The organism is Streptomyces chrestomyceticus JCM 4735 (assembly GCF_003865135.1).
In the GTDB taxonomy this organism is placed as follows: Bacteria; Actinomycetota; Actinomycetes; order Streptomycetales; family Streptomycetaceae; genus Streptomyces; species Streptomyces chrestomyceticus.
Genome location: NZ_BHZC01000001.1, coordinates 6,065,765 through 6,123,435, shown reverse-complemented (window position 1 = coordinate 6,123,435; position 57,671 = coordinate 6,065,765). Strand labels below are relative to the sequence as shown.

42 protein-coding genes, 1 tRNA gene and 1 pseudogene (1 of these 44 cut by a window edge) are annotated in these 57,671 nt (G+C 71.1%); 16 read left to right on the top strand and 28 right to left on the bottom strand.

Annotated features, from left to right (window positions below; translation table 11 throughout):
- Together EJG53_RS26530 and EJG53_RS26525 are read right to left on the bottom strand one after the other, a co-directional pair.
- On the bottom strand, window positions 1-602 hold the start of the coding sequence (locus tag EJG53_RS26530; RefSeq protein ID WP_244955353.1) for a YfjP family GTPase. 1,858 nt of this gene lie to the left of the window's left edge; only the first 602 of its 2,460 coding nucleotides appear in the window; its start codon is at window positions 600-602; its stop codon lies off the left edge, out of view.
- A 62-nt stretch (window positions 603-664) separates the two neighbouring features.
- Window positions 665-2,395 (bottom strand): dynamin family protein, encoded by a 1,731-nt coding sequence (locus EJG53_RS26525; RefSeq protein WP_125049616.1) that lies wholly within the window; start codon window positions 2,393-2,395, stop codon window positions 665-667.
- Window positions 2,396-2,708: 313 nt separating this feature from the next.
- Between EJG53_RS26525 and EJG53_RS26520 the strand changes: the two genes are divergently transcribed.
- Window positions 2,709-2,781, top strand: a tRNA-Arg gene (locus EJG53_RS26520).
- Between the two features lie 99 nt (window positions 2,782-2,880).
- Here EJG53_RS26520 and EJG53_RS26515 read toward each other — a convergent pair.
- Complete coding sequence (locus tag EJG53_RS26515) at window positions 2,881-3,150, bottom strand: hypothetical protein (protein WP_174856459.1); 270 nt, start codon at window positions 3,148-3,150, stop codon at window positions 2,881-2,883.
- A gap of 336 nt (window positions 3,151-3,486) precedes the next feature.
- Here EJG53_RS26515 and EJG53_RS26510 point away from each other — a divergent pair, with 336 nt between their 5' ends.
- The gene (locus EJG53_RS26510) at window positions 3,487-4,737 is read left to right on the top strand and encodes an acyltransferase family protein (RefSeq protein WP_125046953.1); all 1,251 of its coding nucleotides are present in this window, start codon (window positions 3,487-3,489) and stop codon (window positions 4,735-4,737) included.
- 95 nt (window positions 4,738-4,832) lie between these two features.
- On the opposite strand, the gene EJG53_RS26505 is transcribed toward EJG53_RS26510, so the two are convergent.
- From EJG53_RS26505 to EJG53_RS26460, 10 genes and pseudogenes are all read right to left on the bottom strand, one after another.
- Entirely contained in the window at window positions 4,833-5,042 is a 210-nt protein-coding gene (locus EJG53_RS26505) for an MbtH family protein (protein ID WP_030018958.1), read from the bottom strand.
- Between the two features lie 333 nt (window positions 5,043-5,375).
- Window positions 5,376-8,141, bottom strand: coding sequence for an FtsX-like permease family protein (locus tag EJG53_RS26500; protein ID WP_125046951.1), 2,766 nt, complete (start codon window positions 8,139-8,141; stop codon window positions 5,376-5,378).
- Window positions 8,138-8,860, bottom strand: coding sequence for an ABC transporter ATP-binding protein (locus EJG53_RS26495; RefSeq protein ID WP_371858730.1), 723 nt, complete (start codon window positions 8,858-8,860; stop codon window positions 8,138-8,140). Before EJG53_RS26495 ends, EJG53_RS26500 begins: the two co-directional genes overlap by 4 nt.
- A 377-nt stretch (window positions 8,861-9,237) precedes the next feature.
- Window positions 9,238-9,861: a GTP-binding protein gene (locus EJG53_RS26490; RefSeq protein ID WP_031004535.1), complete on the bottom strand. Its 624-nt coding sequence runs from the start codon at window positions 9,859-9,861 to the stop codon at window positions 9,238-9,240.
- Window positions 9,842-10,204, bottom strand: a complete 363-nt coding sequence (locus EJG53_RS26485; protein ID WP_031004537.1) for a DUF742 domain-containing protein — start codon at window positions 10,202-10,204, stop codon at window positions 9,842-9,844. The genes EJG53_RS26490 and EJG53_RS26485 overlap by 20 nt, the downstream gene beginning before the upstream one ends.
- A gap of 73 nt (window positions 10,205-10,277) precedes the next feature.
- A complete protein-coding gene (locus tag EJG53_RS26480) occupies window positions 10,278-10,685 on the bottom strand; it encodes a roadblock/LC7 domain-containing protein (RefSeq protein WP_030018953.1) in 408 nt (135 codons plus the stop codon).
- Window positions 10,686-11,008: 323 nt separating this feature from the next.
- Window positions 11,009-12,655: pseudogene (locus EJG53_RS26475) on the bottom strand (sensor histidine kinase); the annotation flags it as partial.
- A gap of 380 nt (window positions 12,656-13,035) precedes the next feature.
- Window positions 13,036-13,560 carry a DUF4288 domain-containing protein gene (locus EJG53_RS41205; protein WP_280526784.1) on the bottom strand — a complete coding sequence of 175 codons (525 nt, stop codon included), beginning with the start codon at window positions 13,558-13,560 and terminating at the stop codon, window positions 13,036-13,038.
- A 214-nt stretch (window positions 13,561-13,774) separates the two neighbouring features.
- Window positions 13,775-14,854, bottom strand: coding sequence for a rod shape-determining protein (mreB, locus tag EJG53_RS26465; protein ID WP_125046945.1), 1,080 nt, complete (start codon window positions 14,852-14,854; stop codon window positions 13,775-13,777).
- Between the two features lie 245 nt (window positions 14,855-15,099).
- A complete protein-coding gene (locus EJG53_RS26460; RefSeq protein ID WP_244955352.1) occupies window positions 15,100-17,355 on the bottom strand; it encodes an FUSC family protein in 2,256 nt (751 codons plus the stop codon).
- Between the two features lie 323 nt (window positions 17,356-17,678).
- Between EJG53_RS26460 and EJG53_RS26455 the strand changes: the two genes are divergently transcribed.
- Window positions 17,679-18,698 (top strand): alpha/beta hydrolase, encoded by a 1,020-nt coding sequence (locus tag EJG53_RS26455; RefSeq protein ID WP_125046943.1) that lies wholly within the window; start codon window positions 17,679-17,681, stop codon window positions 18,696-18,698.
- A 103-nt stretch (window positions 18,699-18,801) separates the two neighbouring features.
- On the opposite strand, the gene EJG53_RS26450 is transcribed toward EJG53_RS26455, so the two are convergent.
- The 3 genes from EJG53_RS26450 to EJG53_RS26440 all read right to left on the bottom strand — a co-directional run bounded on the left by EJG53_RS26450 (window position 18,802) and on the right by EJG53_RS26440 (window position 23,428).
- A complete protein-coding gene (locus EJG53_RS26450) occupies window positions 18,802-19,359 on the bottom strand; it encodes a hypothetical protein (RefSeq protein WP_244955351.1) in 558 nt (185 codons plus the stop codon).
- 140 nt (window positions 19,360-19,499) lie between these two features.
- Window positions 19,500-20,285: an ABC transporter permease gene (locus EJG53_RS26445; RefSeq protein ID WP_244955676.1), complete on the bottom strand. Its 786-nt coding sequence runs from the start codon at window positions 20,283-20,285 to the stop codon at window positions 19,500-19,502.
- A gap of 203 nt (window positions 20,286-20,488) precedes the next feature.
- Window positions 20,489-23,428 (bottom strand): alpha/beta fold hydrolase, encoded by a 2,940-nt coding sequence (locus EJG53_RS26440; RefSeq protein ID WP_125046941.1) that lies wholly within the window; start codon window positions 23,426-23,428, stop codon window positions 20,489-20,491.
- 210 nt (window positions 23,429-23,638) lie between these two features.
- Here EJG53_RS26440 and EJG53_RS26435 point away from each other — a divergent pair, with 210 nt between their 5' ends.
- Complete coding sequence (locus EJG53_RS26435) at window positions 23,639-24,880, top strand: styrene monooxygenase/indole monooxygenase family protein (protein ID WP_125046939.1); 1,242 nt, start codon at window positions 23,639-23,641, stop codon at window positions 24,878-24,880.
- A gap of 27 nt (window positions 24,881-24,907) precedes the next feature.
- On the opposite strand, the gene EJG53_RS26430 is transcribed toward EJG53_RS26435, so the two are convergent.
- The 6 genes from EJG53_RS26430 to iolC all read right to left on the bottom strand — a co-directional run bounded on the left by EJG53_RS26430 (window position 24,908) and on the right by iolC (window position 32,495).
- Window positions 24,908-25,387: a GNAT family N-acetyltransferase gene (locus EJG53_RS26430; protein WP_125046937.1), complete on the bottom strand. Its 480-nt coding sequence runs from the start codon at window positions 25,385-25,387 to the stop codon at window positions 24,908-24,910.
- 250 nt (window positions 25,388-25,637) lie between these two features.
- A complete protein-coding gene (locus EJG53_RS26425) occupies window positions 25,638-27,131 on the bottom strand; it encodes a CoA-acylating methylmalonate-semialdehyde dehydrogenase (protein WP_125046935.1) in 1,494 nt (497 codons plus the stop codon).
- Between the two features lie 130 nt (window positions 27,132-27,261).
- A complete protein-coding gene (gene iolD, locus EJG53_RS26420) occupies window positions 27,262-29,172 on the bottom strand; it encodes a 3D-(3,5/4)-trihydroxycyclohexane-1,2-dione acylhydrolase (decyclizing) (RefSeq protein WP_125046933.1) in 1,911 nt (636 codons plus the stop codon).
- Window positions 29,169-30,257 carry a 5-deoxy-glucuronate isomerase gene (gene iolB / locus EJG53_RS26415; RefSeq protein WP_125046931.1) on the bottom strand — a complete coding sequence of 363 codons (1,089 nt, stop codon included), beginning with the start codon at window positions 30,255-30,257 and terminating at the stop codon, window positions 29,169-29,171. Before iolB ends, iolD begins: the two co-directional genes overlap by 4 nt.
- A gap of 124 nt (window positions 30,258-30,381) precedes the next feature.
- Complete coding sequence (locus EJG53_RS26410) at window positions 30,382-31,275, bottom strand: Cgl0159 family (beta/alpha)8-fold protein (RefSeq protein ID WP_125046929.1); 894 nt, start codon at window positions 31,273-31,275, stop codon at window positions 30,382-30,384.
- A gap of 203 nt (window positions 31,276-31,478) precedes the next feature.
- Entirely contained in the window at window positions 31,479-32,495 is a 1,017-nt protein-coding gene (iolC, locus tag EJG53_RS26405) for a 5-dehydro-2-deoxygluconokinase (RefSeq protein WP_125046927.1), read from the bottom strand.
- 268 nt (window positions 32,496-32,763) lie between these two features.
- Between iolC and EJG53_RS26400 the strand changes: the two genes are divergently transcribed.
- The 6 genes from EJG53_RS26400 to EJG53_RS26375 all read left to right on the top strand — a co-directional run bounded on the left by EJG53_RS26400 (window position 32,764) and on the right by EJG53_RS26375 (window position 39,368).
- Window positions 32,764-33,684 carry a sugar phosphate isomerase/epimerase family protein gene (locus tag EJG53_RS26400; RefSeq protein WP_125046925.1) on the top strand — a complete coding sequence of 307 codons (921 nt, stop codon included), beginning with the start codon at window positions 32,764-32,766 and terminating at the stop codon, window positions 33,682-33,684.
- Window positions 33,685-33,717: 33 nt separating this feature from the next.
- The gene (locus EJG53_RS26395) at window positions 33,718-34,740 is read left to right on the top strand and encodes a Gfo/Idh/MocA family protein (protein ID WP_125046923.1); all 1,023 of its coding nucleotides are present in this window, start codon (window positions 33,718-33,720) and stop codon (window positions 34,738-34,740) included.
- Between the two features lie 475 nt (window positions 34,741-35,215).
- The gene (locus EJG53_RS26390; RefSeq protein ID WP_125046921.1) at window positions 35,216-36,619 is read left to right on the top strand and encodes a sugar porter family MFS transporter; all 1,404 of its coding nucleotides are present in this window, start codon (window positions 35,216-35,218) and stop codon (window positions 36,617-36,619) included.
- Between the two features lie 287 nt (window positions 36,620-36,906).
- A complete protein-coding gene (locus EJG53_RS26385; protein ID WP_030018934.1) occupies window positions 36,907-37,110 on the top strand; it encodes a helix-turn-helix transcriptional regulator in 204 nt (67 codons plus the stop codon).
- Between the two features lie 76 nt (window positions 37,111-37,186).
- Window positions 37,187-38,137: a 2-dehydropantoate 2-reductase gene (locus EJG53_RS26380; RefSeq protein ID WP_125046919.1), complete on the top strand. Its 951-nt coding sequence runs from the start codon at window positions 37,187-37,189 to the stop codon at window positions 38,135-38,137.
- 220 nt (window positions 38,138-38,357) lie between these two features.
- Entirely contained in the window at window positions 38,358-39,368 is a 1,011-nt protein-coding gene (locus EJG53_RS26375; RefSeq protein ID WP_125046917.1) for a Gfo/Idh/MocA family protein, read from the top strand.
- 68 nt (window positions 39,369-39,436) lie between these two features.
- On the opposite strand, the gene EJG53_RS26370 is transcribed toward EJG53_RS26375, so the two are convergent.
- On the bottom strand, window positions 39,437-40,657 hold the full coding sequence (locus EJG53_RS26370) for a cation:proton antiporter (protein WP_125046915.1): 1,221 nt from the start codon (window positions 40,655-40,657) through the stop codon (window positions 39,437-39,439).
- 564 nt (window positions 40,658-41,221) lie between these two features.
- Here EJG53_RS26370 and EJG53_RS26365 point away from each other — a divergent pair.
- Together EJG53_RS26365 and EJG53_RS26360 are read left to right on the top strand one after the other, a co-directional pair.
- Window positions 41,222-41,518, top strand: coding sequence for a heavy-metal-associated domain-containing protein (locus EJG53_RS26365; protein ID WP_125046913.1), 297 nt, complete (start codon window positions 41,222-41,224; stop codon window positions 41,516-41,518).
- A gap of 5 nt (window positions 41,519-41,523) precedes the next feature.
- Complete coding sequence (locus EJG53_RS26360) at window positions 41,524-43,848, top strand: heavy metal translocating P-type ATPase (RefSeq protein WP_125046911.1); 2,325 nt, start codon at window positions 41,524-41,526, stop codon at window positions 43,846-43,848.
- Between the two features lie 509 nt (window positions 43,849-44,357).
- Here the strand turns inward: EJG53_RS26360 and EJG53_RS26355 are convergent.
- From EJG53_RS26355 to EJG53_RS26335, 5 genes are all read right to left on the bottom strand, one after another.
- On the bottom strand, window positions 44,358-45,647 hold the full coding sequence (locus EJG53_RS26355; RefSeq protein ID WP_030018929.1) for a citrate synthase: 1,290 nt from the start codon (window positions 45,645-45,647) through the stop codon (window positions 44,358-44,360).
- Window positions 45,648-45,762: 115 nt separating this feature from the next.
- Complete coding sequence (recD2, locus tag EJG53_RS26350; protein WP_125046909.1) at window positions 45,763-48,030, bottom strand: SF1B family DNA helicase RecD2; 2,268 nt, start codon at window positions 48,028-48,030, stop codon at window positions 45,763-45,765.
- A gap of 323 nt (window positions 48,031-48,353) precedes the next feature.
- The gene (locus tag EJG53_RS26345) at window positions 48,354-49,232 is read right to left on the bottom strand and encodes a sugar phosphate isomerase/epimerase family protein (RefSeq protein WP_125046907.1); all 879 of its coding nucleotides are present in this window, start codon (window positions 49,230-49,232) and stop codon (window positions 48,354-48,356) included.
- On the bottom strand, window positions 49,229-50,356 hold the full coding sequence (locus EJG53_RS26340) for a dihydrodipicolinate synthase family protein (protein WP_125046905.1): 1,128 nt from the start codon (window positions 50,354-50,356) through the stop codon (window positions 49,229-49,231). The genes EJG53_RS26345 and EJG53_RS26340 overlap by 4 nt, the downstream gene beginning before the upstream one ends.
- Window positions 50,353-51,504: a Gfo/Idh/MocA family protein gene (locus EJG53_RS26335; RefSeq protein WP_125046903.1), complete on the bottom strand. Its 1,152-nt coding sequence runs from the start codon at window positions 51,502-51,504 to the stop codon at window positions 50,353-50,355. The genes EJG53_RS26340 and EJG53_RS26335 overlap by 4 nt, the downstream gene beginning before the upstream one ends.
- Before the next feature lie 223 nt (window positions 51,505-51,727).
- Here EJG53_RS26335 and EJG53_RS26330 point away from each other — a divergent pair, with 223 nt between their 5' ends.
- The 4 genes from EJG53_RS26330 (at window position 51,728) to EJG53_RS26315 (ending at window position 57,438) form a co-directional block, all read left to right on the top strand.
- Window positions 51,728-52,984 (top strand): LacI family DNA-binding transcriptional regulator, encoded by a 1,257-nt coding sequence (locus tag EJG53_RS26330; protein ID WP_125049612.1) that lies wholly within the window; start codon window positions 51,728-51,730, stop codon window positions 52,982-52,984.
- A 42-nt stretch (window positions 52,985-53,026) separates the two neighbouring features.
- The gene (locus tag EJG53_RS26325; protein WP_125046902.1) at window positions 53,027-53,986 is read left to right on the top strand and encodes a bifunctional helix-turn-helix transcriptional regulator/GNAT family N-acetyltransferase; all 960 of its coding nucleotides are present in this window, start codon (window positions 53,027-53,029) and stop codon (window positions 53,984-53,986) included.
- 29 nt (window positions 53,987-54,015) lie between these two features.
- On the top strand, window positions 54,016-54,825 hold the full coding sequence (locus EJG53_RS26320) for a sugar phosphate isomerase/epimerase family protein (RefSeq protein ID WP_125049611.1): 810 nt from the start codon (window positions 54,016-54,018) through the stop codon (window positions 54,823-54,825).
- Between the two features lie 789 nt (window positions 54,826-55,614).
- A complete protein-coding gene (locus EJG53_RS26315) occupies window positions 55,615-57,438 on the top strand; it encodes a glycoside hydrolase family 3 protein (RefSeq protein ID WP_125046900.1) in 1,824 nt (607 codons plus the stop codon).
- Window positions 57,439-57,671: the final 233 nt, after the last annotated feature.

The window sequence follows — 57,671 nt, the reverse complement described above, 5'->3', positions numbered from 1 at the left end:
TTGGCGGTCCGTGGGTCGGGGGCGCACTCCCTCGTCTCCTGTGCACGGCCCCGCCGACCCCGCGGCTCCTGTACGGGCTCCGCGGGGTCCCGGAGTACGGCCAGTACGGCTTCGAGTTCGCTGTCGCCCTCGTCCTCCCACTCCTGCCAGTCGCGCTGCTGGTGCCACTCGTCCCCGTCGTCCAGCCACGCGTCCCCGTCCCCGCCCGGGTGAGAACTCCGGTCCCGGTCCTCCCACTCCAGCCACTCGGGCCACTCACGCCACTCGGGCTGTCTGCCTTCGCGGTGCTCCGCCGCCGCTTCCCGGGCGCGGGCGTGGCGCCGCTCGGCGACGGGCTTCGCATCCGTACCGTCCGTCGCGCGGCGGGCGATCAGCCCGTCGTTCCAGGAGGTGCGCGCCTCGGCCGGGCCCGGGGCCGGCCGAGGCGCTGCCGTCTCCGGGGCTTCCGGGGCGCCCGAAGCGTCCGGGGCGGTCGCGGAGCCAGCGCCTGCGGCCTCCGCCGCGTCTGCGGACATCACCGTGTCAGCGGCCATCGGCATGTCGGCAGCCGTCACCGGCTCCCCCGCCGCCGCCACCAGCCGCGCACCATCACCGCCGTACACCCCATCCGCACCTCCACTCACATCCCCGCCCACATCCCCATCCGTACGCCCCACACCAGCAGTCACCGCGTCACCTTCTCCTTCTGCAGTAGCGACAGCGCGGCGATCAGCGCGGCCTGGTGGTCCGGCCGTACGCCCAGCGACTCCAGCGGCGTCAGGCGCCGCTCCCGTTCGCCGTCCAGCGCGCGCTGGAGGTACGTGTCGAGCAGTCGGCCGCCCCGGTCCCGCAGCCGTACCGCGACCTGAGCGCCCAGCAGGTCGGCGAGGGCCTCGCCTGCTGTACGGGCCCGGCGGCCGCCCAGCAGGGTGGTGGCCAGCAGCGCCGCGGCCTCCTCCGGGTCGGCGGCCGACTTCGCGCGCTCCCCGGCCCGTGCCCCGCGCGCCGCGCGTCCGCCTCGTGGCGCGCGCGCTTCCCGTACGCCCTCCTCCGCCAGTTCCTCCAGGCAGCGCCGCCACCGCCTTACGACGACCCCCAGGCGGGCGGCCGAGGCCGAGGCATCCGCCACCTCCGTAAGGGCCGCGTCCGCCGCCGCTGGGTCCCGACGCCACGCCTCGGCGGCCCGCTCGTCGGCCTCTTCCACCGCGCAGCGCAGCAGGGAGGTCAGCCCGTGGGTCAGGGCGTCCAGCAGTTCGTCGGGGCGGCCGCCGAGTTCGTGGTCCCGCCAGTGGGCGCGGGCGTCGCCGGACAGCACCTCGCCCTGCTCGACCTCGCGCCGCACCCGGGCCGCGGCCTCCTCGTACGCCTGCTCCACCTGGTCGGCCAGCCGCAGCGTGGCGGCGTGCTGGGAGGCGGAGGCCCCGGCCAGGGCCGGCATCCGGGAGTGCAGCGAGGCCAGGACCCCGGCGGTGGTACGGGCGGCCGCCGCGTTCCGGACCGCGGGGTCCTGTGCGTGCCGCTCCAGCCACCGCCGCAGTGCCGCCACCGCCGTGGCGGGCAGCAGACCGCTGCCGCCGCCCGCCGACTCGGGCAGCTCGGGGATGGTGAAGCGGGGTACGTCGCCGAGCCCGGCGCGGGTCAGCAGGGCGGCGTACCGCGCCGAGATGTCGGTGGCGATCTGGTGCGGCACCCGGTCCAGCACGGTGACGAGGGTGACGTCGTACTCCTTGGCCGTACGGAGCAGGTGCCACGGCACCGCGTCCGCGTACCGGGCGGCGGTGGTGACCAGTACCCATACGTCGGCCGCGCAGATCAGCTCGGCGGCCAGCTCCCGGTTGCGCGCGACGAGCGAGTCGATGTCGGGGGCGTCCAGGAGGGCCAGTCCGCTGGGGAGGGCCGGCTCCGTCTCGATACGCAGGGGCGCCATGCCCGCCGCGTTCACCGGCGCGCCGCCGCCCTCCTCCTCGCCCTCACCTTCGTAGGTGTACTCACACTCGCGTTCACATGCGTCGTCGTACCCGTCGAGTTCCTCGGGGCCGTCCTGCTCGGGCACCCAGACGCGGGTGAACTGCGGCAGCACCCGCCGCCCCGCGAACCAGTGGTGATCGGCGGGGTGGCACACGAGCACCGGCGTACGTGTCGTGGGCCGCAGTACGCCGGCCTCACTGACGCGCCGGCCCACCAGAGAATTGACGAGCGTGGACTTGCCGGCCCCGGTGGATCCGCCGACGACCGCGAGCAGCGGGGCCTGAGGAGCGCGCAGCCGGGGCATCACATAGTCGTCGAGCTGGTCCAGCAACTCGGACCGGGTACGACGGGCGCGGGCGGCGCCGGGCAGTGGCAGCGGGAAGCGCGCGGCGTCGACGCGGTCGCGCAGCGCGGACAGGACGTCAAGGAGCCGGGGTTGTACATCCAAGGTTGCCACTCGTGCAGAATGCCCAATTTTGGCAGGTTTTTGAAGCGTATAGCCCTCTGTGCGCGCCGCGTAAACCCGTACAGATCGGGATCAGCGACGCATGGGGCAGTCGCGATCAGAGGGGCTCAGGCATAACGAGTGCACAACACCCGACGCGTGAGGCGTCAAAAACGGTGCAGAATTCGTACCTGCCTGCGATTATCGGGACCGCTTCACCGAACCTCCACAACGTGCCACGGAGGTGAAGCAACCGGGACGAGGCACGCGGAGCCCTATCCTTGTCGGCGGCCCGTGTGATCCACGCCCACCACCTGGCCCCGTAGCTCAGTGGATAGAGCAGGTGCCTTCTAAGCACTTGGCCGCAGGTTCGAGTCCTGCCGGGGGCGCACCTCGTCCGCCGTCGAGGCCGCCTGGTTCCGCCGTCGCGGACGCTCGGGCGTCGCGGCTGTCCCGTACGGCCGCCCGCTACTTCGCCCGTTCGCGCTTCAGCCGACGGCGCTCGCGGCCGTTGTGATGCCGGATGACCGCGCCGGCCATGCCGACGGAACCGGTGAGCCGGATGAGCGGCGTGTCCGGGAGCCGCCCATGCCGCCGTGCGCGGTGATGTGCGCGGGCGCCTCCCCCCAGCACCTCTTACGGGACGCGCCGTGGATGCCGCCCTTGAGGACCAGCGACTCGCCCGGATCCACCGCGGAGACGGCCTGCGGCTGGTCGGCGGTGAGCGGCGCGAGGTCGGCGAACGTCCTCGCGGTCATGAGCTGATGACGCGAACGATACGGACAACGGCGGGCCCGCTCCGCAGGGTGCTGTCCCCCTGGTCCGTGGTGAGGTTTGCCCCACCCTGATACGGGTTCTGGCCTGACTGTTTCCGTCGGCTTCTCGCACCAGCATGGAGGGCGATCGCCCCATCACCTTCATGACGGACCCCCGGCAGGCCCGTGGCACACCCATGCGCCGACCGTGTGCGAGAAGAGGAAAGCTGCCATGCGGAAAGCCTCCATACGGAAAGCCGCCACGCAAGAAGCGCCCATACGGATCGCTGCCGCGCCGCGTTTCTCGGACAGCGCCACGGTCAGCACGGGTTCCGGAGCATGAGCCTGGACGAGCGGTCCCGTCCGCACATACCGCCGCACTCACCGCCGCCGGGCACGGTCGGCCGCCTCCCGGTGGCCCAGCGCGACCGCGCCGTCGACGGGCTGCGGGCGCTGGCCCTGTTGGCCGTGCCGACCGGCCACTGGCTCGTCGGCGGCTTCGTCCGCGACCCCGACAGCTCGCTGCACAACGCGAGTCCGCTCTCCACCTTCGCGCCGCTCGCGCCGATCACCTGGGTGCTCCAGATGCTGGGCATCTTCTTCCTCGTCGGCGGCTACGCCTCCGTTCTGTCCTTCCGGCGCGCCACCGGGCGGGGCACAACGCCGGGCGACTGGCTGCGCGGCCGACTGGCCCGGTTGCTACGGCCCGCCGTCGGCGTCACCGCCGTATGGGCCGTGCTGGCCGCTGTCCTGTACGCGGCCGGAGTTCCCCTCACGACGCTGCACACGGCCGCCACTCTGGTCGTCCAACCCTTGTGGTTCGTGGGCGTGTACGCGGTGGTGACGGCACTGACGCCGTACTGCATGGCGGCCTCGCGGCGGCTCGGGGGCTGGGCGGCGGCCCCCCTGGCGGCGGTCGTCGCGGTCGTGGACTTTCTGCGCTACGGCCCGTACGCCGACTCGGTCCCGTACTGGGCCACGCTGATCAGCCTGATCCCGGGCTGGCTCTTCGGCTACCAACTGGGCGTCTCCTGGGGCGAGAAACGGCTCGGCCGGCGCGGCGCCCGGCTGCTGCTCGCCGGCGGCGCCATCCTTTTCGCGGCGCTGCTCCTCGTCTTCCACTACCCGGCGAGCCTGGTCGGCGTCCCCGGCCAGGACCGTACGAACTCCCACCCGCCGTCCCTGCTGGTGATCGCCCTCGCCGCGGCTCAGTCGGGCGCGGCGATCCTGCTGCGCGACCGGATCGCGGCCCTGCTGCGGCGGCCCGCGCTGTGGGCTCCGGTGACGGCCGTCAACCGGTCCGCGATGACGATCCTGTGCTGGCACCAGACCGCGATGCTGGCCGTCGCCGTACCGGCCGCGTTCGCCGGTACGACGGTGGAGGGCCTGACCACCGCGCCGGACTTCGCCGCCTGGATGGCGACCCGGCTGCCCTGGCTGCCGCTCTTCGCTGTCGTACTCGTCCTCGTCGCCCGGGTGGCGCGGCGGCTGGAGCTGCCGTGGACGGGGATTTCCCGGGGGCAGCGGGTGTGTGCCGGGGTGCTGGCGGTGGGATTCGCGGCGTTCGCACTGCGGCTGACGGTGGTGTGACGGGGGACGTCCCGCGCGCCGTCGGAAAACGAAGAGCACCCGTTCCGGGACCGGAGCGGGTGCTTTCGCATGAGACAGGGCGGGAGGCCGGAGGCTCAGTCGGCCATGGCCTCCGCCAGGCTGCGCGGCCGCATGTCGGTCCAGTGCTCCTCGACGTAGTCCAGGCACGCCTGCCGGCCCTCCGGGCCGAACACGCTCTGCCAGCCGGCCGGGATCTCCGCGAACGAGGGCCACAGCGAGTGCTGGTTCTCGTCGTTCGTCAGGACGTGGTACTGCGCCTCCGGGTCTTCGAAGGGGTTCGTCATGCGAGTGGCCTCTCGGTGAGGGAGTTACCAGTGGAGAATTGGATTATGCGTGAGGTTGCGGCGACGCCGAAGCGTGAGGGAGGGGAATGGAAGGTTTTGGGGAGGTTTGGTGCGGTTCGGTGAGGCGGGGTGCTTTCGGAGGCGCGGGGGCCAGGCGGTAGCAAGAACGGACGGAAGCCGGACGGACGGTATGGGGACGGACCGAAGCCGGACGGACGGAACGGCGCGAGGGCCACGGATCCGGTCCGGCTCCGCAGCCCTCGCGCCCTGTTCCTGATGCCCCGGCCGTTCCCCGAGCGTTGTTCCTCGCTGTCCGGCCGCCCCTCGCGGCCCTCAGCGCCCCCCGAAGCCCGCCGGATGGCGCTTGCGGAGCGCGGGCCGCATCGGCAGCAGGATGCCCGCCGCGACCGTCACCGCCACCACCGCCACGATCACCCCGGCCTGCACGGGCGGCAGATACGGCAGCGTCCCGGCCAGCGGCAGGCTGAGCGCGACCAGTGGCACCAGCGCGACCACCGTGCCGACCACCAGGCCCGTCAGCCCCACGACGGCCGCCTCGATGCGCAGCATCCGCCGGATCTGGCGCCGTCCCGCGCCCACGAGGCGCAGTAGTTGGATCTCCGGCCGGCGGCCGACCATGATGAGGGTGAGGGTGCTGAGTACGGCGATGACGGTGAAGCCGCCGATCACGCTCACCGCGACCACGGTGATCACTTCTCCGACGCCCCGGTCCTCGGCCTTCTGCTGTTCCCCCGCCGGGTGCGGCGTGACGCGCGCGCCCGTCGCGGAGTCCGCCAGTACCCGCTGCACGGCGGCCTGCACCTGGCCCGCCGGGGCGTCGACGCCGAGCAGGACGCGGGAGTGCAGGGGCGCGGACATGTGGGGCGCCAGTTCCTCGGTGGCGAAGAGGAAGTCGCCGAGGGCGAGCGAGCGTTCGTAGACGGCCGCCACGCGCAGCGAAACGTTTGCCCCGTCGCCGTACCGTAGCGTGACGGCGGACCCGATGCCGAGCCCGAGCGACCGCGCCCGGTCCTTGCCCACCGCGACCGTGCCACGGCCCAGCTTCGCCGTGTCGCCCTCGACCACGCCCGGGTCCAGTACACGAGGCATCGCCGCGGGGTTGACCGCCAGGACCGGCATCCGGTCCAGCCGCGGCTCGCCGAAGTCCTTGCGCGCCAGGACGACCGTGCTGTGCAGCACCCCCGAAGCGGCCGCCACTCCCGGCACCCGGCTGATCCGTTCGACCGTCTCCTCCGTGATACCGGGCCCGTCCGTGCTCCCCGAACCGTCCGTGGTGACCGCCAAGTCGGCACGTACCGCCTCCTCGCCCTGCCGGCCGCCCTGCCGGTCCAGCGTCGCGCCGCCCGACATCTGGACCGCGACGAACGCCACCATCAGCACGATCGGCGTGATCGCGGCGCCCAGCCGACGCGAGTTGGCCTGCGCGGCGGCGGCAGCCAGGTAGCCGCCCGCGCCGCCGAACCGCCGCGCGGGCGCGCCGAGCACCCGTAGGGCGCCACGCGCGATCCAGGGGCCGAGCAGCGCGCACCCGATCACCAGCGTCACCGCCGCGGTGCTCGCGGCCATCGCGGCCACCTCGCCGAACTGGAGCACCGCCGTCCCGGCCGACGCCACGCCGAGGAACAGCATCACCAGTCCGGTCACGGTACGGCCGCGGCCCGGCCGCTCCGGCTCGCCCTGTGCCTCGCCCATCGCCTGCGCGGGGCGCACCTTGGCGGTCCGCCGGCAGGCCAGGGTGCCGGTGAGCCACGCCACGAGGACGGTCAGTCCGGCGGTCAGCAGCGGTACCGCGTACAGCCACCAGGGGGTGGGCAGTTCGAGGCCCGCGGGTACGGCGTCGCGGCTGCGCAGCAGGCGGAGCAGGAGCCCGTAGACCGGTACCGCGCCGATCGCGCCGACCACTGCGGCGAGGACGGCGACCGTACGGATCTCCCGGCTCACCGTCGCGCGCAGTTGCTCCGGCGTGGCACCGACCGCGCGCAGCAGCGCCATCTCGCGGGCACGCTGGTGCACGGCCTGCGCGACCGTGCCGGCCACCACGAGTACGGCGATCATCACGACGAGACCGCAGACCGACGCCAGCAGTTGCAGCAGCCCCCAGCGGCTGGGCGCCGCGTCGAGGAATTCCGGTTCCCCGCGGCTGTCGCCGGTCAGCACGCGCAGCCCGGTGTCGTCATCCTCGTGACGCTGCCCTGCGCCGACACTGCGGGCGGGCTCCGCGCCGGCCAGCGCCGCACGTATTCCGGCGTGGATCTGCTCGTCGCTCACTCCGGGTTCGGCGAGTACACCGATGGCGTCGGTGCTGCCGGGGTGCCCCGCCAGTTGCCGCGCGCGCTGGTCGGTGAAGAAGACAGCGCCCTGGTGGTCCAGGCCGGTGCGGTCGCCCTGCCCCTTGGGGGCGGCGATGCCGCAGACCTCGTACGTCGCGGGGGCACCGAGCGACTGTGCCGTGATCGCGTCGCCCACACGTACGCCCATACGGTCGGCGAGGCTGCCGTCGAGGACCACCTGCCGGGGGCCGGCGGGGGCGCGCCCTTCGCGCAGTGTGAAGGGGGCGAGCGCGGCGGCTTGCCAGGAGTGGCCGTAGACGGGAGCGGGAGTTGAGGTGGGAGCAGGGGTGCCAGTTCGTGTGGCGGTCGGCTTCGCGGACATCGCGACCGGGAAGGCGTCGTCCGCGACGGCGGCCCGTACACCCGGCACGGCCGCGATCCGCGGCAGCACCGAACGCGGCACCCGCACCCGTTCTGTCAGCTCCGCCGAGGACGAGTGGGACTCGCCGCCCATGAGTTCCGCCGTGTAGCGGGTGGTCTGGTCGCCGGTGACGACCGCGGCGGCGCCGGCGTAACGCTCCACGCGCGCGTGGCCGGCCAGAGTGGACAGCGTGGCCAGCGCGAAACCACCCAGTACCAGAGAGGTGAGCACCAGTACCGCGAACACCGCCGCCCACGCCTTGCGGTGCAGCTTCAGCGAGCGGGCGGCGAGGAAACGGGCGGTACGGCGGGAGCGCACGGGGCGCTCGGGGCTGTCGTGGGGCGCGTACGTCGTGGTCTCGGGGCTGTCGAGGGGCGTGTACGTCATGGCCGCGCGCCTCCGCCCAGTCGCTGCATCGCCTGCGCGACGCCGTCGGGTTGCGGCTGGTCCAGTACGCCGACGACGCGCCCGGCGTCGATGAAGAGCGCCCGGTCCGTCCAGGAGGCGGCGACCGGGTCGTGGGTGACCATCACCACCGTGTGCCCCGCGCGGTCCACCGCGCCGCGCAGCAGGGTGAGTACGTCGCTGGCGGTGACCGGGTCGAGGGCGCCGGTCGGCTCGTCCGCGAAGATCACTGCGGGGTCGGTGACCAGCGCGCGGGCGATGGCCACCCGCTGCTGCTGCCTGCCGGAGAGCAGCAGCGGAGAATCGTCGGCCCGGTCCGCCAGCCCGACCGCCTCCAGGACGCGCAGCGCTCGCGCCCGTACGTCCGCACTGCCCGGCGCCTCGCCGCCCAGCAGCAGGGGCAGCGCGGCGTTCTCGACGACCGAGAGCGAGGGCACCAGGTTGAGCGACTGGAAGACGAAGCCGACGCGTTCGCGGCGGAGCCGGGTGAGGGCGGCTTCGCCGATCCGGGACAGGTCGGTGCCGTCGATGCGTACGGTTCCCGAGGTCGGCCGGTCCAGACCGGCGGCGCACTGGAGGAACGTCGTCTTGCCGGAGCCGGAACGTCCCATCACGGCCACGAAGCTGCCCCGGGGGACCGTGACGCTGACGTCGTCCAGGGCGGCTACGGTCCTGGCGCCGCGCCGGTAGCTGCGGGTCACGGATTCCAGCGTCAACGCGGCGCCGACGTCACCGGGTGTGCGGAGCGGCTCCGCGTCCCTCGTCGCTCTGCCGCTTTCGCTGTCCCGCGGGCGAAGCCTGATCATTTCCGTAACCCCTCCGGCCGTGCGCTTGCTCGCCGATGTTTCGGCTGCTCAGACGCTATGGGCGGAGCGTGGCGGTAACGAGGGCGTCGGCACCCCACTTGAGGGGGGACCCAGCGACACCATGGGGGGTGGGGGCGGCGGTACCGGGCGACGGGGAACGGACGCCTCCGTTCCCTCCCCTCCCCCGCATACGTACGCTGGCCGTTCAGAAAGCAACTCCGAACGGCCAGCGTACGAACATCGGCGATCAACCAGCCGACGGCTGCGGTCGATCAGTTCCCGGCGAGCGAGTGCAGATACCGCATCAGCGTCATCAGTACGTCACGGCTGGAGGTACGCAGCCGGGCGTCGCAGTCGATGATCGGCACCTCGGCGGGCAGGTCGAGGGCGCCCCGGATCTCCTCGATGGCGTGCACGGGGGCGTCCGGGAAGGAGTTGATGGCGACCACGAAGGGGACGCCGCGCTCCTCCAGGCGGCCGATGACGTCGAAGCTGACCTCCAGGCGACGGGTGTCGATGAGGACCACCGCGCCCAGCGCGCCGTCGAACAGCCCGTTCCACAGGAACCAGAAGCGCTGCTGGCCCGGCGTACCGAACAGGTACAGCACCAGTTCGTCGTTGAGGCTGATGCGGCCGAAGTCCATCGCCACGGTCGTCGAGGTCTTGCGCTCGACACCGACGATGTCGTCCACGCCGACACCGGCCTGGGTCATCGTTTCTTCAGTGGTCAGCGGGCGGATCTCGCTCACCGACCCCACCAGGGTCGTCTTGCCGACCCCGAAACCGCCCACGATCACGACCTTGACCGCGGCGGCGGCCGTCTCGGGCAGTTCGTCCTCGCTCCGCGGCCCCTGGGCGGGGCGCTCGACGAGCGTTTCAGAGCTTTTGAAGTCCATGGATCACCGCCTCAATAAGGGCACGGTCGGGAAGTTGGGCGGGAGGTACGGGCGCGCGTGCCACCACCCGCCCGTCGGCCAGCAGGTCACCGAGCAGGACGGTGACCACGCTGACCGGCAACTGCAGGTAGGCGGAGAGTTCCGCCACGGACAGCGGGGAATGGCACAGCCGCATGATCGACGCCTGCTCCGGCTGCATCCCCGGCTTCGGTCCGGCCTTCGACACGATCAGCGTGACCAGGTCGAGGGAGGTGGTGTGGCCGGAGGCGCCGCTGCGCCCACCGGTGATCACATAGAGCCGCTCGGGGCTCTGTTCCTCCCAGTCCTGGTCCGCTCCGCTCATGCCGTGTCCCCGCTTCGCCCCGCCGTACCCGCGCGCGGCCCGTGCCGCCGGCCGATCCGTTCGCTGCGCCCGCTCATGCGTCCTGTCCGTCGTGGCGCGGTGGGCTGCTGAGGTGCTCGCCGATACGGGCCACCAGGTCCCGCATCCGCTGACCTATCAGCCCGGCGTCCACACCCTCATCGGCCAGGACGGCGAGGTACGCGCCGGCGCCCGCCGCCATCAAGTAGAAGAAGCCACCGTCCAGTTCGATCACGACCATGCGCATCCGGCCGTCGCTGTGCGGGAACTCCGCGGACACCGCGCCCGCCAGACTCTGCAGTCCGGCACAGGCCGCCGCCAGACGGTCGGCGGTATCGGTCTCCGTACCGTACTGGGCCATGCGCAGGCCGTCCGAGGACAGCACGACCACGTGACGGGTCTGCGGAACGCTCTCCGCGAGATCCTTGAGCATCCAGTCCATGTTGGGCCGGTGCTGAATCATGGCTACTCACTCTTTTCCGACGACTCGTCACTCTTCTCACTGGCTGCACTTGCGGCACTGACTGAAGTCCCCGTACCGGCGCCCGGGCCCGGGTGGCCGACCCAGCCGGCATCCGGTCCGGGACGCTCGGCGGTCCCGCCCCACTGGGCCGGCTGACCTTGTCGGCCGTCGGCCGGCTGACCGTACTGGCCCTGGTCCGGCCGGCCGTACTGGTCGTGGTTCGGCTGAGGCTGAGGCTGGGCGTGAGGTTGGGCTTGGGCGTGCGGCTGAGCCTGGGCATGGGCAGACGCCGGGGCTTGCTGCCCTCGGGACGACTGCGCCTGCGGCTGCGACTGTCCCGACGCACCCGACCCGCTCTCGCCGGACAGACCGCTCTGGAACGCGGCGAGCCACATACCGGGCTGTACCGGCGCGGCCTCCTCCGTCCCGGCGGCGGGAGACGTGGGCGCGGGCGCCGCGTGGGCGCCGGGGGCCGCCGGGGGCACGGGCGCGGTGACACGGGACTTGCGGCGCCGCTGCGGCAGCCCGTTGGCGGTCCGCTCGGTCACGAGAGGGAGGTCATCCTGGGTCTCCTCCCGGACATCGTCCCGGAACTGCGGGGGCGCCGCCGCGGCGGCGGGCGCGGACACCCCGGGTACGGACGGCGCGGCCGGAGCCGCGTTCCGGGACGCGGCCGGAGCGGGGGCGGGCGGTACGGCCGGGGTCGCGGCGGCGTGCCGGGGGCCGGTGGCCTGCGGGGCCGCGTTCACCTCGCGGCGCTCCGTACGGGCCGTACGCGGGCCCGAGGACGCGCCGATGCCGTGCGCCCGGCCGGTCGCCGCGGCGGTGGTGATCAGGTCCTGCGGAACGATCAGCACCGCGCGGACACCGCCGTACGCGGAAGGCCGCAGCGACACATGGAAGTTGTACGCCTGCGCCAGTCGGCCGACCACGGCGAGGCCCAGCCGCGGGGTCTCCCCCAGGTCGTTGACGTCGATGCCCTGCTGCGCCTGCTGGAGCATCCGCTCGGCCCGCGCACGGGCCTCCTCGCTCATGCTGACACCGCCGTCCTCGATCTCCACGGCGATACCGGACTGCACCTCCACGGCGGTCAGGTGCACGCGGGTCTGCGGCGGGGAGTAGCGGGTGGCGTTGTCGAGCAGCTCGGCGAGCGCGTGGATCAGCGGCTCGACGGCGGTGCCGACGACCGCGACCTCCGAAACGGAGTGCAACTCGACGCGCTGATAGTCGATTATTCGCGACATCGCGCCACGCAACACGCTGAACAGCGGGACCGCGCGGCTCCACTGACGGCCCGGGCGCGCGCCACCGAGCACGGCGATGGAGTCGGCGAGCCGGCCGATCAGCGCCGTACCGTGGTCAAGGCGCAGAAGATCGCCGAAGACCTCCGGGGACTGGCCGTGCCGGTCCTCCATGTCCCGCAGTTCCTGCGCCTGTTGGTGGACGATCGCCTGCACGCGGCGGGCGATGTTCACGAAGGCGCGCTGCGCGGACTCGCGCAGGTCCTCCTCGGCGACGACGGCGTCGAGGACGGAGCGCAGCACCGCCTGGTGCGCCGCGGTGAACTCGGGCGTCAGCCCCGACTCCCGCCCCTGCCGCGTCACCTCCTCGGTGATCGCCGCGTGCACGTCCTCGGGGAACTCGCCGCGGCCGAGCCGGGCCACCACCTCGGGGAGCAGTTCCTCGGCCAGCCGTACGGTCTCGGCCTCCTGCCGGCCCAGCGCCGCCTGCTGCGCCGCGGCCTGCGCGCGGAGCGCGGCGAGCGCCCGGCCGCGACGGGTGACCTCGCCGGTGACCAGCGCGACCGCCACGGTGGCGACCGCACCGATCCACACCACCGGCGTGGTCGCCTGCGGGGGAACCGTCACTGCGGCGACCGCCGCGGCCACGGCGGTCGCCGCGGCGGGCAGTATCCACGCGAGAACCGAGGCAGGACGCGGCCCCTCGGGCGACGATCCTTCTCGAACCATCTGCACCCTAAAACCCTCAAAACATCGACAGATCACAGGACGTCTAGCGGGCCCCAGCTCCCCGTTCGGCGCCGCCACAGAGGTACCTGCGGTAACTGCCTTCATACACTGGGCCGGTAGTAGCATAACCGCCTTTGATCAAGGACTGACGCCAGGTCACTCCTCGGCTTCCGCAGGCGGATCCGCGCACTCCGCCGGAGTGGTCGGCGGTGGAGTGCGTGCCGCGACAAGCGGATGAAGAACCGGTGGCCTTGAGCCGGATCGCCTTTGGATTCAAGGTGAACGGGCTCCGGCCGTCACCGATTTCCCGTTACCCGCCGTGCGACGTCGGCGCTTTCCGTCCGGCGTCCGTATCCGGTCCGTCCGGCATCCGCGTCCGGTCAGAGTTCTTCGCCCGACAGCAGCGGTTCGAAGCGTTCGTAGGCCGCGTAGTCGCGGAAGTGCCGTGCGTACAGATCGGCGTCCTGTGTCAGGTCTTCGTCCAGCGCCGCGCTCACGTCCACCACACACTTGAAGCACCAGGACACGGTCTCGCCCCGGTCATTGAGGTAGCTCGCCTCCCGGGAGCGGGCTCGCCGCTCGGCCCGGTGCCGTGCGTCCGCCTCGTCCGTCGCGTACACGAGCAGCACGCTCTCCTCGTACAACGGGTCGCCGCCACGCTCACCCAGTGATCCGCCGCCACCCTCGCCCGGCGATCCGCCGCCACCCCTGCCCGGCGACTCCATGAGAACCACCGCAATGTACGGCCTGGGCCCGCTGTCCCGGGGCTCGTGCTGTCCGCCGGTTGCCACGGCGCATTCACCGTCCTCGGCTGTGAATCGGGCATGTGCCACGGCCCAGCGGCGTTGCGGGACCGCGCCCGTCCGCACCCGTTCGGCCGGATGGAAGACCTTCGCGTTCAGCATGGGAACCGGCTTCCCGCAACCGGCCCCGTGTCGATCATGAGCGCCAACCGGTTCGGCATGATCGTTCCTCCAGGGTGAACGGTGACTCACCGCGACCGGCCTCGCAGCCGGCGCAATCATCTTCACCCGTTCCAGGGGTTACCGCACGTCGGCGGCTTCCGGCGGGGGACGGACGGGAAGCGGGCCCGGCCGGTTCGGCACGACGCCGCGCGCCTCAGAGCCGTACGGCCTTGCGCGGCTGCTCCATCGCTCCGGCCAGCAGCCCCTGCAACGAGGCGAATTCGTCGACGCACCGGCCCGTACCGTTGACCACACAGTCCAGCGGGTCGTCGGCGACCACCACCGGTACGCCCGTCTCCTGGCGCAGCCGCTGGCTGAGGCCGCGCAGCAGCGCGCCGCCGCCGGTGAGCGCGATGCCGTGCTCGATGATGTCGCCGGACAGCTCGGGCGGGCACTCGTCGAGCGTGCGGCGTACGGCCTGGACGATCGCCTCCACCGGTTCGGCGAGTGCCGAGCGGATCTCCTCCTCGGTGATCTCCTGGATCCGCGGCAGCCCGCTGACGTGGTCCCGGCCACGTACGGTGTAGGACGTGCGGCGCTCGGGCTCGCCCTCCTCGTCCACGTCGACCGGGGTCCAGGCCGCCGAACCGATCGCGATCTTGATGTCCTCGGCGGTGCGCTCGCCGATCGCCAGCGAGTGCTTCTTCTTCACGTACGACATGATCGCCGCGTCCAGCGCGTCACCCGCGACCCGTACCGACTGGGCGGTGACGATGCCGCCCATCGAGACGACGGCCACCTCGGTCGTGCCGCCGCCGATGTCCACCACCATGCAGCCGACCGGCTCGGCCACCGGCAGACCGGCGCCGATCGCCGCCGCCATCGGCTCCTCGATCAGATGCACCTCACGGGCGCCCGCGCTGCGCGCCGAGTCGATCACGGCCCGCCGCTCGACGCCGGTGATGCCGGACGGCACGCAGATCACGACCCGCGGCTTGGAGAAGCGGCGGGTGGGCAGCGCCTTCTTCATCAGGGCGCGCAGCATCTGTTCGGCCGCGTCGAAGTCGGCGATCACCCCCTCCTGGAGCGGGCGCATCGCGGTGATGCCGGACGGGGTGCGGCCGATGGTGCGCTTGGCCTCCGACCCGACGGCGATCACCTCGCCGGCCGCGTTCACGGCGACGACGGACGGCTCGTTCAGGACGACGCCCTTGCCGCGTGAGTAGACCAGGGTGTTGGCGGTGCCCAGGTCGATGCCTATGTCGTACGTACCGGACGAAGTGCTGGACGCCATGGGAGGTTCGCTTGCTCTCTCTCGACTGGACGACAGGGCCCCGCGCGCAGGGTCCTCGAACATCGCGCCCCCGGGCGGCACGGATGGCTCGCTGAGCCGCTCGGGCGGTGAGGTCCACCGAACTCGTCACGCTCATCAAGCTCGCCAATGGCGCCATTTGCGGGCAATTATCAAGACTACAGGCGGTGCCGAATGGTTCCGGGTGGCGCCGAGCGGTTCGGCGCACCGAGGGATGCCCGACGCGTTCAGCCCGACGCCGACGTCCGCGAGACGCCCGGCCCGCCGTTCTCCCGCACCGCCCTCGCGCCTCCCGTGTCCCCCACTTCCCGTCTCCCTCCGGTGTCCGTCACTTTCCGCGTTCCTCCCGTGTCTCCCACTCTCCGCGTCCCTCCCGTGTCCCCTGCTCCCCGCGTCGCCCGGTTCCTGCCGCCGGGGCCGCGGGACAGGGCCTCGGCCAGGTCGTCCAGCGCGTCCAGGAGCAGTTCGGCGCCGCGCAGCGCGACGCCTCGGGTCTCGGACTGCGCGGCCCACTCCTCCCATACGGCGCGCAACGCGCTCCAGTCCAGGTCGCGCCGCTCCCGTACGGCGTCGACCGCGCGCGGCAGGGACTCGCGCAGCTCTTCGGTGAACGTCTGGGCCCCCGGTGAAGGTTCCGCGTCCTTGTCCGGAAGGTGCGCTTCCAGAATCATCGTCACCCGGCCCATCGTGGACAAGGCGGACTGAGCCGACGCCGCCGCGCTCAACGACAGTCCGCGGTGGCGCACCGGCTCCTTCTCGGCGCGCGCCTCGCTCTCCTCCCAGGCGGCGCGGGCCGCGCGGGCGTCCAGGAGGGCTTCGCGGACCTGGCGGGGACGGCGTTCGGCGGGCCGCGCGTAGCTGTCGAAGACGGCGATGGCGTACCGGCCGTTGGCCTCCAGCCACTGGGCCAGCCGTTCGCGCAGCCGCGGCGTCTCCCAGGCGGGGAAGAGCGCGTAGGACAGCATGGCCAGCAGGCCGCCCAGGAGGGTGAGGACGACCCGTTCCTGGACGGTCTGTTCCCAGCCGGCGCCCGCGATGCCGAGCAGGAAGACGACGTACGCGGCGACGCACGCCGAGGTCACCGACACTCCCGTACGCATCAGCAGGTACATCGCCAGGACGCACACGACCGCCAGCGCCGCGCTGACGTACAGGTTCGGGTGGGTGAGGCCCATGATCGCGCCGCCCACCGCGACGCCGACCAGGGTGCCGATGAACCGTGCGACGCCGCGCGAGTACGTCTGCCCGAAGTCGGGCCGCATCACCATCACCGAGGCCAGCGGCGCCCAGTACCCGTGGCCGAAGGGCAGCGCCTGGCCGATGAGGTACCCCGCGGCGGCCACCGCGCTGACGCGCAGCGCGTGCCGGAAGATGTGCGAGGACCAGCGGATCTCACGGCGCACGGCACGCAGCGCCACCGGCACCAGCTTCGGCACACTCGGGCGCAGCAGATGCCCGCGCTCCGCCTCGGTGGTGGGCCGGGTGGCCTGGACGGGCTCGTCGGTGAACTCCACGGCGTCGGCGAGCAGCGAGATCAGCCGCAGCGCGGAGCGGCGGGCGGCACCGGTCAGCCGCGGCCCGTCACCGTCCTGCGGCATTTCGAGGGTGGCCATCGCCTCGGGCGGCAGGCGTACGGGCTTGCCGCGCCGGATGGCGGTGGCGACGGCGTCCAGCACGGTGGCGGCCGCGCCGAGCAGTTCGCGCGCCCGGTCGCGTTCGGGCCCTTCCACGGGCGCGCCGACGACCGGGTCGGCGAGCGACGCCAGCACCGGCCTGACCTGCTCGGCCAGCGCCCGGGGGCCGTGCAGTTGGACGGGACGGCGCTTGGCCTGACGCGGGGTCACGGCGGAGGCGAGGCGCGCGTCCATCAGGGGCTGCGGGTCGAAGGGGGCCACCGGGTCGTGCCGCAGCCGGCGCGCGTAGTCCGCTTCGGCGGCCAGCGCGTCGGCGAGCGCGTCGCGCTGCACACCCCATGGCCGTACGGGAAAGAGCACGATCAGCGCGGCCTGGACGAACCCGCCGAACGCGATGATGGCCGCGTGCTCCAGGGCGCCGAGGATCGAGGTCGGCAGCGTGACGGTGACGAGCATGACCGAGACGGTCTGGGTGCCGACCAGTCCGGACACCGGCCCGACCGACCAGGCCAGGCCGGCCAGGAAGGTCCACAGGGAGAGCAGGACCAGGAAGCCGACGATGTGCGAGGCGGCCAGGTAGCCGAGGAAGGTGGAGACGGAGAGGCCGCCCGCGACCGCGAGGGCCAGTACGGGCCGGGGCCGCCAACTGCGCTGGAAGGTGGCGATGCCGGCGGCGAACGCGCCGAAGGCCGACGAGACCGCGAGGGCCGGGTTGCCGAGATAGAGGCACAGGCCGATGACGATCGCGACACCGACCGAGCCGCGGATCGCGATCAGCGGGGTGAGCTTGGCCTTCTCGATGGTCAGCCCGGAGCGGGCGGTCTTCTTCAGCGCTCGCGACCAGGTCATGCCCCCGAGAATACGTACTCGGAAGCGCCGAAACGGAATGATCTGGGCCGGTTTGTGGACGGGTTGCGGCGGGAACTCGGACGGGTTGACGCAGGGGCCGGGCCGACCGCCCGCATCAGCGCCCCGCCCGACGATTCGCCGAGAAAATCACCGTAAAGGCGGTTTCTGTGGCGGGTAAACCGCGCAGGTCACAGACGTGTCTCGCCGACGGTCCCGATCCGCGTGGGCAACACGACCGCCGGGAAGGGAAACCCCGGTGCCGGCCGCACCCTCTTGCTCGTCAGCCGGACGCCCTCCGGCCCGCTCAGCAAGGAGAATTCCCCGTGCGCAAGACCCTTCTCCCCCCAGTGGTCGTCCTGACCACCCTGGCCGCTCTCGCCGCCACCGCCGGCTGCAGCTCGGGCGGATCCGACGACACCCCGGTGCGGTTCGGTGACGCCCAGGGGTCCGGTTCGCACGGCGCCGAGCGGCCGGGCCGGGCGTCGCTCGCCCAGATGCCGACCGACCCGATCAGCTTCAAGGAGCAGCGCAAGGTCGGCGGCGCCGGGGACGACACCCCGATCGGGGTGGCCACATACCACGGCCCGAAGTCCGGGTTCACCGGGAAGGTGTGGGTATGGGCGCCGCCGGAGTACTACGAGAAGAAGAACGCGGACAAGGGGTTCCCGGTCCTGATGGCGCTGCCCGGCGCCGAGGGCTACCCGGTCAATTACTGGATCGGCGGCGACCTGAAGCTGGAGGAGAATCTGGCGCAGTGGTCGAAGGAGGGCAAGAGCCTGCCCTTCATCGTCGTGATGCCGGTGCTCAACCCCAACGCCAAGCAGTACTACGACGCCAGCGACATACCCGGCCAGCCGAAGATGGGCACCTGGCTGAACGAGGACGTGCCCGACTTCGTCCGGCAGAACTTCCGTACGCTCAAGGGCCGGGACGGCTGGGCGATCATGGGTTCCTCGTCCGGCGGTTTCGCCGCGCTGAAGAACGTCCTGCAGCACCCGGAGACGTTCAAGGCCGCGATACCGAGCGGCCCGGACATCGTGCCGGACTCACCGCTGTGGCGCGGGCACGCCAAGGAGGAGCGGGAGAACAACCCCGAGGTCCTGGCCCAGCGGCTGATCGCCAAGGGCGGGCCCGACGTCTATCTGGCCTTCCAGGACGGCTCCAAGGAAGCCACGGTCGTGCCGAAGGTCAGGAAGTTCATCGCGCGCTACGGACGCGGCCCGGTCAAGACGCGGCTGCAGACGGTGGCCGGCGGTATGCACGGCGCCGACACCTATGTGAAGGGCATGGGCGAAGGCACGATGCAGTGGGTCAGCGCCCATATGCAGGGGCCGGCGGAGTAACGTCCGCCCCTCCCCACGCACAGGTCCCGTCCGACCCACGGCATCGCGTCCCCTCCTCCTCGCGCCCCGCCCTCGCGCCCCGGGGCCGCGCCTCAGCCGCTTCTCACACCGAGCAGGCCACGTCCAGCAAGGCGATGGGCTGCTTAGCGTCCAGGTCCACGTACGCGGTGAAGTTCTCCCTGCGGTTCCCGCTCCAGTACGTGGTGATGGTCGCCCAGCCGACGCGTGCGGACTGGGCGGTGGTGACCTTGCCCACGGAGATGTCGCGCGGTGTGTTCTGAGCGCACAGCAGCAGGTCGTAGTCGGGCGTCTCGGCTGCCTTCTTCTTGAGCTCGGCGGAGACCTGGTGTTCGCGCGCCCAGGCGCTGGGGCCGTGCTTTCCGTAGAAGGAGACCAGGAAGCGGCGGATCTCTTCGGCGGTGTAGCGGCCGTTCGGGTCGGTACGCAGGTCCGCCCGGGACTGCTGCTGTACGGAAGCGTCCTGGGCGGAAGCGGCCGGGGTGGCGGCCGCAGGAGTGGCGGAGGCGGCGGGCGCCACGGTAAGGGTGAGGGCCACGGCGGTCGCGATGGCGATGACAGTGGCGGTAGCGGCAGGGGCGGTGCTGGAGGCCGCACCGGTGGCAGTGCCGGTGGCGGTGGTGCGCGAAGCGTGACGGGGCATGAGATGTCCTCGACTTCCGACTTCTGTCCTATGTGCGCATTGCCGGTCTTCACCGACTGAGACAGCCGGGAGCCCGGGATGGTTGCGGGCTTTCCCGTCCACCACCCGACTGGAGCAACGAGCCGTCCAGCCCCCGCCCGCTACGACACGATGTCCTTCTTCCCGAACCCCCGGAACGCCAGCGCGAACAGCACCAGCGCGTACGCCACGGAGACCGACGCCCCCTGGAGCATGCCCGTACCGTCGAGCTGCGGCTGGAGCGCGTCGGCCCAGGCGAACTGCCAGTGCGCCGGCAGGAAGTCGCGCCACTGGTCCAGGGCGGTGACCTGGTCCAGCACATTGCCGACGATGGTCAGGCCGACCGCGCCGCCGACCGCGCCCAGCGGCGCGTCCGTCACCGTGGAGAGCCAGAAGGCGAGGGCCGCCGTGACGAGCTGGCTGACGAAGATGTACGCGACGGCGAGCGCGAGGCGGGGCAGCGCGTCACCGGCGGCGAGCGCGCCTCCGGTCGGCAGTTGCAGCGGTCCCCATCCGTACGCGGCGGTTCCGACGCCGAGGGCGACCAGCGGCAGCAGCACCATCGCCGCCGCACTGAAGACCAGGGCGACGGTGAGTTTGCTCAGCAGCAGCCGGGTGCGCGGGACGGGCGCCGCGAGCAGATAGCGCAGCGAGGACCAGCTCGCCTCGGAGGCGACCGTGTCCCCGCAGAACAGCGCCACGGGGACGACGAGCAGAAAGCCCGCCGAGACGAACAGGACGGTCGCGGTGAAGTTGGCGCCGGAGGCGGTCGCGGTGTCCATCAGGGTGATCCGGTTGTTGCGGCCGCCCGGTTCGCCGCCGATCGCGAAGGCCGCGACCAGGACGAACGGCAGTACCGCCAGGATCGCGCCGATGACCAGCGTGCGGCGCCGTCTGAGCTGCCGCATCGCCTCGACGCGCAGCGGCAGGGTCCGGCGCGGACGGTAACCGGGAGCGTGCGGCGCGCCGGACACGGACGAGCCCGCGGGCCCGCCGGAGAGCGTGGAACCACTGGCGCGCGCGGGCTCGTCGGCGAGCGTGGGCCCGCCGGAGGGCGCGGTTCCACCGGAGCGCGCGGGCTGCCCGTCGTTGCCGGGCTCGGTGACGGGGGTCACCGGTCACCTCCGATCATGGTGAGGAAGGCGTCTTCCAGGCGCCGGTGGGGGCCGATGCGGGCCACCGGGATCTCCAGCCGGAGCAGTTCGGGCAGCAGGCGCGAGGTGCTCGTCGTGCCGTCGAGCGTGACGAGCATGCCCTCGTCGGCCCGGACGGCCGCCGCGATGCCGGGCAGCGCGGCCACCTTGTCCAGGAGGACGTCGGACAGCGGTTCGCCGCCCTCCACACCGACGAGCAGGGTGTCGCCGGTACCGACGATGTCGGCGACGGGCCCCGCCTGGACGAGCTGGCCACGGTCCATGACGACCAGATGCGTACAGGTCTGCTCGACCTCGGCCAGCAGATGACTGGAGACGATCACGGTGCGACCACCGGCCGCGTACCGGATCATCACGTCCCGCATCTCGCGGATCTGCGGCGGGTCTAGCCCGTTGGTCGGTTCGTCCAGGATGAGCAGGTCCGGAAGGCCCAGCATGGCCTGGGCGATGGCCAGGCGCTGCCGCATCCCCTGGGAGTACGTGCGTACCGCGCGCTGCAACGCGTCGCCCAGCCCGGCGATCTCCAGCGCCTCGTCGATGTGCGCGTCCTCGGCCGGGCGCCCGGTGGCCTGCCAGTACAGGTCCAGATTGGCGCGTCCGGACAAATGCGGCAGGAAACCGGCGCCCTCGACGAACGCGCCGACCCGCGACAGCACCGGCGCGCCGGGCCGGATCGCGTGCCCGAAGACCCGGATCTCCCCGGCGTCCGGCCCGATCAGGCCCATGAGCATCCGCAAGGTGGTGGTCTTGCCCGCGCCGTTCGGCCCGAGCAGCCCGAGCACCTGGCCCTTCTCGACGCGGAAGGAGAGGTCCCGTACGGCGTAGCGGTCGGCGGACTTGGCGTACCGCTTGCTCAGGCCGGTGATCTGCAGCGGTACGTCCGCCAGGTCCGGGTCGGGTGCGCCGGCCGCGGCCCGTCGCCGCCCTACGAGCAGGAGCAGTACGGCGACGACCGCGCCCGCGGCGGGCAGCGCCCAGGTCCACGCAGGCAGCGGGGCCGCCGCACTCTTGACGGCGGGCGCGGTCGGCACGTTCAGGACGCCGCTGCCTTCGCCGCTCCCGCCTTCGCCGCTTCCGCCTTCGAGCGAGGCGGTGTATGTGGCGGGCTCGGCGGGCGAGGCGTACGCGAGGTCCGTCGAGGAGAGCACCAGGCGCAGCCGGTGTCCGGCCGCGAACTCATGGTCGATGGCCGGCATCCGCAGTTCGACGCTCTTGCCGGCTTTGGCGCCGGTGATGCGGTACGGCTCGGCGAGCCCGGCGGGCAGCACCGGCCGGCTGCTGCCGTTCGGCCCGATGTCGTACACCTTGGCGAAGAGCACCGCGTCGTCGCTGGTGGAACCGATGCGTACGCGGGCGGTCGGCGCGCCGGTGACGCGTAGCGGGTCCCGGAGCGGCTGCGACTCGAAACGGGCGTACTGGCCCGGGGAGTCGAGGGAGAGACCGGCGCCGACACTGGAGAGGCTGTTGAGCGCGCCGACGCCGGGCACCGTGGAGATGGACGGCGGGCTCGCCCCGGCCGGATTGGCGAACCGCTGTTCGCGGCCGGTCAGGCGGACGGGCTGCGGATCGTTGTCCAGGCCGGGGTAGCGGTCGCCGCTCGCGCCGCGCAGCCGGGCGGCGCCGTTGGTGGAGTCCACCGCCCCGCCGCGGCTGACGCGGAACGCAGGCCCGGTGTCGGCGTCCCTCTCGTCCTTCAGATAGCGGTCGAACCACGCCTTCGTACGGTCGGCGAGACGGCCGGTCTCGCGGTCGCCGCCGTCGTGTCCGCCGGCGAGCCAGTCGACGGAGACGGGGGCGCCGTTCTCGCGGAGTGCCCGGTACATCGCGTCGGCCTGGCCGAGCGGGAAGAGTGAATCGGTTCTGCCCTGCATCAGGAGCGTCGGAACCTTGATCCGGTCCGCGACGGCGGAGGGGCTGCGTGCTGCGAGGAGTGCGCGGGCGGCGGCGTCGGGCTTGCCGGAGACGGCGACCCGCTCGTACATCTCGCACAACTGCCGCTCGAACCGGCCGCATCCGTCGGTGCTGTCCTGAGGCGGGGGCGCGGCTTCCTCGGCTGACTTCCCACTGCCACCGGCGCCCGATCCGGCACCGGAACCTGAGCCGGCACCGGTACCCGCATCGCCACCGGCACCACCGCCGCTGCCGCCTCCCGAGCCCCCCGTCGTCCCAGCCGCCCCAGATCCCTCACTCCCCTCGGCCGCACCGACCGACCCCGTGGAGAAAAACATCCCGGCCCACAGCTTCTTGAAGACGCCGTTGGGAAAGAGCGCGTCGGCCAGGTTCCAGTACGTGATCTGCGGGGCGATCGCGTCGACACGCTTGTCGTAGCCCGCCGCCAGCAGCGCGATCGCTCCTCCGTACGAGCCTCCGGCCACGCCGACCCGTGGGTCGCCCGCGCCGTCGAGCCGTACCTCGGGACGCTTCGCCAGCCAGTCGACCAGCCGGCGGACGTCGGCCACCTCCCGGTCCGGGTCGTTGAGCCCGATCTTTCCGGTGGACCTGCCGAAGCCGCGCGCCGACCAGGTCAGCACGGCGTACCCGTCCCGCGCGAGCTGCTCGGCCTGGCCGCGTACCGACTCCTTGCTGCCGCCGAAGCCGTGCCCGAGGAGGACGGCGGGACGGCGGCCGGTACCGCCCGCGGTGAAGAAGGACGCGTCGATACGGACCTTGCCCTCCCCGGAACCGCCCGTCTCGCCCCCGCCGGTCCCCTTGCCGCTATCCCCGCCACCGCTCCCGTCGGCGCCCCCGGCGCTCTCGGGCATGGCGAACGTCCGGTCCTCCCGGTGCACGGCGGGCGGGTCGTCCGCGGCCACGGCCGCCCACGTGCCTGACCCGGCAAGTACGGCCAGCACGGCCGCCGTCGCGTACAGCCGTCGTCCGCGGAGTCGGAAAGTCATACGGTGAATCCTAAGGACGTTCCGCCGCGGGCCACCGAGCCGCCGGGGCGAACCCGTACACCTCCTCCGGCAGTACGGCCGCCGCCGCACGTACCGCGCCCGTAGTACGCGCGACGCGCCCGTGCGCCCTGTGGCCCTCTGTACACCGCACCACCCCGCCGCTACAAAAGACGATGTGGGGCGGGCCGGGTCGGCCCAGGGGAGGCAGCAATGCGCAGGATCGCCATCGTCGGCGCTGGGCAGGCGGGGCTGCATCTCGCCCTGGCTCTCCTTGCCGCGGACTACGACGTCACGCTGGTCACCGACCGTACGGCGCAGGAAGTGCGCGCCGGGCGGGTGATGTCGACGCAGCTCATGTTCGGTCCGGCGCGGCGCCTGGAGCGCGCCGCCGGGCTCAATCTCTGGGACGCGACCGCGCCCGGCGTGAGTACGCTGCGCGTGACGGTGTGGGATCCGCCCGGGAAGTCCGCGCTGACCTTCACCGGGCAGTTCGACGAGCCGCCGCACTCCGTCGACCAGCGGGTGAAGACGGCCGGCTGGCTCGGTCTGTACGAGGCCAGGGGCGGCCGGGTCCGGTACGGCTCCGTCACCCCCGCCCTGCTGCCCGCGCTCGCCGCCGAACACGATCTGACGATCGTCGCCTCCGGGCGCGGCGACCTCACCCGGATCTTCGCCCGCAATCCGCTGTACTGCCCCTTCGACCGGCCGCAGCGCACGCTGGCCTGCGTGTACGTGCGCGGCATCGTGGCGCCGGCCGGCGAACCGGAGCCGCAGGCGCGGATCAACGCGGTGGCCGGGGCCGGCGAGGTCTTCGTGCTGCCGGCGCTCACGACGGGCGGGCCCTGCGGCACCGTGCTGTTCGAGGCGCTGCCGGGCGGGCCGTTCGACTGCTGGCACGACCAGCCGTCGCCGGACAGTTGTGTGTCCCGCGCGCTGGGGCTGCTGCGTACGTATACGCCCGGGGAGTACGAGCTGTGCAAGGACGCCGTGCCCACGGACGCGGGCGCGACGCTGTACGGCGCGGTCACCCCCGTCGTCCGGCATCCGGTGGCCGAGGTCGCGCCGGACACGTACGTGCTGGGCATGGCGGACGCGGTCGTGACCAACGACCCGATCACCGGCCAGGGCTCGAACACCGCGGCCCGCGGCGCGGCCGTCTACCTGGAGATGATTCTGGAGCGCGGCGGAGCGCCCTTCGATCCGGAGTGGATGCGGTCGGCCTTCGCCGCGTTCTGGCGGCACGCCCGGCAGGTCACGGAGTTCACGAACCTGATGCTGGAACCGCTGCCGCAGCATGTGCAGCGGCTGCTTGTGGCCGCCGCCGAACACCCCGCCGTGGCGCACCGTTTCGTCAACGGGTACGCCGATCCGGCGGACTTCCACGACTGGCTGATGACGGCGGCGCTCGCCGAGTCCTACCTGGCCAGCGCCACGGCGGGCAGCAAGAGGTGAGAGCCGGCAGCCCGCCGGCCCCCGCTCTCAGCTTCTGCCGCCCGTCTCCAGTGCCAGCGTGAAACGTTTCTTGTCCTTGCGGGTCGCGCCGAACCGGTCGTAGAAGCGGATCGCTCCCGCGTTCCAGTCGGGCGTGTTCCACTGCATCTCCGCGACGCCCAGCGCCTTGCCCTGGCCGATGACCGCCTCGACCAGCAGGGCGCCAAGCCCGAGTCCGCGGTGCTCGGCGCGCAGGTAGAGGCAGTCCAGGTTCAGGTACTCGCGGCCCTGCCAGGTGTCGAAGGCCGTCGAGCAGGTGGCGTACCCGGCGAGTTCGCCGCCGGACAGTTCGGCGACCAGGCAGCGCAGCCACTGCGGCCGCGGCCCGAAGAGCGCGTCCGCGAGCCGCTCCTCCAGGTCGGGGGCGGGCGGCGCGGACCGTTCGTACGCGGCGTGTTCCGCGGCCAGCGCGACCACGTCCGCCAGGTCCGTACGGACCGCGTGGCGGATCACCGGGGCCCTCGTCATGGAGCACCTGCCGCGGCACGCTGCATCTCCACGGCTCCTGTGGGCTGTTGTTCGTCATTCATACGCAGCATCATGCGTCATCCGGCCAGAACGGTTCCCCGGTATTACGACGGGTTTTCCGCGACGGCGGGGAGCGGCGGGACGCCACGGGCCCTTCCGGCCCCTGGCGCCCCGGCCCTTCGCATAGGGCGCGCCCGCGGACCTACTATGCGCCACCCGCACCACGCGCCCCCGCGGATGCCCGCCGATGTCAGTGGTTGCTGGGGAAGCCCAGGTTGATGCCGCCGTCGGACGGGTCCGGCCAGCGGGTGGTGACGACCTTGCCGCGGGTGTAGAAGTGCACGCCGTCGTTGCCGTAGATGTGGTGGTCGCCGAAGAGGGAGTCCTTCCAGCCGCCGAAGGAGTGGTAGCCGACCGGCACCGGGATCGGCACGTTCACGCCGACCATGCCGGCCTCGACCTCCAACTGGAAGCGGCGGGCCGCGCCGCCGTCCCGGGTGAAGATGGCGGTGCCGTTGCCCCAGGGCGAGGAGTTCATGAGCGAGATCGCCGCGTCGTAGGTGTCCACCCGGACGACGGACAGCACCGGGCCGAAGATCTCGTCGCAGTACGCGTCCATCTCGGGCGTGACGTGGTCGAGCAGCGAGACGCCGATCCAGTGGCCGTTCTCGTGGCCGGGGACCGTGAAGTCCGTACCGTCGACGACGACGGCCGCGCCCTGGGCCGCGGCACCGGACACGTACGAGGCGACCTTGTCACGGTGCGCCTTGGTGATGAGCGGGCCCATCTCGGAGGCCGGGTCGTCACCGGGGCCGATGGTCAGCGCGGCGGCCCGCTCCTTGATCTTCTCGATCAGCGGGTCGGCGGTCTCGCCGACGGCCACCACGACGGAGACCGCCATGCAGCGCTCGCCGGCCGAACCGTACGCGGCGTTGATCGCGGAGTCCGCGGCGAGGTCCAGGTCGGCGTCCGGCAGGACCAGCATGTGGTTCTTGGCGCCGCCGAGGGCCTGGACGCGCTTGCCGTTGGCCGTACCCGTGGAGTGGATGTAGCGGGCGACAGGGGTGGAGCCGACGAAGGAGACGGCGGCGATGTCCGGGTGCTCCAGGATGCGGTCCACCGCGACCTTGTCGCCGTTGACGACGTTCAGCACGCCGTCCGGCAGGCCCGCCTCGGCGGCCAGCTCGGCCAGCTTGAGGGCCGCGGACGGCACCTTCTCGCTGGGCTTGAGGACGAAGGTGTTGCCGCAGGCGATGGCGAGCGGGAACATCCACATCGGCACCATCGCCGGGAAGTTGAACGGCGTGATGCCGGCGACGACGCCGAGGGACTGGCGGATCGCGGCCACGTCCACACGGGTGGAGACCTGGGTGGACAGCTCGCCCTTGAGCTGCTGCGGGATGCCGCAGGCCAGCTCGACGATCTCCAGACCGCGGGCGACCTCGCCCAGCGCGTCGCTGTGCACCTTGCCGTGCTCGGCGGTGATCAGCGCGGCCAGCTCCTCGCGGTGCGCGTCGATCAGCTCGCGGTAGGCGAACAGCACGGCCGTGCGCTGGGCCAGCGAGCTGGTGCCCCAGGTGCGGAACGCCTCCTTGGCGGCGGCGACGGCCGTGTCCACCTCGTCCAGGGAGGCGAAGGCGACCTGCTTCTCCTGGGCGCCGGTCGCGGGGTTGTAGACCGGGCCGAACGAGCCGGACACGCCCTCGGCGGGCTTGCCGCCGATCCAGTGGTTGACGGTCTTCATGCGGGAGCCTTTCTGGGTGACGGCGGGGAGCGGGTGCCGTGACGGGGGCGGTCGGGGGCGGTGGTCGTTCAGTGGGCGGCGGGGGCGGGTGGTGGTCCGGGGGTCTGTTCAGGTCTGCGGGGAGCGTGGTTCAGAGATGGCGGCGGCGCGCGGTGACGTGCCGGTCGTAGTCCTTACGGGCCTCGACCGCCGCCGGACGCGTCGCGATCTCAGCCACAGGGACATCCCACCAGGCTTGGGCCTCGGGCGCGCCCGGCACAGTGTCGGCCGTTGCGGTCTCGACATAGACACATGTGGGGCGCTCGTCGGCGCGGGCCGCGGCGAGCGCGGCGCGCAGGTCACCGACGGTCGCGGCGCGGAGGACGTGCATCCCCAGGGAGGCGGCGTTGGCGGCCAGGTCCACGGGCAGCGGGTCGCCCGTGTAGGAGGCGTCGGTGGCGCGGTAGCGGTACGCGGTGCCGAAGCGCTCGCCGCCGGTCTGCTCGGACAGGCCGCCGATGGAGGCGTACCCGTGGTTCTGGACGAGCACGATGTTGATGTTGATGCCTTCCTGGACCGCGGTGACGATCTCGGTGGGCATCATCAGATACGTACCGTCGCCGACCAGCGCCCACACGGGCCGGTCGGGCGCGGCCAGCCGTACCCCGATGGCGGCGGGGATCTCGTAGCCCATGCAGGAGTAGCCGTATTCGAGGTGGTACTGGCGGCGGGAGCGGGCCCGCCAGAGTTTGTGCAGGTCACCGGGGAGCGAACCGGCCGCGTTGATGATCACGTCCTGGGCGCCGACGGCGGCGTCCAGCGCGCCGAGCACCTGGGTCTGGGAGGGGCGCGCGGAGTCGTCGGGCGCGGCGTAAGCGGCGTCGACGAGGGATTCCCAGCGGGCCTTGGCGGCGCCGTACTCCGCCTCGTACGCCTGCGGGACGCGGTGTCCGGACAGGGCCTCGGTGAGCGCTTCGAGGCCGGTGCGGGCGTCGGCGACCAGCGAGGTCGCGGCGAGCTTGTGGGCGTCGAAGGACGCGATGTTCAGGTTGACGAAGCGGACGCCGGGGGCGGCGAAGAGGGTGGCGGAGGCGGTGGTGAAGTCCGTGTAGCGGGTGCCGACACCGAGGACGAGATCGGCGCGGGCGGCCAGCGCGTCGGCCGTGGCGGTGCCGGTGTGGCCGATGCCGCCCACGTCGGCCGGGTGGTCGTGGCGCAGTGAGCCCTTGCCGGCCTGGGTGGAGGCGACGGGGATGCCGGTGGCGTCGGCGAGGGCGCGCAGGGCGTCCTCGGCCTCGCTGTGGTGGACGCCGCCGCCCGCGATGATCAACGGCCGTTCGGCGGCGCGCACCGCCCGTACGGCTTCGGCCAGCGCGGCGGCGTCGGGCGCGGACCGGGGCACCCGCCACACCCGGTCGGCGAAGAACTCCTCGGGCCAGTCGTACGCCTCGGCCTGCACGTCCTGCGGCAGCGCGAGCGTGACGGCGCCGGTCTCCACGGGGTCGGCGAGCACCCGCATCGCCTGGAGGGCGGCCGGGATCAGCGCTTCGGGGCGGGTGACGCGGTCGAAGTAGCGGGACACCGGGCGCAGGACGTCGTTGACGGACACATCGCCCGCGTACGGGACTTCGAGCTGCTGGAGGACGGGGTCGGCGGGGCGGGTGGCGAAGGTGTCGCCGGGCAGCAGAAGCACCGGGAGGCGGTTGACCGTGGCGAGGGCCGCGCCGGTGACGAGGTTGGTGGCGCCGGGGCCGATGGAGGTCGTGACGGCGTGTGCGGAGAGGCGGTCGCGCTGGCGGGCGTAGCCGACCGCGGCGTGCACCATGGCCTGCTCGTTGCGGCCCTGGAAGTAGGGCATGCTCTCCGGGCCGGCCTCCAGAAGGGCCTGGCCCACCCCGGCCACGTTGCCGTGTCCGAAGATGCCCCAGCAGGCGCTGATGAGACGGTGTCTGGCGGACGCGCCGGCCCGGCCATCGGGAGCCGCGGCGGCGTCCCGCTCCGTGTACTGGTGGGCCAGAAAGGTGACCAGGGCCTGCGCCACCGTCAGGCGTCGAGTGGTCATCGTGCGTCTCCCTCGGGGTCCTCGGGGTGGGCTTCCGGGTCGGCGTCCGGGGCGTCGTTCAGGGACGGGCGGGGGTCGGCTTCGGCGGTCTCGTTCAGGGACGGACGCGGGTCGGCTTCCGGGGCTTCGTACAGCGGCAGGCGGGGGTCGACGGGCTGGTCGGGCCAAGTGTCGCGGATCCAGCCGTGGTCCGGGTGGTCGCAGATCAGCCAGGCACGCTCCTCCCCCGGCCCGGCCATGACGTTGAGGTAGTACATGGTGTGCCCGGGTACGGCGATGGACGGGCCGTGCCAGCCGTCGGGGATCAGCACGGCGTCGCCGCTACGGACCTCGGCGAGTACGTCCGTACCGCGCCCGTTCCCGGAAGAGGTGGCGGAAGGGGTGACGCGCTGATAGCCGAGTCCCGCGGAACCGTGGGCAGGAGCGATCTCGAAGTAGTAGATCTCCTCCAGCTCGCTCTCCTCCCCCGGCCGGCACTCGTCGTGTTTGTGGGGCGGGTACGAGGACCAGTTGCCGCCGGGCGTGAGCACCTCCACGGCGATGAGCCGGTCGCACGCGAAGACACCGGCCGCGCCGAAATTGTTGACCTGACGTGAGCAGTTGCCCGTACCGCGCAGTTCCACGGGCACGCCGCTCGCGGGACCGTGACGCGCGGGCAAGCGGCGCGAGCACCGGGCACCCGTCAGCGCGAACCGGCCGCCGGCGGCGCTGCTGATCCGCACCTCGGCATCCCGCGGTACGTACGCGAAGTCGGTGACGCCGCTGAACACGTCCTTGCGACCGACCAGTTCGAAGGGCGGGTCGCTGTCGCCGCCGACCGCGACCGTACAGCCGCCGTTCAGGGGCAGCACGATCCACTCGCTGTCGCCGGTGGTGAACGTATGGCTTCCGCCGGGCGGTAGTCGGAGGATGCGCAGGGAGGCGTATCGCAGGGGTGTGTCCCCGTGGCCCGCCCGGTCCGGGTCGGCGCCCGGGTCCACGCCCGGATCGCTGCCCGGGTCGATGTTCAACTCGTACGGCCCGTGCTCATCGGCCCCGTCGCGAGCCCTGATGTGGAACTCGGTGTTGCGCAGCTCAGTCGTCATGGCTGTAAGTTTCCTCCTCACCACTGACAGTCACCGTGGTCGCAGCCGGACCACGGTCATCGCCGGGTCGCGGTCATCGCCGACATGCGGTCATCGCCGGCACGCGGTCGTCGCCGACGTCCGGTCATCGCCGAAGCAGAGATACGGCGGTGTCCACCGCCGCCGTCACGTCCCCGTCCGCCGGGTAGAGCAGCGAACGGCCCGCCACCAGCCCCTGCACGCTCGGCAGGCGCAGCGCCTTGCGCCACTTCTCGTACGCCGCTTCCTGGCCCTCGGCGCTGTCCTTGATGTCGCCGCCGAGCAGCACCGTCGGCAGCGTCGAGGTCTCGCAGACCTGCGCCATGTCGTCCGGATCGTCGGTGACCGGCAGCTTCAACCACGTGTACGCGGAGGTGCCGCCCAAGCCGGAAGCGATGGCGACGGCCTTCGTGACGGCCTCGGCGCTCAGATCGTTGCGGACGTTTCCGTCCACCCGCCGGGAGAGAAACGGTTCGACAAAAGTGGGCAGCTCCCGTTCGGCCATGGCGTCTATGGCGCGGGCCGAGGACTCCAGAGTGGCCAGCGAGCCGGGGTCCCCGTAGTCGATGCGCAGCAGCAGCTTGCCGGCGTCGAACCGGAACCGGGCGATGTCCTGCGGACGGTGGCCGGTGAACCGGTCGTCCATCTCGAAGGAGGCTCCGGCGATGCCGCCGCGGTTCATGGAGCCCATCACGACCTTGCCTTCGAGGGCGCCGAGCAGGAGCAGGTCCTCCAGGATGTCGGCGGTGGCGAGCACGCCGTCCACACCGGGTCGCGACAGTGCGAGGCACAGGCGCTCCAGGAGGTCGAGGCGGTTGGCCATGGCCAGCTTGCGGTCGCCGACGGCGAGGGCGCCCCGCGCCGGGTGGTCGGCCGCGATGATCATCAACCGGCCGCTGTCGCCGATCAGGGGGCGGCGGGTCCGGCGCGCCGCGGCCTGGGCGACGGCTTTCGGGTTCCGGGCCCGCAGCGTCACGATGTCGCAGATCCGAGTGGTCAAGGCGGTTCTCACCTTCTGGTGGGACGGGTTCGTACGGGGGCCGCCGGGCGGGGTGTTCGGGCGGGGTGTCGGTCCGGCCTCGGGGCGTTCGGCCGGGCCCTCTGCCGAATCTTCAGCGGGGCGGGGTCCGGTGACACCGGGCCGGGTCGAGTCGGGCCGGCCGGAACTCAGGCGGCCGGCCGTACGACAACCGCCCGCACCGCTCACCGAGCCGCGAGAAACTCCTCCACCTCGGCACACGTCGGCATGGCGGACGAACAGGCCAGCCGGGACGCGACGATCGCCCCGGCGGCGTTGGCGTACCGCATCATCGGCTCCAGCTCCCACCCGGACAGCAGCCCGTGACACAACGCTCCCCCGAAAGAGTCACCGGCTCCCAGGCCGTTGACGACTTCGACGGGAGTGGGCGGCACCTCGGCGGTACGGCCGTCGCGATGCACGGCCAGCACGCCCTTGGACCCCTGTTTGACGACGGCCAGTTCGACGCCCATGTCCAGCAACGCCTGCGCGCACCGCTTCGGTTCACGGACACCGGTGGCGACCTCGGCCTCGTCGATGTTGCCGACCGCGACCGTCGCGTGGGCGAGCGCGGCCTCGTAGTACGGGCGCGCCCGTTCCATCGCCGCCGCGCCGGTGACTCCGCCAGCACCGGACGCTCCTCCCTCACCGCCCCAGAACATCGGCCGCCAGTCCAGGTCGAAGACGGTGGTCCCCGCCTTGGCGCGTGCTTCCAGCGCGGCGAGGGTGGCCGTACGGCTCGGCTCCTCGCACAAGCCGGTGCCGGTCATCCAGAAGATGCGGGCGGCCCGCACGGCGCCCCGGTCCAACTCTTCGGGGTGGATGACCAGGTCGGGCGCCTTGGGGCGACGGTAGAAGTAGAGCGGGAAGTCGTCCGGCGGGAAGATCTCGCAGAAGGTGACGGGCGTCGGGTGCTCCGCGACGGGTGTCACCCAGCGGTCGTCCACGCCGAATTCGCGGAGCGCCTGGTGGACGTAGTCGCCGAAGGGGTCGCGGCCGGTGCGGCTGATGACCGCCGTACGCCGCCCCAGACGGGCGGCGGCGACCGCGACGTTGGTGGCCGAACCGCCGAGGAACTTCCCGAACGTCTCGACCTGGGGAAGCGGAACGCCCGTCTGCAACGGGTAGATGTCCACTCCGATGCGGCCCATGGCGATCAGGTCGTACGGGCCGGTCTCTGCGGTCTGCCGCGGCTCGGTCATGCGCGCCCCTCCGGTTCGTCACTGAGCACAGGTCTAACCGGGCGCCCGAGACCCTGTCAATACTTTGTCCTTACATTCTGACGTCGACCAGGAGGCGGGCGGATGGCGCCGTCCCGCCGCACCTCCCACCACAAAGTCCTTAAGTCCGTATGTCATGACGAAGTCTTGACACTCCCCGGACCGGGATGGAGGCTGTGCCCCACAACACAGCCCACGACCCAGCCCCGCGCCTCCCGGTCACCGGCGACCGGTGAGAGGAGAGCCGAGCATGTCCGTTCCCCCTGCCGTCCCGCGCGTTCTGGACCGTCTGCGCATCGGATCGGCCCCCGACTCGTGGGGCGTCTGGTTTGCCGACGACGAGCAGCAGGTCCCGTGGCAGCGCTTTCTGGACGAGGTCGCCGAGGCCCAGTACGAATGGATCGAACTCGGGCCCTACGGCTACCTGCCCACCGACCCCGCCGTCCTCCACGCGGAACTCGCCCGGCGCGACCTGAAGGTCTCCGCCGGCACGATCTTCACCTCGCTGCACCACGGCCCGGACGTATGGGACAAGACCTGGGCGCACGTCAGCGAAGTCGCCACCCTCACCCGGGCGATGGACGCCCGGCACCTGGTGGTCATCCCGTCCTTCTGGCGCGACGACAAGACCGCGGAAGAACTGGAGCCGCGCGAACTCACCACCGAGCAGTGGCACCACCTGAACAGCGGCATGGAACGGCTGGGCAGGCGCGTACGGGAGGAGTTCGGCCTGGACATCGTCGTGCACCCGCACGCCGACACCCACATCGACACCGAGGAACACGTCGAACGCTTCCTCGACGGAACCGACTCCTCCCTGGTCAGCCTGTGTCTGGACACCGGGCACTACGCGTACTGCGGCGGCGACAACGTCAAGCTCATCAAGACGTACGGCGAGCGGATCGGCTACCTCCACCTCAAGCAGGTCGACCCGGAGATCCTCGCGGACGTCGTCGCGAAGGGCACGCCCTTCGGGCCAGCGGTCCGGCAGGGCGTGATGTGCGAACCGCCGCTGGGCGTCCCGGCGCTGCCGCCCGTCCTGGAGGCCGCCCAGGACCTGGACGTCGACCTCTTCGCCATCGTCGAACAGGACATGTACCCCTGTCCCGCCGACCAGCCCTTGCCCATCGCGCAGCGCACCCGCCGCTTCCTGCGCTCCTGCGGCGCCTGAGTCCCGTCCGTACGGAGCGAGGAGTACCACGAGATGAGCCAGCAGCACGGAACGCTCGGCGTGGCCGTCATCGGCACCGGCCGCATGGGTGCCGACCACGTACGCCGTATCAGCGACGTCATCAGCGGAGCACGGGTGGCGGCGGTCGTCGACATCGACGCGGACCGGGTGAAGCGCGTCGCCGACGCCGTCGAGGGCTGCACGCCCTACACCGAACCGGCGGCCGCCATGGCGGACCCGGACGTCGACGCCGTACTGATCGCCTCGCCGGGCGCGGCCCACGAGGACGCGCTGCTCGCCGCGTTCGCGCGCGACCTGCCGGTGCTGTGCGAGAAGCCGCTCACCCCGGATCCGGTCTCCGCGCTGCGCGTCCTGGAGGCCGAACAGCGGCTGGGCCACCGGCGGGTACAGGTCGGTTTCATGCGCCGGTACGACGCCGACTACCTCAAACTCAAGTCGCTGCTCGACCAGGGCGCGTACGGCCGTCCGCTGATGCTGCACAACAAGCACCGCAACGCCGGCACACCCCCCGGCTTCACCAACGCCATGATGATCCACGACTCGGCCGTCCACGAGATCGACGTGACGCGCTGGCTGCTGGACGAGGAGATCACCGCCGTCCGCGTACTCCGCCCGACGCCCCTCGGCAACGCGCCCGACGGCCTCAGCGACCCGCAGCTCATCCTCTTCGAGACCGCCGCCGGGCAGCTCGTCGACACCGAACTGTTCGTCAACTGCGGCTTCGGCTACCAGGTCAGTTGCGAGGCGGTCTGCGAAGGCGGCACCGCGCGGATCGGCGACGACCGCGGCGTGTTCGTCAACGCGGCCGGAAAATGGGGCGGCTCGATCACCCCTGGGTTCGTGGAACGCTTCGAGGAGGCGTACGACCGGCAGGTGCAGCGCTGGGTGGACGCCACGCGGCGCGGCGCGGTCGAGGGCCCGAGCTGCTGGGACGGCTACGCGGCGGCCGCGGTGTGCGCAGCGGGTGTACGCGCCCAGGCCACCGGCGAACGTGTCGAGGTCGAGCTGGGCGAGCGGCCTGCGCTGTATCGCTGAGGTGCGATCGGTTTCCTCCCCGTCCGTGTCGCCGTTCTTGGTGTAGCGGCGCGCCGTCGCGTATTGCCGCGGTCGGCGCGCCGCCTCGCGTCGTGGCCGGCGCGTCACTTCGTGTTACGGCTTGAGCGGCGCCGGACGCCGCAGTTCGCGCCCCACGCACGCCCCACCCGCACGCCCCGCACGTCCCACCCGTCTCGCCACCCACCGCAGGTCCACGCGCCGCGCCGCCGCACGCCACAGCGCACGTTCCGGCCTGCCCTCGAATAACGACGCGGCCCGCATCACCGGCCGAAAGGTCAAAGGTCTACGTCAAAAAGAAGAACTGGAGCGGCTGCCCATGGCCGCACCCAGCCGTCACCCCACACCTCGTACGCCCTCTCCCTCCTCCACACCGTCCACACCGTCCACAACTCCCGTACCCAACACCCCCTCCACACCTCACACCTCCCACTCATCGCTTCCCTCCCACCCCTCCTTGCTCCCTCCCACCCCTCGCAACGCCAAGCGCTTCATCATCGGTATCGCTGCCATCGCCGCTCTCGGCGGCGCCCTCTTCGGTTACGACACCGGCGTCGTCTCCGGTGCGCTCCCCTTCATGGAGACGCACTTCGGCCTCACCTCACTCGGTGAAGGCATCATCACCAGCGCACTGCTGATCGGCGCGGCGTTCGGGTCGCTGGCAGGCGGGCGCACGTCGGACAAGCTGGGGCGGCGCGCCGCGCTGCTGTGGGCGGGCGCGGTGTTCATCGGCGGTGCCGTGGCCGTGGCGCTCGCCCCCACCGTCGCCTTCATGGTCGTGGCGCGCTTCGCACTCGGTCTCGCTGTGGGCAGCGCCTCGGTGATCACACCGCTGTACCTCTCGGAGATCGCACCGCCGCACATCCGGGGCCGACTGGTCTCCTTCAACTCCCTCATGATCGTCAGTGGGCAGCTACTGGCGTACCTGATCAATGCGGTGCTCGCCCGGTGGGAAGCTTGGCGCTGGATGCTGGGCCTGGCGGCGCTACCGGCCGTCGCCCTGTTCATCGGGCTGTTCTTCCTGCCGGACACTCCCCGCTGGTACATCAGCCAGGGACGTACGGAGCAGGCCGCGAAAGTTCTGCTGCGCACCCTGCCCGCCGAGGAAGCCGACGGGGAACTGGCTCGCATCGGCCAGGCCCGCGCCCTGGAGGCCGACGCGCGGCGCGGCGTCTGGCGGGAACTGCGTACGCCATGGGTACGGCGCATCCTGCTCGTCGGCGTCGGACTGGCGATCGTCCAGCAGATCACCGGCGTCAACGCGGTCATCTACTTCGCGCCGAAGATCCTTGCGTCCACGGGCCTGGGCACCAACGCCGCGATCACGGCCACCATCGCGGTCGGCGCCGTCTCCGTCATCGCCACCGCGATCGGCATGTCGCTGATCGACAAGGTCGGACGACGACCGATGCTGCTCACTGGCCTTTCAAGTATGACCGTCTCACTGGTCCTACTGGGGACTTCCTTCCACCTCCCGAAGTCCACCGGGGTCAGCTACCTCGTCCTCGGCCTCATGGTCCTCTACATGGGTTTCATGCAGGCGACCTTGAACACCGGTGTCTGGCTGCTGCTCGCTGAAATGTTTCCGCTGACGGTGCGCGGACTGGCCATGGGCGCGGCGGTGTTCGTGATGTGGCTGGCCAACTTCACGGTGGCGCTGGTGTTCCCCGTACTCCTCGACGCGGCGGGCGCGAGCACCACCTTCTGGCTCTTCGGCCTGATGTGCGTACTGTCCCTGCTCTTCTGCAAGCGGTACGCCCCGGAGACCAAGGGCATGGCCCTGGAGGACCTGGAGCACGAACTGCGCAGGACAGGCCGCGGGGGCGGGCCCGAGGAAGTGAGCAACAGTACGGAGGAATGAGGATCAGCAGCGCCCCTCCCCCTCCTCACCCCACCCCTCTCCCTCTCTCCGCCTCAGGACCCCCGCCCCCCGCCCCTCCCCTTCTCCATCCCATGACAGCGATACCCCGTTCGTCACGGCTGTCACCATTACGCAGGTCTTCCGTCACAGCCGATCAACAGGCCCTCGCCCCTCCTCACCTGATGTCGTTCACCGGGCACAGGCTGAGTGATCACCAAACCGCGCGCAGTTCTTCCGTCGGCTCCCCCGGGCCGTCACTGCGCGCGGCTGAGGGAGGTGCGAGACAGATGACCGACCGCAGACTCTGGTCGTACAAGGAGATCGCCGCACACATCCGAGTCCAACCCGACACCGTGCGGTCCTACCGGAAACACGGGCTACTCCCGCCACCGGACCTCGTGGAAGGCGGCAGACCGTACTGGTTCGCCGACACCATCCGCACCTGGGTCGCCCAGCGCCCCGGACACGGCGGGCGCCGCGACAAGGACTGACGCCCCCTCCCCAGGCCCCGCGCAATCTTCGCGCGGGGCCTCCGCAACCCGCCCACGGCGGCGTTACGCTCGGCGCATGCCGCCCACACCCGTACCGGCCGAGCCTGTTCGCATCGCTGTGATCGGTGGCGGCGCGATCGGCGGATTCGTGGCAGCACTGACCCTCCTGGCCGGGCACGACGTCACTTTGTGCCTGCGCACGCCGGTGGACCGGCTCGTCCTCCAAACGGACGGCGAGGTCATCGACGCCCCCGTACGCTTCGCCGTCGATCCGCAGACGGCCGAGCCCGCGGACTGGGTTTTCCTGGCCACCAAGGCCCAGGACACCGCCGGCGCCGCCGGCTGGCTGCGCCGACTCTGCCGCTCCGGCACGGTCGTCGCCGTACTCCAGAACGGCATCGACCACACCGAACGCGTGGCCCCGCACGTCCCCGACGGTACGGACATCCTGCCCGCGGTCATCTACGCATCGGCCGAATGCACCGCTCCCGGCCGGGTCAGGCACTACGCGGGCAACGAGATCCACGTGCCCGAAGGGCCGTTGGCCACCCGCCTCGCCGGCCTCCTCACCGCCGGCCGCCTCAAGGTCGTACCCACCCCGGACTTCACGACGGTCTCCTGGCAGAAACTCCTCACCAACCTCGCGGCCAACCCGCTCACCGCCCTCCTCCAGCAGCGCATGGGCATCTTCACCGACCCCGGCATGGCCGCCCTCGCCCGGGACATCCTGAGCGAAGCGGCCACGGTCGCGCGGGCCGAGGGCGCGGACGTTCACGACGCCGACATCGACCGCGTCCTGGCGATGTACGGCATGGTCCCGCCGGACGGCGGCTCGTCGATGCTCTACGACCGCCTGGCCGGCCGCCCTTTGGAGCATGAGCACATCACGGGCGCGGTGGTACGTGCCGGGGAACGCCACGGCATCCGTACTCCACTCAACGGGATGCTCCTCACTCTTCTGCGCGCAGTCGACCGCGATATCGCCGCCGCCGGGAAGAACGCCGACGAACGTCACGCGAAGCCGTAAGAACCGCCTCGCCACTCAGCCGTCAGAGCCCCCGCGCACCCGCCTCCAGGGGTTGACATCAGTATGTCATTACATGCACGCTGCAGCGGAGCTTCGGTGCACGCAAGCGACTGAAGCCCCAAGCCTCAAGCCGCTCACTCCCAGAGCCTCATCCCCCGAGCGCCGTGAAGAAACGGTTCCGCAAACGGCCGCCGTCCACCCAGACGACAGGAGCTGGCACATGAAGATCGGCCTGATCGGCACCGGACGCATCGGAGCGTTCCACGCCGAGACCCTGAAGTCCCTCCCCGGCGTGGACCGCATCGTCGTCGCCGATGCCGACGCGGCCCGCGCACGCGTACTCGCGGACACCCTTGGTACCGAGGCAGCCGAATCCCTCCCCCGGTTGTACGCGGAGGGCCTGGACGGCGTGGTGATTGCCGCCGCGACGAGCGCGCACGCCGAACTGATCCACCAGGCCCTGGACGCAGAGGTGCCGGTCTTCTGCGAGAAGCCGGTGGCACTGGACGTCGCAGGCACCCTTGACGTAGTCAAACGTTCCGACGCCGGCAGCGTCCCCGTACAGATCGGTTTCCAACGGCGCTTCGACCGCGGCTACAGAGCCGCCCGGGAGGCCCTGCGGTCCGGCGACCTCGGCTGGATCCACACACTCCGCGCCTGCACCAGCGACCAGTCGCCGCCGCCCGCGGCGTTCATCCCCTCGTCCGGCGGACTCTTTCGCGACTGCAGCATCCACGACTTCGACATCCTGCGCTGGCTCACCGGCCGCGAAATCGTCTCCGTGTACGCGCAAGGCGCCAATCGCGGCGACCCCTGCTTCACCGACGGCGACGACGTGGACACCTGCGCCGCCCTACTGCGCTTCGACGACGACACGCTGGCCACAGTCACCGCAACCCGCTACAACGGCGCGGGGCACGACGTCCGCCTGGAAGTGTGCGGCTCCAAGGGCGCACGCATCGTCGGGCTCGACGACCGGGCCCCGCTGCCGAGCGCCGAACCACACGTCTCCTGGCAGCAGTCCGCCCCGTACACGACGTTCATTGAACGTTTCCGCGACGCGTACATCACCGAGCTGGGCGCCTTCGTGGACGTGGCCGCCGGCCGCACGGAGAGCCTGTGTTCACCTGCCGAGGCCCTGGAGGCGCTGTACGTCGCCGAGGCGTGCGACCGCTCCCGCCGCACGGGCGAACCGATGAGAGTCGCGGATGCGCGCACCGCCGCAGAATAAGCGGGTACCTACGGACCCGACGTCGCGCGCCTCTCGGAAAGCGCGGAGTGAACTGAACGGCCTCCCGCTCACCAGGACTCCGACGCCCCCTTCCGCGGCCCTTCCGGGATCGGCGCCAGCCCTTCCGCGCCCGCGCGCAGCCGCATGGCCACCAGCGGGAAGACCAGCACGGAGATCATCGCCGCCCCCACCATGGCTGCTGCCTCGCCGGCGTCGAGTACACCGCTGTCCTGACCGATCGTGGTGATCGCGACCACCAGGGGCAGCGCCGTCGACCCGTACAGCATCAGCGCGGCACGGTCCTTGCGGCCCAGGTCGCGCGGCGCGAGCAGGACGAGCGGCAGTCCACGCACGACGAGCAGCAGCACGAGGAAGAGCGGGAGCAGCAGGAGTGAGCGTCCGTTCTCGAAGAGGGACGACAGGTCGAACTCGATGCCGGTGACGATGAAGAACAGCGGCACCAGGAAGCCGAAGCCCATCGCCTCCAGCCGCCCGAGAATTTCCTGGCTGCTGTCCGGCGCGGCCTCATGCAGGACGAGTCGCATGATGATCCCGGCCGCGAACGCGCCCAGCAGGATGTCCAGCCCGAACACCTGCGAGATGCCGAGCATCACGGCCAGCAGCAGGACGAACAGCCGGATGGCGAACTGGCCGCTGCTGTGCAGCGTGCGGGCGATGATCCGGTAGAACCACAGGGGGCTGGGCTTCAGGGCCCAGTAGACGGCACCGGCAGTCAGCAGGGCGAAGACGAAGAGCAGGATGGTCGATTCGCCGGGGTCGCGCCCGCTGAGCAGCAGCGCCATCGCGATGATCGGCCCGAACTCGCCGACCGCGCCGGTGGCCAGCATCACCGATCCGAAGCGGGTTCCCAGGTCGCCGGAGTCGCGCAGTACGGGCAGGACGGTACCGAGCGCCGTACTGGTGAGCGCGGTACCGACCACGATCGCCTTGGAGAAGTCGCCGGCGGCGAATCCGAGCGCGACGGCCAGGCCGAGTGCGAGTGCGACGATCCATGCGTACCCGGCGCGCTTGAGGGTGTCGCCGCGGACCTTGGCGAACTCGATCTCGTACCCGGCGATGAACATCAAGGTGGCCAGCCCGAGGTCGGAGAGGGCGTTGATGACCTCACCGGAGTGCGCCCAGCCCAGGACGTCCGGGCCGATCAGGATGCCCAGCAGGATCTCGAAGATGACCAGGGGTACGGGCAGCCAGCGGCCGAGGCCGTATGCGAGGAGCGGAGCGGCCACGGCGATCGCCATGATCAATACGAGCGTTGCGGACTGCGACATAAGCCGCTTTTCTACCACAACGGGCATAACGGCCCCACGCCGCAGGCCGACCGAGCACCCCTTCCAGCTCGCCGGTCAACACGCCAGTCCGTGCACCATCGCGTACACGCAGAGACAGCAAGCGCGGCAAACTCGGCCGACCCCACGGATTCGACGGATACGACGAGTACGGCGAATGCCGGGACACGCCGACGCCCCGCCCCCCAGTTCTCCGCTGCCGCCCCTGGGCAGCACAACGAACGACACGCCGCAACGCCCACCCACAGGAAGTCCCCGGAACCCACTGGAGCAGCACCCGTCACCGCACCCGCAGAGCAACCCGGACCGTACGGGACCACCAGAACGCCACGCAACCAGGCATCCCCGCAGCTCACCGAAGATCGTGCCACCTCTTCCCCTCCCCCCTCAGTGCGGATGCACACCTGGCATCCATACCCCCTAGGGGTATAGAGTCGTGGTCGTCGGGAAGCACCGGGGACTCTCGGGACTCCGGAATTCCCGCACCACTCGTGCATGTCAGTGAAAACTTCGAGCACGGCGACCACACGCACCAAGGAGAAACCCATGACTGCCGAACAGACCAACGGCTCCTGCTGCTCCCCCGAGGGCTCCTGCAACTCCGGGGCCACCGACGTCCAGGTGGGCGATGTCACCGCCACCTACAAGGTGAGCGGCATGACCTGCGGTCACTGCGAGGGCGCCGTCTCCGCCGAGATCTCCGAGATTCCGGGCGTGCACTCGGTGCAGGCGTCCGCCGCCACCGGCCTGGTGACCGTCGCCTCCAAGGCGCCGCTCGACGAGGCGACCGTGCGCGCGGCGGTGGACGAGGCCGGCTACGAACTCGAAGGCCTGGCGGCCTGAGCCCGATGACCGGTACGTCCGCACAGGCGCGGGTCGAGCTCGCCATCGGCGGCATGACCTGCGCCTCGTGCGCGGCTCGCGTGGAGAAGAAGCTCAACCGGATGCCGGGCGTGAGCGCCACCGTCAACTTCGCCACCGAAAAGGCACACGTCGAGTACGGCGACGGCGTCTCGGTCGACGATCTGATCGCGACAGTCGAGAAGACGGGCTACACCGCGCAGCGGCCCGCGCCTGCCGCACCCGCGAATCCGTCGGCGCCCACCTCAGCCGGCGCTTCCGGCCAGGGCGCCGCCACCCCGCCCACCACTGAGGACGGCTCCGACTCTCGCGCGGGCTCCCCCGACCGGGAACTGGCCGGGCTGCGCCAACGGCTCATCGTCTCCGCCGCGCTGGCCGCCCCTGTCGTCCTGCTGTCGATGATTCCCTCGCTCCAGTTCGAGAACTGGCAGTGGCTGTGCCTGACGCTGGCCGCGCCCGTCGTGGTTTGGGGCGCGTACCCCTTCCACCGGGCCGCCTGGACGAACCTGCGGCACGGGGCCGCCACGATGGACACCCTGGTGTCTCTCGGGACGCTCGCCGCCTTCGGTTGGTCCGTGTGGGCGCTGTTCTTCGGCGACGCGGGGATGCCCGGCATGCGGCACGGTTTCGACTTCACGGTGGCCCGTACGGAGGGCTCCTCGGCAATCTACCTGGAGGCGGCGGCCGGAGTGACGGCGTTTCTGCTGCTCGGCCGCTATCTGGAGGCGCGTTCCAAGCGGAAGGCGGGCGCAGCGTTGCGGGCGCTGATGGAGCTGGGCGCGAAGGACGTGGTGGTGCTGCGGGGCGGACGCGAGGTGCGCGTCCTGGTGGAGCAGTTGGCCGTCGGTGACCGGTTCGTCGTACGCCCCGGAGAGAAGGTCGCCACGGACGGAACGGTCCTGGAGGGCTCTTCCGCCGTGGACGCTTCGATGCTGACCGGCGAATCGGTGCCCGTCGATGTGGCCCCCGGTGACAGCGTGACGGGTGCGACGGTGAACACCAGCGGCCGGCTGGTGGTCGAAGCCATCCGGGTCGGCGGCGACACGCGGCTGGCGCGCATGGCCGCTCTGGTCGAGGACGCGCAGAGCGGCAAGGCCGAGGTGCAGCGGCTCGCCGACCGCGTCTCCGCTGTCTTCGTCCCTGTCGTGCTGCTGGTGGCGCTCGGCACTCTGGCCGGGTGGCTGTTGGCGACCGGCGACGCGACCGCGTCGTTCACGGCGGCCGTCGCCGTACTGGTCATCGCCTGTCCCTGCGCTCTCGGCCTCGCGACGCCCACCGCCCTGATGGTCGGTACGGGCCGAGGCGCCCAGCTCGGCATCCTCATCAAAGGTCCCGAGGCCCTGGAGTCCACCCGCCGCATCGACACCGTCGTACTGGACAAGACGGGCACGGTGACCACGGGACGGATGAGCCTGTACGAGGCCGTGCCGGCGCCGGGTGTCACGGAGGACGAGCTGTTGCGTCTGGCCGGAGCGCTGGAACACGCCTCGGAACATCCGATCGCGCGCACTGTCGCCGAGGGGGCGCGTGAGCGCCTGGGCACGCTCCCGGAGCCGGAACACTTCGAGAACGTGGCGGGCCTCGGCGTGCGCGGCGTGGTGCAAAACCGTCGCGTCCTCGTCGGGCGCGAGCGGCTGCTGCGCGAGGACCCGGACGGCGGGACGGCGTCCGGGGTCCTTCCGGAGGCGCTGAGCGCCGCCAGGGACGCCGCCGAGGCCGCGGGGCGGACCGCCGTCCTCGTCGCCTGGGGCGGGCAGCCACGCGGCCTGCTGTCCGTTGCCGACACCGTCAAGGAGGGCAGCGCCGAGGCGGTGCGCCGACTGCGCGGGCTGGGGTTGTCGCCGGTACTACTGACGGGGGACAACCAGGCGGTGGCCGACGCCGTGGCGGCCGAGGTGGGCATCGACGAGGTGATCGCAGAGGTGCTGCCCGAGGACAAGGTCGCGGTGGTCGAGCGGCTCCGCGGCGAGGGCCGCAGCGTGGCGATGGTCGGCGACGGCGTCAACGACGCGGCCGCCCTGGCCGCCGCCGACCTGGGTCTGGCGATGGGAACCGGTACGGACGCGGCCATCGAGGCGGGGGACCTGACCCTCGTACGCGGCGATCTGCGGGTCGCCCCGGACGCCATCCGGCTGGCCCGCCGGACACTCGCCACGATCAAGGGAAATCTCTTCTGGGCCTTCGGCTACAACGTCGCGGCCGTTCCGCTGGCGGTGGCCGGCCTGCTCAATCCGATGATCGCGGGGGCGGCGATGGCCTTCTCGTCGGTCTTCGTGGTCAGCAACAGCCTCCGGTTGCGGCACTTCCGCTGACGGATGCGCGCGGCGCGGACTTTTTTCGCCTTCACAACTTCCCTACAACTGACACAACACCCATACGGAAGGGCCTCGATCTGCAGATCGAGGCCCTTGACCGCATTCGCCCAGTTATGGCAAGAGACCCAGATCACACCGCTTGGAACGTAACCATTGTGGGGGGTCGCGAGTCTAACAGTGCGGTGCAGGCACCTCGGCGGGGCCTGTACCGCAACGGCCAGGCTGGTCTTGGGGGACTTCGCCCGGCAACGCGTGGCCGGGGCGACGTGCCCGGGGAGCTTTGAGCGGCCCTCCCGTACGTGCGCGTCCCGGCAGATCGCGGGCACCACCCTGAAGCGCCCGGACGGATCCCGTGGGGGGAATCCGACCCGGGGAACAAGGGAAGCGCCCCGCGCTCCGGACCCGTGGGGGGATCTGGAGGCGGGGCGCTTTCTGCTGGACGGACCGGCCCGGGCCGCCACTCGGGCGGCCGGCCGGTCAGCAGCTGTCCCGGCGGACGGAGTCGCTCAGCGCTCCTCGACCGGGACGAAGTCGCGCTCGACGACTCCGGTGTAGATCTGGCGCGGGCGACCGATACGGGAACCCGGTTCCTTGATCATCTCGTGCCACTGGGCGATCCAGCCGGGCAGCCGGCCGAGCGCGAACAGCACGGTGAACATCTCGGTCGGGAAGCCCATGGCCCGGTAGATCAGACCGGTGTAGAAGTCCACGTTCGGGTAGAGCTTGCGCGAGACGAAGTAGTCGTCGGAGAGCGCGTGCTCCTCCAGCTTGAGCGCGATGTCCAGCAGCTCGTCGGACTTGCCGAGCGCCGAGAGGACGTCGTGCGCCGCCGCCTTGATGATCTTCGCCCGGGGGTCGAAGTTCTTGTAGACGCGGTGCCCGAAGCCCATGAGCTTCACGCCGTCTTCCTTGTTCTTCACCTTGCGGATGAAGGCGTCGACGTCACCGCCGTCGCGCTGGATGCCCTCCAGCATCTCCAGCACCGACTGGTTGGCGCCGCCGTGCAGCGGGCCCCACAGCGCGTTGATGCCGGCCGAGATCGAGGCGAACAGGTTCGCCTGCGAGGAGCCGACCAGGCGCACGGTGGAGGTCGAGCAGTTCTGCTCGTGGTCCGCGTGCAGGATGAGCAGCTTGTCCAGAGCGCTGACCACGACCGGGTCGAGGTCGTACTCGGCGGCCGGCACCGAGAAGGTCATGCGCAGGAAGTTCTCGACGTAGCCGAGGTCGTTGCGCGGGTAGACCACCGGGTGGCCGACCGACTTCTTGTACGCGTACGCAGCGATCGTCGGGAGCTTGGCCAGCAACCGGATCGTCGAGATGTGGCGCTGCCGCTCGTCGAACGGGTTGTGGCTGTCCTGGTAGAACGTCGACAGCGCGCTGACTACGGAGGACAGCATCGCCATCGGGTGGGCGTCCCGCGGGAAGCCGTCGAAGAACCGCTTGACGTCCTCGTGCAGCAGGGTGTGATAGGTGATGTCCTGCTTGAAGGTCGCCAGCTGGTCGACGGTGGGCAGCTCACCGTTGATCAGCAGGTAGGCGGTCTCGACGAACGTGCTGCGCTCTGCGAGCTGCTCGATCGGGTAGCCGCGGTACCGAAGAACCCCGTTCTCACCGTCCAGATAGGTGATCGCGGATTTGTACGCGGCAGTGTTGCCGTAACCGGAATCCAGGGTCACCAGACCGGTCTGGGCGCGCAGCTTCGAGATGTCGAAGCCCTTGTCGCCGACGCTGCTGTCGACGACCGGGTAGCTGTATTCGCCGTCCCCGTAACGCAGTACTACAGAGTTGTCGCTCACGTCATCCCTCACCGACGTTGTGCCTCTTCTTCGAGGTGCCCTGACTGCCTATACCTTCCCCCATTTGGACCTTGGCTGTGCACTCGGGGTCGGCCATAGGGCCCGTAGGCGGCACTCAGTGCCGCTCCAGCTGCCCATCCTGCTCCCCTTCGCCCCGATTGGGGAAGAGGTGACCACGCACCGCACCGACGAGTCGGTAGCGCAGCGCGGTCCACCTCCGACCCGCGGATACGGTGCGTACAGCCTGCCCCAAAGCCTTGCGCGAGCCGACCAGCACCACCAGCTGTTTCGCCCGCGTGACGGCCGTGTAGAGCAGGTTCCGCTGGAGCATCATCCACGCGCCGGTGGTGACCGGAATCACCACCGCCGGATACTCGCTGCCCTGGGAACGGTGAATGGTCACCGCGTAGGCGTGCGCCAGCTCGTCCAGCTCGTCGAAATCGTACGAGATCTCCTCGTCCTCGTCCGTGAGCACCGTCAGCCACTGCTCGTCCCGGTGGATCTTGATGACGACGCCGACCGTGCCGTTGAAGACGCCGCTGTGCCCCTTCTCGTAGTTGTTGCGAATCTGCGTCACCTTGTCGCCCACCCGGAACACCCGGCCTCCGGAGCGCCGCTCCGGCGCATCGGGCCGGGCCGGGGTGAGGGCCTGCTGGAGGAGACCGTTCAGCGTGCCGGCACCGGCCGGACCGCGGTGCATGGGGGTGAGCACCTGGACGTCCCGCCGCGGGTCCAGACCGAACTTCGCGGGGATCCGGCGCGCGACCACGTCGACCGTGACTCGTCCGGCCTCCTCGGAGTCCTCCTCGGCGAAGAGGTAGAAGTCGTGCATCCCCTCGACGATCGGCAGGGCGCCCTCGTTGATGCGGTGGGCGTTGGTGACCACCCCGGAGTGCTGGGCCTGGCGGAAGATCCGGGTCAGCCGTACGGCCGGGACCGGGCAGTTCTCGGCGAGCAGATCCCGCAGCACCTCACCCGCCCCCACCGAAGGAAGCTGGTCCACGTCACCCACCAGGAGGAGGTGGGCGCCCGGCGGCACCGCCTTGATGAGCTTGTTGGCCAGCAGCAGGTCCAGCATGGACGCCTCGTCGACCACCACCAGGTCGGCGTCGAGCGGCCGGTCCCGGTCGTACGCGGCGTCCCCGCCCGGTTTGAGCTCTAGCAGCCGGTGCACGGTGGACGCCTCGGCGCCGGTGAGCTCCGCGAGCCGCTTGGCGGCCCGGCCCGTCGGGGCCGCGAGCACCACCTTGGCCTTCTTCGCGCGGGCCAGCTCGACGATCGAGCGGACCGTGAAGGACTTGCCGCAGCCGGGCCCGCCGGTGAGCACGGAGACCTTCTCGGTGAGCGCCAGCCGTACGGCGGCCTCCTGCTCGGGCGCCAGCGTGGCTCCCGTACGGTTGGCCAGCCAGGAAAGCGCCCTGTCCCACGCCACGGTCCGGAACGACGGCATCCGGTCCTCCTGCGTCCGCAACAGCCGCAGGAGCTGCGCCGCGAGAGAGGTTTCGGCCCGGTGGAACGGGACGAGATAGATGGCCTTTATGGGGTTGCCGCCTTCCGGCGACGGCACGGTCTCGCGGATCACTCCCTCCGGGTCGTCCGCCAGCTCCCCCAGACAGTCGATGACCAGCCCCGTGTCGACCTGGAGCAGCTTGACCGCCGCGGCGATCAGCTCTTCTTCCGGGAGGTAGCAGTGCCCTTGGTCGGTGGACTGCGAGAGCGCGTACTGCAGGCCCGACTTGACTCGGTCCGGGCTGTCGTGCGGGATGCCGACGGCCTGCGCGATGCGGTCGGCGGTCAGGAAACCGATGCCCCAGACATCGGCGGCGAGGCGGTAGGGCTCGTTCTTGACGACGGAGATCGAGGCATCGCCGAACTTCTTGTAGATGCGCACCGCGATGGAGGTCGAGACACCCACCCCCTGCAGGAAGATCATCACCTCCTTGATGGCCTTCTGTTCTTCCCAGGCGTCACCGATCATCTTTGTGCGTTTGGGACCGAGTCCGGGCACCTCGACGAGGCGCTTCGGTTCCTTCTCGATGATGTCGAGGGTGTCCAGGCCGAAGTGTCCGGTGATGCGGTCGGCCATGACCGGCCCGATGCCCTTGATGAGGCCGGAGCCGAGGTAGCGGCGTATGCCCTGGATCGTCGCGGGCAGGACCGTCGTGTAGTTCTCGACGGTGAACTGCCGTCCGTACTGCGGGTGGGAGGACCAACGGCCTTCCAGCCGCAGCGACTCCCCCGGCTGCGCGCCCAGCAGCGAACCGACGACAGTGAGGAGATCGCCGGAGCCGCCCGTGTCGACCCGCGCGACCGTGTAACCGGTCTCCTCATTGGCGTAGGTGATCCGCTCCAGGACCCCTTCGACCACGGCTGGAATGAACATGAACCGACGGTACCGCCGAGGTCCGACATCGCGTTCGGGCCTGTGGATAACTTCGTCGGAAGGCTCTGTGGCAGGGCCCGGCGGCTACTGTTCGGCGACTCCCACGGCTGCCACGGGACGACTTCGCCGCGCCGGACCGCCACCCGTGCCGCAGACGCTTCGAGGGGCCCGGTCCGAAGACCGGGCCCCTCGATTCCCCCTCCGTTCGGCCCCCTGATCCCCCCTCGGATCCCCCCGGTTCCCTCTCCCCTCGGGAGCCTGACGACAAGTACGACCCACCTGGCCCGGGAACGGTTGCACGGATTCGGTGAGTTATTCCATCGTTACCTGGCGTGCATGACGTGGCGGGCGAATCGCTCGACGACTTCGGCCAGCACCTCCGCCCCCGGCCGCTCCCACAGCTCCGGATTGAAGATCTCCACTTCGACGGGCCCCCGGTAGCCGGCGGCATCCACCTGCTCCCGGAACCAGCGCAGGTCCACCGCGCCGTCCCCGAGTTGGCCCCGTCCGAGCAGTACGCCGGCGGGCAGCGGTGTCACCCAGTCGGCGAGCTGGAAAGCCGCGATACGGCCTCCGGCGCCCGCGCGGCCGATCTGCGCGCCGATCGTGTCGTCCCACCACAGGTGGTAGGTGTCCACGACCACGCCCACCTGCTCGGCCGGGAACCGTTCGGCCAGCGCCAAGGCCTGAGCGAGAGTGGACACGACACAGCGGTCCGCCGCGTACATCGGGTGGAGCGGTTCGAGCGCAAGACGTACCCCCGCAGCGGCTGCGTGCGGGGCGAGTTCGCCCAGCGCGTCGGCAATGCGCTCACGGGCACCGTGCAGATCGCGGCTGCCCGGCGGCAGCCCGCCGGAGACCAGGACGAGGGTGTCGGTCCCGAGGGTGGCGGCTTCCTCGATGGCGGTCCGGTTGTCGGCCAGCGCCTCCGCGCGTTCCTTCGCGTCCAGGGCGGTGAAGAAGCCACCGCGGCAGAGGCTGGTGACGGTCAACCCTGCGTCCCGTACGAGCCGGGCCGCGGCGGCCACTCCGTATTCCTGCACGGGAGCGCGCCAGAGACCGACGCCGCGTACTCCCGCTTTTGCGCAACCGTCGACAAGTTCCGGCAGAGACCATTGCTTGACGGTCTGCTGGTTGATGCTGAAGCGAGAGAACAGAGCTTCGTCCGCTTCTTCGGGGCTAGTCGGGAGAGCACTGCTCATTCCGTACCTCCGTACACCGAGGCGAGTCGACGCATACGGGCTGCCGCCAGCTCCGGGTCGGGGAACAGGTCGAGGTCGTCGGCCAGTTCGTACGCCCGCTTCAGATGGGGCAGCGAGCGTACCGACTGGAGGCCGCCGACCATGGTGAAGTGTGACTGATGCCCTGCGAGCCAGGCGAGCAGGACGACACCGGTCTTGTAGTACCGCGTCGGTTCCTGGAAAAGATGGCGGGAGAGCGCGACGGTCGGGTCCAGCAGTTTTCGGAAGCCGGCAGTGTCGCCGCCGTCTAGAAGGCGCACGGCTTCCGCCGCCAACGGCGCAAGCGGGTCGAAAATGCCGAGCAGCGCGTCGCTGAAGCCGTGCGCGTCGCCGGCGATCAGCTCGGGGTAGTGGAAATCGTCGCCCGTATAGCAGCGCACGCACTCCGGGAGACGACGGCGCAGCTGGACTTCGCGATCGGCGTCCAGCAACGACACCTTCACGCCGTCCACCTTGGCGGGGTGCCCGGCGATGATCTGAAGAAACGTCTCGGTTGCCAGGTCCAGATCCGGGCTGCCCCAGTAGCCCTGCAAAGCGGGGTCGAACATCGGGCCGAGCCAGTGAAGGATCACGGGCGCTGCGGCCTGGCGCAGCAGATGGCCGTAGATTTCCACGTATGGTTCCGGTCCGGTGGCCGTCGCGGCGAGATGCCGGGAAGCCATGATGATGGCATGGGCCCCTGCGCCCTCCACGAGGGAGAGCTGCTCTTCGTATGCGGCCCGGATATCGACCAGGCTTACTTCAGCCGCGGTCAGTTGGTCCGTGCCGACTCCGCAGGCGATACGTCCGCCTGTCGCCACGGCTTCGGCGGCGGAGCGGCGGATCAGTTCGGCCGCCGATGACCAGTCGAGGCCCATGCCGCGCTGCGCGGTGTCCATGGCCTCGGCGACGCCCAGGCCGTGCGACCAGAGGTGGTGGCGGAAGGCCAGGGTCGCGTCCCAGTCGATGGCGGCAGGGCCTTCGGGGGTGGTGTCGGCGAAGGGGTCTGCGACCACGTGAGCAGCGGCGAATACGGTACGGGAGGCGGCGGTAGGCGTGCCGACAACGGCTGGCTCGCCGGATGCGCCGCGCCCCCGGCCACTCATCGCCCGAGCTCCGGTACGTCCAGGCGGCGGCCTTCCGCCGACGATTTCAGCCCCAGTTCTGCGAGCTGGACGCCGCGCGCGCCCGCGGTCAGGTCCCAGCGCCAGGGCTCGTCCCGTACGACATGGCGCAGGAACAGTTCCCACTGGGCCTTGAAGCCGTTGTCGAATTCCGCGTTGTCCGGTACCTCCTGCCACTGTTCGCGGAACGGTTCGGTTGCCGGGATGTCCGGGTTCCAGACCGGCTTGGGAGTAGCGGCGCGGTGCTGAATACGGCACTTCCGCAACCCCGCGACGGCGGAGCCTTCCGTACCGTCCACCTGGAACTCGACCAGTTCGTCGCGGTTAACTCGCACCGCCCAGGAGGAGTTGATCTGCGCGACAACGCCCCCGTCCATCTGGAAGATTCCGTACGCGGCGTCGTCCGCAGTGGCCTCGTACGGCTTGCCGTTCTCGTCCCAGCGACGCGGTACATGGGTGGTGACCTGGGCCTGCACGGTCCGTACCCGGCCGAAGAGTTCGTGCAGGACGTACTCCCAGTGCGGGAACATGTCGGTCGCGATGCCGCCGCCGTCCTCGGCGCGATAGTTCCAGGACGGGCGCTGCGCCGACTGCCAGTCACCTTCGAAGACCCAATAGCCGAACTCGCCCCGCACGGAGAGGATGCGCCCGAAGAAACCGCCTTCGACCAGGCGGCGCAGCTTGAGCAGGCCGGGCAGGAAGATTTTGTCCTGTACTACGCCGTGCTTGACGCCGGCTTCGTCGGCCAGGCGGGCCAGTTCCAGCGCGCCGTCGAGGCTGGTGGCGGTGGGTTTCTCGCAGTACAGGTGCTTCCCGGCAGCAATCGCTTTCTTCACGGATTCCTCGCGCGCGCCAGTGACCTGGGCGTCGAAGTAGATGTCGACGCTGTCGTCCGCGAGTACAGCGTCGAGATCGGTGCTCCAGTGCTCCAGGCCGTGGCGCTCGGCGAGCGCCCGCAGCTTGTGTTCGGCGCGGCCCACGAGAATCGGTTCGGGCCAGACCACCGTGCCGTCACCGAGATCCAGTCCGCCGTGTTCTCGCAGCGCGAGGATGGATCGGACCAGGTGCTGGCGGTAGCCCATGCGTCCGGTCACGCCGTTCATGGCGATGCGTACGGTCGTACGTGTCACGGTCCGGCCCTTCCTAACGGAGGACTCCGCTCACGGAGCGGGCGCGTTACGAGCGCCGGCGCCCGCGGCAAGCGGAGCACAGCGGTTGACGTTTCATGACGACGGTGGTCAAGCCGACGGCGAGCGCGGATCAGAAACGCGTAGTAAGCGCTTTCCATCGCGGGAGAAGCTAGCCTGCGGCACGAGGCGAGGACAAGAGGCACGACAGGGGGCGGGGCGATCGATGGCAGTGACACTGGCGGATGTTGCGGCACGGGCGCGGGTTTCGACGGCAACAGTTTCGCGCGTTCTGAACGGCAACTACCCGGTCGCCGAAAACACCCGGGCCCGCGTGCTGCGCGCCGTGTCAGACCTGGAATACGTGGTCAACGGCCCGGCCAGCGCGCTGGCCGCCGCCACTTCGGACCTGGTGGGCATTCTCGTCAACGACATCGCCGACCCGTTCTTCGGAATCCTCGCCTCGGCCGTGCAGTCCGAGGTGACCAGTGGATCAGGCACGCCGACGGCCGGCGGAGCGGGCACGCGAACGGGTGACGGCGGTACGCGCCACTACCCGGGCCACCCGAACCATCTGGTACGTGCCGACGAAAAGCTGGCCGTCGTGTGCAACACAGGCGGTTGCCCGGAACGCGAACTCACTTATCTAACGCTGCTCCAACGACAACGCGCATCCGCGGTTGTCCTGACCGGCGGCGCGGTGGAGGACGCCGTTCACGCTGAGGCCGTGGCCGCGGCGCTGACACGGCTCGTCGGGGCAGGAACGAGAGTGGTGTTGTGCGGACGACCGCCTGTCACGTCAGGGGTAGACGGGCAGCGCCCTGAGGCCGGGCCGACCCAACATAAGCGCACCACAGTGGAGCGCTCCCACACCCGCACCGCCTCTCATGGCGCCGCCTTCGCCCCGCGGTACATCCCGACGCAGCAGACGCCTTCGCAGCTCGTCACCCTCGCCTTCGACAACCAGGGCGGCGCCCGACGGCTGACCGAGCACCTGGTCTCACTCGGCCACCGGAATATCGGGTACGTCGCCGGGCCGCCCGGCCGTACCACCACCCGCCACCGCCTGGAGGGCCACCGAGCCGCCCTCGCCACGCACGGCATTCCCGACCCGGCCCACCGCACCGTTCACGGCACATACGACCGCGCCGCCGGCTACGACGCCGCCCAGGAACTGCTACGCCGAGACGCTTCCTTGACCGCCATCGTCGCGGCCAACGACACCGCCGCACTCGGAGTGTGCGCCGCGCTGCGCGACCGCGGCCTGCGGATACCCGGCGACGTTTCCGTGGCGGGCTTCGACGACCTCCCGTTCAGCGCGGACGCGGCTCCGGCGCTCACCACCGTACGGCTGCCGCTTCAGGAAGCCGGCGCGCGGGCCGGGCGGCTGGCGATGGGGCGTGAGGCGCCGCCGCTGGGAGAAGTCGCCACGTTCCGCGCTGAGTTGATGGTGCGCGCGTCCACGTCCGTACCGTACCCTTGACGCAGTCAACCTTGACTGGGTCAACGGTAAGGCGGGTGCGCCATGTCAGCCCACGAGGTCCAGGAAATCCGCAGGTTCAACCGCTTCTACACGAACCTCATCGGCGCGCTCGACTACGGGCGGCACCTCTACACCCCGTTCACGCTCACCGAAGCCCGAGTCCTGTACGAGATCGCGCACACCCAGCAGGTGGACGCCGCCGACCTGCGCGCCTCGCTCTCCCTGGACGCGGGTTATCTCAGCAGGCTGCTCGGCAGGTTCGAAGAGAGCGGACTGATCACCCGCGGCCCTTCCGAGCGGGACGGGCGGCGGCAGCGCATCACGCTCACGGAGGACGGCCGCGCGACAGCGAAACTCCTGGAGGAACGTTCGTGCGACTCCGCGGGAACGCTCCTCAACCGCCTTCCTCCCTGGGACCGAGCGCGCCTCACTGAGTCGATGGCGACCATAAGAGAGCTGCTCGGCGACACGGCGAAGCATCCGGAACCGGTGCTACGGCTGCGCGCCCCCGCCCCCGGCGACCTCGGCTGGATGGTGCAGCGCAATGCCGCCTTGTACGCGCGGGAGTACGGTTTCGACCTCGGTTACGAGGCGTTGGTGGCCCGTATCGTCGCCGAATACGGCGAGCGTCGCGACGCGCGCTGGGACCGCGTCTGGATCGCCGAACTGGACGGAGAACGGGTGGGCGCCGCCATGTGCGTACGGGACGGGATCGACACGGCCATCGCCCCGGCGAGCGAGACACCTCCTCGTACGGCCCGGCTGCGACTGCTCCTGGTCGAGCCGGAAGCGCGCGGGCGCGGCGTCGGCCGAGCGCTCGTGTCCGCGTGCGTCGACTTCGCCCGCGAGGCCGGCTTCCGCGAAGTGGTCCTGTGGACGAACTCCGTACTGAGTGCGGCGCGCGTCCTGTACGAGCGCGCGGGCTTCGAGCTGACCGCCGAGAAGCCACACCACAGTTTCGGGCGGAACCTCGTCGGACAGGACTGGCGTTTGCCGCTCTGATCTGTGTTCACATGGTTCTCATGAGCGATATGCGATATGCGTTCTCGACACTCGGAGTGCCCAGGATGCCGGTGGGCGAGGTCGTGCGGCTGGCGGCCGGCGCCGGATTCGACGGGGTGGAGCTACGGGCCCACCCCGAGGAACAGGTCCATCCGCGCATCGGGTTGCGGGAACGGTCTGCGGTACGTGAGCAGTTCGCCGACGCCGGGGTGAGCATTCTGGCGGTGTCGGGGTACGCCCGAGTGGCCGCGGCCCATGACGAACGTGGCGAGGAGGAGCTGGCGGCGGAGCTGACCGAACTGGTCGTGCTCGCTTCGGACCTGGGAGCGAAGTTCGTGCGGGTGTTCCCCGGTGGGGGCGACCGCCCAGCCGAGGAAGCCGATGCGGAGGCGGCCCGGCACCTGGCCGCGGTCGCGCCGTTCGCGGCGGAGCGGGACGTGCGTGTTCTTCTGGAGACGCACGATTCGCATCCCCGCGGTGCCGACGCGGCGCGGATCGTGGGCCCCGTGGGGCATCGGCACATCGGTGCGCTCTGGGACGTACTGCATCCGTGGCTCGGCGGTGAGGCACCGGCCGACACGTTCGCGGCGCTGGCCCCGTATCTCGGGTTCGTGCAGGTCAAGGACGTTGCTTCAGCCGAGGACACCACTCCCCTGCCACTCGGCGCGGGCACGGTCCCGCTGGCCGACTCCATCGGGGCGCTCGCCCGCGCGCAGTGGGACGGTTGGCTGTGCTGGGAGTACGAGAAGCGGTGGTATCCACGCGCCGCCGACCTTCCCGGGTTGCTGAGCGCGGGGCGTGAGCACCTGGAGCGGCTGGTGGCGTCGGCTGCGTCCTGAGGAGCGCGGAATCGGGAGGCGGTGCCGCGCGCGGCCGTTGGTCGCGCCTGGCTGCGGGAGCCTCGTACGGTAGAAGGCGTCGTGGTGCGTACACAGGTCGCGACGCCGAGGGGCGTTGAGCCGGCCCGGACGTACGGAGCTGGGGAGGCCCGGGGCAGAGGCACGGAAGCACGGAGGTACGGAGGTACGGGAGTCCGGATCTACGGACGTACGGAAGCGCAGGCGTACGGGACTTCGGGCATACGAAGTTCCCACCCGCCACGCCCGGCGTCAGAAACGTTTCTGCGCCGCCCGCGCCCACCTCAGGAACACATCCCCTCACATCCGTACCTTTTCCCGTATTCGCGCCGAACCGGGGAACCCACCTGGCCCGCCGACCGTCAAAACGATGTGCTGTGTGACCCCGCAGTGCGGTGTCGGCCTCGCTGCTGGCTGCGTTGCTGACCACCCTCTCCGCCGCCTGCGGCCGACAGCACCCGCCACCGGTGCACCCCCCTCCAACGCGCCGGTGGCGGATCACCGCCCCGGGCCGTCCGCCGCCGCGCGACCGTGGACCCGAACCGTCCACCACAGCCGGCCCGCCACAGCCAGCCCAAGCCAGCCCGCGCGCCCGACCGCGCCCACGCACCGCCCCATCTGCACCGCTACCTACGCACCGCCGCATCCCCCGACTGGCAGAGCCGTCGAGCATTGACCGGCATTCCTTTTCCGGTTACTCGTGACTTCTTGGGAGTTTTCTTCGGACCGCCGGGCCGCACTCGGCGAGGAAGCTTCCCGGAAGGAGCGCCGATGCACTCCAGACGTACCGTCCTGACCACCGCCGCGGCCGCCGCCTGTGCCATGGGTACGGGCGGCGGCGCCGTTCACGCCGTCGCTTCCGGCCCGCGTGCCGCAGGGGCCGCCGATGCCCGCGCCCGCGCGGCCCGGCTCGTTTCCCGGATGAATCTGGAGGAAAAGGTCGGCCAGTTGTTCGTGATGCGGGTCTACGGGCACTCCGCGACCGATCCGGACCCCGCCGACGCCGAGGCCAACCGCAAGGAGACGGGCGTCTCCAACGCCGCCGAACTGGTCGCCAAGTACCACCTCGGCGGCATCATCTACTTCGGCTGGGCGCACAACACCCGCCAACCCCACCAGATCGCCGACCTCTCCAACGGCATCCAGCGGGCCGCCGCCGCCCAGCGCGTCCCCGTACCGCTGTTGATCTCCACCGACCAGGAGCACGGGATAGTGGCACGGATCGGCGCGCCCGCCACGCTCTTCCCCGGCGCGATGGCGCTGGGCGCCGGGCGCTCGCGCGAGGACGCCCGTACGGCCGGCCGGATCGCGGGCGAGGAGCTGTACGCGATGGGCATCCGGCAGGACTACGCGCCGGTCGCCGACGTGAACGTCAATCCCGCCAACCCCGTGATCGGCGTACGCTCCTTCGGTTCCGAGCCGAAGGCGGTGGCGCGGCTGGTCACCGCGCAGGTACAGGGGTACCAGCGCGCCGGGGTGGCCGCGACGGCCAAGCACTTCCCGGGGCACGGCGACACCGACACCGACAGCCACGTCGGGCTGCCGTACATCCGGCACACCGCCGAGGAGTGGGAGCGGCTGGACGCCCCGCCGTTGCGGGCCGCGATCGAGGCCGGCATCGATTCGGTCATGACAGCGCACATCGTCGTGCCCGCCTTCGACCCGAGCGAGGACCCGGCCACGCTGTCCCGGCCGATCCTCACCGGCGTCCTGCGCGAGCGGCTCGGTTTCGAGGGTGTGGTGGTGACCGACTCGCTCGGGATGCAGGGCGTACGGACGAAGTACGGTGACGCCCGGGTGCCGGTGCTCGCGCTCAAGGCGGGGGCCGACCAGTTGCTCAATCCGCCAAACATCGCCGTCGCTTTCGCGAGCGTGCTCAAGGCGGTACGGACGGGCGAGCTGACCGAGCGCGCCCTCGACGAGAAGCTGATCCGTATTTTCCTGCTCAAGCAGCGGCGCGGGCTGTTCGACGATCCGTACACGACGCACCGCGCGGTGGAACGTTGCGTCGGCACGCGGCGGCATCTCGCCACGGCGGACCGGATCGCGGACCGCACCACCACGCTGCTCGTCAACGACGGCGGGCTGCTGCCGTTGTCCCGGCGCGCGCAGCGGCGTCTGCTGGTGGCCGGCGCCGACGCGGCGCCGCCGTCCGGGACCGGGGGCCCGCCCACCACAGTGCTCGCAGAAACCTTCAGTCAACTGGGTTTCACGGCCACCGCGCTCCCCACCGGCACCGCACCCACCCAGGAACTGATCGACCGGGCGGTTGCGGCGCTCCGTACACAGGACGCGGCGATCGTGACGACGTACAACGTCACGGCAGCGTCGTCGCAGCGCGCCCTGGTCGGGGCACTGCTGGAAACCGGCAAGCCGGTGGTTCAGGTGGCCGTACGCAATCCGTACGACATCGCGCAACTGCCGGGCGTACGGGCGGCGCTGGCCACCTACTCCTGGACGGATGTGGAACTGCGGGCCGCGGCCCGGGTGATCGCCGGGCGCCGCGACCCGGAAGGGAAGCTACCGGTACCGGTCATGCGGGCCGACGCGCCGGGGAGCGTCCTCCATCCGGTCGGGTACGGGTTGTCGTACTGATGCGCTGACATGCTGAGCCGACGGCGACAGAGGCATCAGCGGCACCGGCAGCGTCAACAGTGCCCGCAGTATCGACGGGAACACGCGTACGGAGCTTTGGCGCTGCCGGGCTCCGTACGGACCGTGTACCGCCGGCCCCGCAGCGCTGCGTACTGCGCGGCCCGTACCTCGTGCGCAATGCGCCCGTTACGCCTGGCGTGCGCCCGAATGGGCGGGCCAGGCTGAGGTGCACG

What these genes read in the sequence shown, in the direction of transcription:
- EJG53_RS41205 (WP_280526784.1), bottom strand. Translation starts at nt 13,560, where the DNA reads ATGCTGAACGCGAAGGTCTTCCATCCGGCCGAACGGGTGCGGACGGGC.
- iolB (WP_125046931.1), bottom strand. Translation starts at nt 30,257, where the DNA reads ATGACGACTGAGCTGCGCAACACCGAGTTCCACATCAGGGCTCGCGAC.
- EJG53_RS26375 (WP_125046917.1), top strand. Translation starts at nt 38,358, where the DNA reads ATGAAGATCGGCCTGATCGGCACCGGACGCATCGGAGCGTTCCACGCC.
- EJG53_RS26395 (WP_125046923.1), top strand. Translation starts at nt 33,718, where the DNA reads ATGAGCCAGCAGCACGGAACGCTCGGCGTGGCCGTCATCGGCACCGGC.
- EJG53_RS26320 (WP_125049611.1), top strand. Translation starts at nt 54,016, where the DNA reads ATGCGATATGCGTTCTCGACACTCGGAGTGCCCAGGATGCCGGTGGGC.
- EJG53_RS26425 (WP_125046935.1), bottom strand. Translation starts at nt 27,131, where the DNA reads ATGAAGACCGTCAACCACTGGATCGGCGGCAAGCCCGCCGAGGGCGTG.
- EJG53_RS26370 (WP_125046915.1), bottom strand. Translation starts at nt 40,657, where the DNA reads ATGTCGCAGTCCGCAACGCTCGTATTGATCATGGCGATCGCCGTGGCC.
- EJG53_RS26505 (WP_030018958.1), bottom strand. Translation starts at nt 5,042, where the DNA reads ATGACGAACCCCTTCGAAGACCCGGAGGCGCAGTACCACGTCCTGACG.
- EJG53_RS26490 (WP_031004535.1), bottom strand. Translation starts at nt 9,861, where the DNA reads ATGGACTTCAAAAGCTCTGAAACGCTCGTCGAGCGCCCCGCCCAGGGG.
- EJG53_RS26480 (WP_030018953.1), bottom strand. Translation starts at nt 10,685, where the DNA reads ATGATTCAGCACCGGCCCAACATGGACTGGATGCTCAAGGATCTCGCG.
- EJG53_RS26380 (WP_125046919.1), top strand. Translation starts at nt 37,187, where the DNA reads ATGCCGCCCACACCCGTACCGGCCGAGCCTGTTCGCATCGCTGTGATC.
- EJG53_RS26315 (WP_125046900.1), top strand. Translation starts at nt 55,615, where the DNA reads ATGCACTCCAGACGTACCGTCCTGACCACCGCCGCGGCCGCCGCCTGT.
- EJG53_RS26445 (WP_244955676.1), bottom strand. Translation starts at nt 20,285, where the DNA reads ATGCGGCAGCTCAGACGGCGCCGCACGCTGGTCATCGGCGCGATCCTG.
- EJG53_RS26460 (WP_244955352.1), bottom strand. Translation starts at nt 17,355, where the DNA reads ATGACCTGGTCGCGAGCGCTGAAGAAGACCGCCCGCTCCGGGCTGACC.
- EJG53_RS26325 (WP_125046902.1), top strand. Translation starts at nt 53,027, where the DNA reads ATGTCAGCCCACGAGGTCCAGGAAATCCGCAGGTTCAACCGCTTCTAC.
- EJG53_RS26485 (WP_031004537.1), bottom strand. Translation starts at nt 10,204, where the DNA reads ATGAGCGGAGCGGACCAGGACTGGGAGGAACAGAGCCCCGAGCGGCTC.
- EJG53_RS26345 (WP_125046907.1), bottom strand. Translation starts at nt 49,232, where the DNA reads ATGAGCAGTGCTCTCCCGACTAGCCCCGAAGAAGCGGACGAAGCTCTG.
- recD2 (WP_125046909.1), bottom strand. Translation starts at nt 48,030, where the DNA reads ATGTTCATTCCAGCCGTGGTCGAAGGGGTCCTGGAGCGGATCACCTAC.
- EJG53_RS26360 (WP_125046911.1), top strand. Translation starts at nt 41,524, where the DNA reads ATGACCGGTACGTCCGCACAGGCGCGGGTCGAGCTCGCCATCGGCGGC.
- EJG53_RS26340 (WP_125046905.1), bottom strand. Translation starts at nt 50,356, where the DNA reads ATGAGTGGCCGGGGGCGCGGCGCATCCGGCGAGCCAGCCGTTGTCGGC.
- EJG53_RS26450 (WP_244955351.1), bottom strand. Translation starts at nt 19,359, where the DNA reads ATGCCCCGTCACGCTTCGCGCACCACCGCCACCGGCACTGCCACCGGT.
- EJG53_RS26385 (WP_030018934.1), top strand. Translation starts at nt 36,907, where the DNA reads ATGACCGACCGCAGACTCTGGTCGTACAAGGAGATCGCCGCACACATC.
- EJG53_RS26400 (WP_125046925.1), top strand. Translation starts at nt 32,764, where the DNA reads ATGTCCGTTCCCCCTGCCGTCCCGCGCGTTCTGGACCGTCTGCGCATC.
- EJG53_RS26365 (WP_125046913.1), top strand. Translation starts at nt 41,222, where the DNA reads ATGACTGCCGAACAGACCAACGGCTCCTGCTGCTCCCCCGAGGGCTCC.
- iolC (WP_125046927.1), bottom strand. Translation starts at nt 32,495, where the DNA reads ATGACCGAGCCGCGGCAGACCGCAGAGACCGGCCCGTACGACCTGATC.
- EJG53_RS26430 (WP_125046937.1), bottom strand. Translation starts at nt 25,387, where the DNA reads ATGACGAGGGCCCCGGTGATCCGCCACGCGGTCCGTACGGACCTGGCG.
- EJG53_RS26515 (WP_174856459.1), bottom strand. Translation starts at nt 3,150, where the DNA reads ATGACCGCGAGGACGTTCGCCGACCTCGCGCCGCTCACCGCCGACCAG.
- EJG53_RS26440 (WP_125046941.1), bottom strand. Translation starts at nt 23,428, where the DNA reads ATGACTTTCCGACTCCGCGGACGACGGCTGTACGCGACGGCGGCCGTG.
- EJG53_RS26330 (WP_125049612.1), top strand. Translation starts at nt 51,728, where the DNA reads ATGGCAGTGACACTGGCGGATGTTGCGGCACGGGCGCGGGTTTCGACG.
- EJG53_RS26435 (WP_125046939.1), top strand. Translation starts at nt 23,639, where the DNA reads ATGCGCAGGATCGCCATCGTCGGCGCTGGGCAGGCGGGGCTGCATCTC.
- EJG53_RS26500 (WP_125046951.1), bottom strand. Translation starts at nt 8,141, where the DNA reads ATGACGTACACGCCCCTCGACAGCCCCGAGACCACGACGTACGCGCCC.
- EJG53_RS26510 (WP_125046953.1), top strand. Translation starts at nt 3,487, where the DNA reads ATGAGCCTGGACGAGCGGTCCCGTCCGCACATACCGCCGCACTCACCG.
- mreB (WP_125046945.1), bottom strand. Translation starts at nt 14,854, where the DNA reads ATGGCGTCCAGCACTTCGTCCGGTACGTACGACATAGGCATCGACCTG.
- iolD (WP_125046933.1), bottom strand. Translation starts at nt 29,172, where the DNA reads ATGACCACTCGACGCCTGACGGTGGCGCAGGCCCTGGTCACCTTTCTG.